Source organism: Xylanibacter ruminicola (genome assembly GCF_900142525.1).
Classification (GTDB): Bacteria; Bacteroidota; Bacteroidia; order Bacteroidales; family Bacteroidaceae; genus Prevotella; species Prevotella ruminicola_A.
On record NZ_FRBD01000010.1, the window covers coordinates 1 to 57,671 of the forward strand.

Below are 57,671 nucleotides of genomic sequence, written 5' to 3' on the forward strand. Positions count from 1 at the left end.
TGTCTGAGGATCAAAACTGCCATCACGGTCACGAGGTGTCTCTACAGTTACCTCACCATACTGCGTCTGAACAGTTTTAGGCATTTTGCCATTACGACGATTCCCTGACTCACGGGACCCTTCACTCAAGTGAGCATCCATCTCACCCTCAAGAGCTGCATTCAAAATACGCTCCAACATTGGTGCCAATGCACCATCTTTTCCAAACAACGGCTTGCCTGTACGCAACTGCTCGGCTGCCAGCTTGTAATCAATTTCTTCGTTTGCCATCATAAAATAAACGTGTTAAACTACATTTTGTTGTAGCCTGACACAGTTTACTTTACATTCTCTAAAGTCGGAGAATTAACTAATCTCCGACTTCATTATTCTGACTATATTAATTACTTAACTAATTCTACAGATCTATTCCATTCTTGTTCATTGGCCCCTTCTGGTAACTTTGGCTTTTCATTGGGTTTAGATGGTTCCAGAAGGACGAGGTAATGAACCATTTTAAATCCCTGGTCTTCGCAAACCACACTACATGGGAAAACACGCTTTCCCTGATTAGGATAATTTGTGTTTGGTATGGTCTTCTTGTTCATGCTAGAAGCGACGACTTTACCCCATTCAGGGAAGTTGTCCTGAACAAGTTTTGTAAGATACGCATCATTACCTTTTGGTACGGCAGCACCGAATGCATATCGTTTATTTTCTGCCATTCCCTTGTATATATTCAGCAATGCCACCTTCTTCATCTTGAGTATCTCCTCTTGTTTCTTGGCTTTCTGCTCATCGGTGTCGCCCATCGGATTCCAAGTTTTCTCTTCGCCAGTTAGCAGTTTATTTGCAATCTGAATAGCTTCTATCTTAGCTTCAATTAGCCTGTAGGCTTCAGAGTCGTATGTTTTGTCATAACTATGATATTTCTTATCGGCAAACTCGAAATCAGGTACACCATATGACAAACGCTCAAGAGCCTCTTTGTCTACCATATCAGGAACACCCCACTCGATGGATGTTCTCAGTCGATGAATCCAGTATTTCATGTCAGAGTCAATCGCCTTAAAACTTGATGAATAATCCCAGTCTGTCTTTACTCCTTCATTGAAAGAAACAAAGAAATTGGTTAGCTCAATTTTCTTTTTGGGGGTTACTGTACTTACGTTTTTTGGGGTGTTTGAACTTGTTTGTGTACTGCTAGTTGTGTTATCGGTTTTCTTCTCAACCTTGTCTTTAGCAGCTTTCTTCGCCTTATTTAGCAGTCCACCCAACTGGGCGTTTGCCGTAGTCTGCACACCGAATGCTATGACAAAAGCCATCAACAATCGCATCATAATGTTTTTCTTCATAGTCTATAAGTTTTTAGTTCTCTCCAGCTACCACAAGAGCTGTTTATATTAGAAGCGTGGAGCTGATATAACGCTTCGTTGTTTCACTACATCTAAGAAAAGAGACTAGCTCTATTCGTTCGCAAATATAGGTAATAATTATGAAACTTACAAGGTTTTATGGAAAAATGTTGTATCTTTGCGCCAAAAGTATGCAAATAGAATAATGAGAGATTTTGCGGCGATAGACTTTGAGACGGCTAATAACGAGCGGACAAGTGTTTGCTCTGTGGGTGTGGTGATTGTGCGCGATGGGGAGATAGTGGATAGTTTCTATTCGCTGATTCAACCAGAGCCAAATTACTATACTTATTGGAATACTAAGGTGCATGGATTAACTAGGCAGGATACTGAGGAGGCTCCTGTGTTTCCTGAGGTTTGGAAACAGATAGAGCCAATGATTGAAGGGTTGCCGCTTGTGGCGCATAACAAATCGTTTGATGAGAGTTGTCTCAAAGCTGTGTTCCGTTGCTACCAGATGGATTATCCGGATTATAAGTTCTATTGTACCTGTGTGGCATCGCGAAGGGCTTTTCCTCAATTGCCAAACCATCAGTTGCATACTGTATCAGAATACTGCGGTTATCACTTAGAAAACCACCATCATGCCTTATCTGATGCAGAAGCTTGCGCGGTAATAGCAATGGAAATATTATAAAATAAGCCGCAACCCTCGTAAGGATTGCGGCTCTTTTATTGAGATGATTTTTCGACTTATGCGAATGGATTCTCTGTTGGGTAGTAATCACCCTTAGGGAAGTTGTAGTCAATCTCCTCAACGGGGATACCCATGTACTTGAGAACCTCCCAGAGATACTTACCCTGATGGCCGAACATAACGGCGCAGTGGTGTGGGTAGTGCTTCTCGATGAGGACGTGACGATAGAAGCGGCTCATGTTCTTGATACCGAAGATACCGATAGAACCGAATGAACGTGTAGCTACAGGAATAACCTCGCCCTGAGCGATGTAAGCGCGGAGCTTGGTGTCGGCAGTAGACTGCAGACGATAAACTGTAGCCAGACCTGGCTGGATGTCACCCTCGAGGGTACCGTTGGTAACCTCAACAGGCAGAGCGCGAGCCATGATACGCTGGAAGCACATCTGGCAGTTGCAAACCTTGCTTGAAGCGGTGTTACCACAGTGGAAGCCCATGAAGATTTCCTTGTCTGTGTAGGTATCGCAGGCAAACTTCTTGCCCTTGATGCTCTCCTCGTACATATCGTTAGGAACGGTGTTGTTGATGTCGAGCAGTGTAACAGCATCCTCAGAGATACATGTTCCGATGTACTCAGAAAGTGCACCATAGATATCAACCTCGCAAGCTACGGGGATACCACGGCTGGTGAGACGGCTGTTAACGTAGCAAGGTACGAAACCAAACATGGTCTGGAATGCAGGCCAGCACTTGTTAGCCATAGCAACGAACTGACGTGAGCCCTTGTGAGCCTCGATCCAGTCTGTCAGAGTGAGCTCATACTGAGCCAGCTTAGGCAGAACGTGAGGAATCTTGTTACCAGTACCAAGCTCAGCAGCCATATCCTTAACTACATCGTCGATACGTGGGTCGCCCTGGTGCTTCTGGAAAGCCTCGAGCAGATCGAGCTCTGAGTTCTCCTCGATCTCAACGTCGAGATCATAGAGAGCACGGATAGGAGCGTTACATGCGAGGAAGTTATTTGGACGAGGACCGAAGCTGATGATCTTCAGGTTCTGCAGACCTACGATAGCACGTGCGATAGGCAGGAACTCGTGAATCATCTCAGCGCACTGAGCTGCATCACCTACTGGCTCCTCAGGAATATATGCACGAGTCTTGCGCAGAGACAGAGCCTGGCTAGCATTCAGCATTCCGCAGTAAGCATCACCACGACCATCAATCAGGTCGTTCTGTGTCTCCTCAGCTGCAGCGCAGAACATGGTTGGGCCCTGGAACCAATCAGCAATCATGGTCTCAGAGATCTCAGGACCGAAGTTACCCAGATATACGCACAGTGCGTTACATCCAGCCTTCTGTACATCAGCAAGAGCCTGCTGAGCGTGAATCTCACTCTCAACGATACAGATAGGACACTCGTAGATACCGTCCTTACCGAACTTCTTCTCATACGCGGCGATAACGGCCTTACGACGGTTTACTGCCAATGACTCAGGAAAACAGTCGCGAGATACAGCGACGATTCCAATCTTAATTTTAGGTACGTTGTTCATATTTAAAAAGAGTTTATAAAGTAATGAATTTCGTTTCAAGCCACAAAGATATAAATTTATCTGCAATAAACCTAAATTATTTAGGAAAAATAACACACCTTGTTACATTTCTCGTATATTTTTGTTACCTTTGCAGACGTTATGGAGCAATTAAAAGAGAAATACGAGCAATTTAAGGCGTGGCAGATAAAGCCTCATGAGGTTGGCCAGCTAACGGCTGATAAGCACGAATGTGCCACTTGTCACACAGAATATCATGGAAACTATTGCCCCCGATGCGGACAGAAGTCAACAGTAGGCCGCTACTCGTTCAAGACGGCATTCCTTACGTTCCTGGATGTATGGGGACTAGGTAATCGAGGTATGTTCCGTACTATTCGCGACTTGCTGTTCCGTCCTGGATATATGATCCGCGATTATCTGAGTGGCATGCAGATGGCGTATTTCCCTCCTTTCAAGATGTTCTTCCTGGTAATTACATTATATGTTTTAGTAAATTCTGGTTTCAACATCAGATTACAGAATAATATTAACAAGGAAGATGTGGTAAATGGGTTAAACGAGTCGTTTAAAATAGGTAATGATGAAAATACTGATACAAAAGCATTTACTGAATCAACTATCAATGACACAATAAGTTTTAACGGAAAACCCATTGCTATCAGTAAAGATAAAAATAGTAAAAAATTAAATATCAATCATAAAGAATTTGACTTACAAGTATATGAATACACTAAGATTCTTTTAAACTGGGTTAAAGACCATCAAACTGTATCAGAGTTACTATTAATAGCAGTATTATCACTACCAATGTATCGCTTCTTCAGGCATAATAAAATGATACCTGATTTGCGATATTCTGAGTTCTTTGTATCGATGGTTTACGTTACAAATTTGATGACAATTATTCAGATAATTGGAAAATTCTTCCTGCCTGAAAATGGTTCAGTTGATTTTTGGGCATATGTATATAGTATCATAGCATTAAAACAGCTATATGGTTACAGCTTTAAGCGAACACTATTTAAGGTTATCGGAGCATTTTTAGTGGTTAGTTCTGTAGCCATAGCTATTATTGCTATCATTGGTGTTTTGAGCTATTTATACATTGAATATATACTATAGTATATAATTTTTGGGCTTTTCATTTGGTGTTTTCCCTACCTTTTTGTATCTTTGCACCCGCATTTATAATGTACGGAAACAATAAAATAACAAAGATACAATGGATTACAATTTCAGAGACATCGAACAGAAATGGCAAAAGCGATGGGTTGAGAATGGAACCTACCGCGTTGTAGAGGACAAGAACAAGAAGAAATTCTATGTGCTCAACATGTTCCCTTATCCATCAGGAGCAGGTCTGCACGTAGGTCACCCACTTGGCTATATCGCCAGTGATATCTACGCCCGCTTCAAGCGTCAGCAGGGCTACAATGTGCTGAACCCAATGGGATACGATGCTTACGGACTTCCCGCTGAGCAGTATGCTATCCAGACAGGTCAGCACCCAGAAAAGACAACTGTTGAGAACATCAACCGTTATCGCAGTCAGCTGGATAAGATTGGATTCTGCTTCGACTGGGAGCGTGAGGTTCGTACCTGCGATCCTATCTACTACAAGTGGACACAGTGGGCATTCCAGCGTATGTTCAAGAGCTATTTCTCTACTTCATCGCACAAGGCTCAGCCAACTATCAAACTGATTGAGCACTTCGAGCTGATGGGTACTGAAGATTGTCATGCTCTTGGTACTGAGGAGTTGCACTTTACAGCTGCCGACTGGGCCAGCTTCTCTGAGAAGAAGAAGCAGGAGGTACTGATGAACTATCGTATTGCCTACCTGGCTGACACCATGGTTAACTGGTGTCCAAAGCTGGGTACCGTTTTGGCTAACGATGAGGTTGTGGATGGCGTATCAGTTCGTGGTGGCTATCCAGTAGTTCAGAAGAAGATGCGCCAGTGGTGTCTTCGTGTATCAGCCTACGCCCAGCGTCTGCTTGATGGTCTGGAGGATATCGACTGGACTGACTCGCTGAAGGAGACTCAGCGTAACTGGATTGGTCGTTCAGAGGGTACTGAGGTAGAGTTCAACGTAGCTGATTCAGACAAGCACTTCACTATCTTTACCACTCGTGCTGATACCATGTTTGGTGTTACCTTCATGGTGCTAGCTCCTGAGAGCGACCTGGTAGCAGAGCTTACTACACCTGACCAGAAGGAAGAAGTAGAGAAATATCTGGACTACGTAAAGAAGCGTACAGAGCGCGATCGCCAGATGGACCACAAGGTAACAGGTGTATTCTCTGGAAGCTACGCTATCAATCCATTTACTGACGAAAAAATCCCCATCTGGATTGCAGAATATGTATTGGCTGGTTATGGTACTGGTGCCATTATGGCTGTACCAGCTCACGATAGTCGTGACTATGCCTTCGCTAAGCACTTCAACCTGCCTATCATCCCACTGATTGAGGGTGCTGACGTATCAGAGGAGAGCTACGATGCCAAGGAGGGTATTGTTTGCAACTCTTCATCAGCTAAGTTCTCATTGAACGGACTTACCGTTAAGGAGGCTATTGCAGCTACCAAGAAATATGTAACTGAGCAGGGACTCGGACGCGTAAAGGTAAACTACCGTCTGCGCGATGCTATCTTCTCACGTCAGCGTTACTGGGGTGAGCCATTCCCTGTTTACTACAAGGACGACATGCCTTATATGATTCCAAAGGAGTGTCTGCCTCTGGAGCTTCCTGAGATTGACGAGTACAAGCCAACAGAAACAGGTGAACCACCATTGGGCCGTGCTAAGATGTGGGCTTGGGATACCAAGACAGACAAGGTTGTATCGAAGGATGAGATTGACAATAAAACCGTATTCCCACTCGAACTGAATACCATGCCTGGTTTCGCTGGATCTTCAGCATACTATCTGCGCTATATGGATCCAAAGAACGAGAAAGCGCTTGTTAATAAGGATGTTGATGAATACTGGCGTAACGTAGACCTTTATGTAGGAGGTACTGAGCACGCTACTGGTCACCTGATTTACAGCCGCTTCTGGAACAAGTTCCTCTTCGATTCAGGTTACAGCTGCGAGGACGAGCCATTCAAGAAGCTGGTTAACCAGGGTATGATTCAGGGTCGTTCAAACTTTGTATATCGTATCGAGGATGAGGGCGCTGACAAGGGTAAGTTCGTAAGCTTCGGACTGAAGGATCAGTACACAGTTACTCCTATCCACGTAGATGTAAACATCGTATCAGCTGATGTACTCGACATCGAGGCTTTCAAGGCTTGGCGCCCAGACTACCAGAATGCAGAGTTCATTCTGGAGAATGGTCAGTACAAGTGCGGTTGGGCTATCGAGAAGATGTCGAAGTCGATGTTCAACGTGGTTAACCCAGATATGATTGTTGAGAAGTATGGTGCCGACACACTGCGTCTCTACGAGATGTTCCTGGGTCCTGTTGAACAGAGTAAGCCTTGGGATACCAACGGTATCGACGGTTGCCACCGCTTCCTGAAGAAGTTCTGGAACCTCTTCCAGAATGGATTTGATGAGGGCGAGGCTACTGCAGAGAACCTGAAGAGCGTACATAAGCTCATCAAGAAGGTATCTGCTGATATCGAGGCATTCAGCTATAACACCTCTATCTCTGCCTTCATGATCTGCGTGAACGAACTCTCGCAGCAGAAGTGCAAGAACAAGGAGATGCTGAAGACACTCGTCATCCTGATTGCTCCATTTGCTCCACATATCGCTGAGGAACTTTGGGAGATGCTGGGCGAACAGAGTAGTGTATGCGACTCTAAGTGGCCAGCATGGAATGAAGAGTATCTCAAAGAGAGTTCAGTTAAACTGGGTATCGCCTTCAATGGTAAAACCCGCTTTGACATGGAGTTCCCTGCAGACGCTGACAATAAGACCATCGAGGAGGCTGTACTTGCTAACGAGAAGGCACAGAAATATCTCGAAGGTTTCCAGATAGCAAAGGTTATCATCGTCCCTAAGCGTATGGTGAACATTGTTCTGAAGAAGTAATGACTATCGATCACAAATTGATTTTGAATGAGGTCAAGGACTACCTATTTATAACCCTTGGCCTTCTTCTCTATACCATCTCCTTTACAGTATTTCTGATGCCATATCAGATTGTAGCAGGAGGTGTTACTGGTTTATCAGCTATCATCTACTATGCTACAGGTTTCCACATTGAGAATACCTATATCATCATCAATGGCATTCTATTGGTAGTAGCGCTGAAGATATTAGGCTTTAAGTTCCTGATGAAAACAATCTTCGCCATCTTCACGCTATACTTTATGCTGAAGTTTGCCCAAGATATTCTACCCAAACAGGATAATGGACTACCATTTAAACTGATGGGCGAAGGGCAGGACTTTATGTCGATGATTATAGGATGTGTGATAACTGGTATCGCCTTGGCAACAGTGTTTCTGAACAACGGTTCAACAGGAGGTACTGATATCATCGCAGCATCAGTAAACAAGTATCATAACATCTCGTTAGGTTCAGTACTTATTGCTGCTGATTTCTGTATCATTGGCTCGTGTATGTTCTTCCCACAGTTTGGTACTTACATCGAACGAGCACATAAGGTGATGTTTGGATTCTGTGTGATGGCGATGGAGAACTATGTACTGGATTATGTGATGAATGCTCGCAGACAATCGGTACAGTTCTTTATCTTCTCGCGTAAATGGCAAGAGATAGCCAATGCCATTGGAACCCAGATGGGACATGGAGTAACCATACTTGATGGACATGGATGGTATACTGGTAAGGAGATGAAAGTGCTCTGTATCCTAGCCAAGAAGAACGAGAGCGTAAACATGTTCCGACTTATCAAGATGATTGATCCAAACGCCTTTGTATCGCAGTCGAGCGTTATTGGTGTTTATGGCGAAGGTTTTGATGAGATGAAGGTGAAAGTCAAGAAAGTCGAAGAAAAGAAAAAAATGAAAATAGTATTTGCTACCAACAACCTGAATAAGCTTACTGAGGTAAGAAAGATTCTTGGTAACAGATTCCAGGTAATGTCGCTTTCAGAGATAGGTTGCAATGACGATATCCCAGAGAAAGGACAAACACTAAAAGACAATGCGCTGATAAAAGCACAGTGGATATACGATAAGTATCACGTAAACTGCTTTGCTGATGATACAGGTCTTGAGGTGGAAGCCCTTGGTGGTGCACCTGGAGTTTATAGTGCCAGATATGCTGGTGGACAGGGACATGACTCTGAAGCTAATATGAAAAAACTGCTTTCAGAACTTGAAAACAAAGACAATCGCAAAGCTCGATTCCGTACCGTTATCGCACTAATTATCGATGGTAAAGTAACCACCTTTGATGGTATCGTAAATGGTAGCATCATTCATGAGAAGCGAGGTGGTGAAGGATTCGGTTATGATCCTATCTTTATGCCAGATGGATATAATAAGACGTTTGCTGAGCTTGGCGTAGATATCAAGAATCGGATTAGTCATAGAGCTAAAGCAGTTGAAAAACTTGCTGATTATCTATTAAAAAAATAGTATGAAGAAGTTGCTTGCCATCGTATTGTCATTATGTTATTGCTACTTGGCAATGGCACAAGTCGGTACATGGCGCAACTTTCTAGCATATCATTACATACAGAGTATCTGCAAAGCTGGAGATGAATTATTCGTCTTAGCATCTAACGACCTTTATCAGTATAATCTGAATGACCAGAGTATCACTACCTACGATAAAGTAAACGGACTATCAGATACACATATTACATATATAGCTTGGAATCAGAAAGCCAAACGACTGATAGCTATATATCAGAACTCAAACATCGACCTTATTGATACAGATGGTAACATCATCAATATCTCAGCCCTTTATAATAAGGCGATGACGGAAGATAAAACCATCACAAGTATTTCTATTGATGGTGTTTATGCTTATCTTACTACAAGTTTCGCTATTATTAAGGTAAACATGCAGAAAGCTGAGATAGCAGAGACATATACTAATAACAACCCTGAATATCCTAGAAATCTTACACCTTATCAGGATGATTATGATGCATACATCTCAACAGTATCGACACTAAATCCAGGAGGACCTGCTTATAATCGTTTCTACGAGTCGAAATTCATAAATGGTACACTCTATACCACAGGAGGATATTTCTTGCCTGCAATGCCTGATAATGCTACTCCAGGAACCATCCAAGTATATGATGGTAACGATTGGATGATATACCAAGAACAAATAAGCGAGATTACAGGATATAGTTATATAGATATTTGTTGTGTAGATGCTGATCCAAATGACCCAGAACATGTATTTGCAGGAGGCAGATGCGGACTATATGAATTCCAGAATGGTAAACTTGTTACCTATTATAATAAGGATAACAGCATACTGATGGGTGCCAACGACAGAGGTAATCAGTTAGGTAATGATTACGTGCTGGTATTAGGACTAAAGTTCGATGCCAAAGGCAATCTTTGGGTACTGAATAGTCTGGGCGATGGTGTCAGTCTGTTAGAATATACAACTGATAAACAATGGATAAACCATCATAACACTAAACTTACTGATGACACTTCAATTACAGTACCAGGATTATCAAAGATGGTAATAGATAGTCGTGGACTACTATGGTTTGTAAATAACAACTGGCAGAATCCAGCTGTATTCTGTTATGATATGAATCATGACATACTGCTGAAATACGACCAGATAATTAATCAGGATGATGTAAAATACACAAGCTATGCCATCACAAGTATTACTGAAGATAAAGAAGGTAATATGTGGGTAGGAACTGATGTTGGACCATTTATGATTCAGAAGTCAGAAATAGGTCAAAATAAAGTTACATTCTATCAAATTAAAGTTCCACGTAACGATGGTACAAACTATGCTGATTATCTGCTGAATGGAGTAAGCATTAGTAGTATAGCAGTAGATGGTGGAAATCGTAAATGGTTTGGCACAAATGGTGCAGGCGTATTTCTTATTAGTGCAGATAATATAGTAGAAGAGGCAAACTTTACTACCGAAAACTCAAATCTTTTATATAATAACGTATCTTCTATCTCAATAAATAATATGACAGGAGAAGTATTCTTTCTCTCAGATAACGGATTATGTTCGTACCAAAGTAATGCTGTAGATCCTGTCCAGGAAATGACAAAAGATAACATCCATGTTTATCCAAACCCAGTTACCCCTGATTTTACAGGAATGGTAACTATTACAGGATTAAGCTATGATGCTGATGTTAAGATAACCACAGCCAATGGCGCTATAGTAGCCGAAGGACGTAGTAATGGAGGAATGTTTAATTGGGATTGCTGTAATAAGCAAGGTAAACGTGTAGCAAGTGGCGTTTATATGGTTATCACAGCTACATCGAATGGTAAGAAAGGCACAGTAGCAAAAATTGCTGTAATCAAATAAGTTATCTTAATCATACCCCCTCTAACTCCCCCTACTCAGGGGGGAGAACAATATTCCCCTCCTGAGTAGGAGGGGATAGGGGTGGTCTGATCAAGCAATTATTACGATAACTCCAGCATTCTATTAATTGGCTTAACTGCTTCTTTCGCTATCTCAGGATCAATTTCAATCTGAGGACTCATATTCTTCAAACAGTTATAAACCTTCTCGAGTGTATTCAACTTCATATAATTGCACTCGTTACAACTGCATTCAAGTCCACTCTCGCTTATTTCTGGTGGCACAGGGATAAATTCCTTATCAGGACAGGTTCTCTGCATCTCGTGCAGTATTCCAGCCTCTGTAGCCACAATAAACTGCTTCTTATCGCTCTGCTGTGCATAGTTAAGCATCGTAGCAGTACTTCCCTTAACTTCAGCAGCAGCCAATACTGGTGCCTTACACTCTAAGTGAGCCATCACTACAGCATCAGGATACTGAGCCTTAAGCTCCAGAATCTTTGAAACAGAGAAACGCTCATGAACATGACATCCACCATTCCAAAGCAACATCTGTCGGCCTGTTACCTCATTAATATAGTTTCCAAGATTATAGTCAGGACCAAAGATTAGTTTAGCATCCTTTGGTAACTGATCAACAACCTTCTTTGCATTTCCACTTGTAACTACTACATCAGTAAGTGCCTTAACAGCTGCTGTAGTGTTTACGTAACTGATAACCTGATAGCCTGGATGCTCATCCTTAAACTTCTTCAAGTCTTCAGCCTTACAACTATCAGCCAGCGAACATCCGGCTTCAGTATCAGGACAAAGAACAATCTTATCTGGTGATAACAACTTACAGGTCTCAGCCATAAAATGTACACCACACATTACCATAACTTTCGCATCAGTCTCTGCAGCCTTACGTGCTAAAGCTAATGAATCACCCACAAAATCGGCGATATCCTGAATATCACCTATCGTATAATAGTGAGCCAGGATTATTGCACCTTTCTCATCACACATTCTACGAATTTCAGATTTCAGCTCCTCAGTTGTCAACATCATATAATATTTTATTTTTCTTTTTTCTTTTATTTAAAAAATAGAATAAGTAGTATGATATGCCGTGTATATCTTGATAACTTTTTGATGATTTTCTTGCGTATTTACTTATCCAAGTCTAATTATGACTTTTGAACATATACTGCTAATTCTTTCTCATTGATAATGAACCACTAAGCATATTTATCCACAATTTCCAATTTTGGTGCAAAATTAATAAGTTTATATTATTTTTAGGCAAAAAGTTGTGGAAATCTGCATTTTTTTAGTGTAATAACTATGTTGATAACCACATTCATAACTATAGGCGGGATAATTGCAAAGTTATTAATAGCGTTTTCCACACACTTATCAACAGGTTTTTCCACAATTATTTGGTAGTTTGTTTTCTATGTATTAATTTTGCAGGCAGAATGAAGAAGTTACGTACTATTGAAATGGAGCGCCTCTCAGTTGAGGAGTTCAAAGAAGCAAAGAAAACACCACTGGTTGTGGTGATGGATGATGTGAGATCGATGCACAACGTGGGTAGCGTTTTCCGTACTGGCGATGCGTTTCGTATCGAGGCAGTATATCTTTGTGGTATAACCAGCACACCTCCAAGTGCTGAGATTCATAAAACAGCTCTTGGCGCAGAAGATAGTGTTAACTGGAAATATTTCGATACTGCCCTCGAAGCTGTTGAGTCTTTGAGGGCCGATGGCTATGAGGTTTATTCTGTTGAACAAGCTCATGGCTCTACAATGCTTCAGGACTTTACACCTATTCATAATAAGAAGTATGCTTTAGTGATGGGTAATGAAGTAAAAGGTGTTCATCAGGAAGTAATCGATGCTTCTGACGGATGTTTGGAAATTCCACAGTTTGGTACCAAACACTCTATGAACGTATCAGTTACAGCAGGTATCATCATCTGGCATTTTGCTAAAAATTTGATTCTCTGAAAAAAATCTCGCCTTTGATGTCACAAATAAACCTTTTGTGCGTATATAGGGTAAAAGCAATAAGCAAAAGGAATGACAACAGAGGAGTTTCAACAACAAGCAGAAGAGCTTAGAATCAAGTTGGTTAGTGTAGCTCATAAATATTTGGGTAATACTAACGAGGCTGAAGACATCGCACAAGATGCGATGATAAAACTCTGGCTGATGCGCGAACAACTGACATTACCTATTATTGGTATGGCCAGCATTGTGACACGCAACCTCTGTATCGATGCTTTGCGAAAGCATCACAAAACTATCGACATATCACAACTTCCTGACGAAGAAGACTTTAGTGACGATGGTGAGCAGATAGAACAGATGCTGAAAGTTATCGACTCGCTGCCATCCACACAGAGAGCTATTCTCCGTATGCGACATCTGCAAGGAATGGAGATGCGCGAGATAGCCTTAGTGTTAGGGTCAACAGAAGTCGCTGTAAGAAAGACGTTGAGCAGAGCACGAAAGATGGTAAAAAATCGATTGATAGCAATCATGGCAGTAGCTTGCGTTATCATAGGTATTTCGATGACTACAGTACATTTTGTCAAACTCAATACCAACGATGAATGTGTGGCTTATGTATACGGAAAGAAATATACAGACCAACAGACGGTTATGGCCGAGATGAGGCGATCGATGGGAGAGATAGTTGAAGATAATACTCAAGACGAGATAGAACAACAGTTGAACGATTTATTCAGAAATTAAAAGCGATATGAAAAAGATGCTTATAATTATCATTACGTGGCTTTTGACTATTGCCACAACCCAGGCCCAAAGTGGACTGAGCGTGTCGCCACTCTTCGAGGGAAAGATTATTCCTACCCAGAGAATGGTCGAAACGCGAGTAAAGGGTAAGATGCTTACAAAGTATCAGCTTACCTTATTCCGTAGTGTGCGATTCAAGGCTAACAATAAGCAGGAGATAAATCGTGTTCATGATATGATTGAGCAGGATAAGAAGAAAAATCCTGGTATTACATATACTGAAAACTATTCAAGTGAGAAAAGTCGTTCTAAGGAAACGCTGATGCTTCAACTTCCCAAGCAGGGCAATCAGAATCGTTTTCTGTGCTACAAGCGCAACAACGAAGATGTAACGGTAATCTATATGGAAGGTACACTCAATTCACTGGATACATTACGAGAATTAATTAAATAAAAGGTATTACGATATGAAAAAACTATTCTTTATCATGCTCTTGGCTGTATCAGCCACAGCAAATGCAGCGAATAATGCTGACAATGACACCCTTACCATTCTGAAACCCAAAAAGGTGCGTATTATTTCAGGCGACTCCATCCAGAAAATCAAAGTATATGGTCGAGAGGGCGAAGATAATTATACCTACGAGAGTAAGATCCTGTTGGTAGATTCTAACTACGTCAGTCAGGAGAGTATCAATAAGGATACCTGGAATTTCGACTTTGTAAAAAAACGTAGTGCAGGTACAGGTTTCCCTTTGAAGCAAAACTCATCAAGTACTCGCTTGGCAGTAGGTCTTTGTTATGGTGCCAATTCTAAATATAATAGTTCTCAATCAGTAGGTAGTTCATGGGAGATTATGTGGACTATCGTGGAATGGGAGAAATTTAATTATGGGCAGCATAACGGATATTCTATTGGCTTTGGTGTAGATTGGCGTAATTTCCGCATAGACGGTCGTCAGTATTTTTATAAGGCAGATGACGGATTGCTCTCTGAACAGACTTATCCTGCAGGTTATGAGCCAAACTTCTCTCGTATCAAGGTGTTTAGTCTGCAGATACCTATTATGTGGAAATATCGCACCAAACATATTAACTTCGGATTAGGACCTGTCATCAACTTTAATACCTATGCTAGTATCAAGAATAAGTATCGTGATGCTGAAGGTAGGGAGAACAAGGATGTGTATAAGCAGATTCACCAGCGTCCTATAACGGTTGATATTATGGGCGAAATCAGTATCCATAACTGGGTTAGCATCTATGGTAAGTTCTCTCCTATGACCATCCTTAACTCAACGTATGGCGAAAGTATCAACTTCCAGCCGGTTTCATTCGGAGTTTATTTCTAGTAATTATTAGTATTAGTCACCATCGCGTGGCTAATACTAATGCTTTTATGGTACAATAACTAAGGCTAGCAAGTACAGTAGTTAAGGATAATAGGTACAGAAGCGTAGCTTTTCCATCGTTCGCCTATACGCAAACGACGGTTTCCCTATACGCAAACGATTGGTCGCCTATACCCAAATTGAAACGTTTTCCAGTACTTACTTTTTCTCTTAAAATACTATTAAATATTTGGTTTTGAGATTATAAATACCTACCTTTGCAGGCGTTTTGGATTTTATAAACCAATTATAGTATGAATTATTTAAAAGCATTATTGATCGTATTCCTTGCTGTTACGCAGACTGCAACAGCACAAAATGAGAAAGTCATAAAAAACTTTTGGCACGCCAAGGTTTGGATGAAAGACGGGACTACTGACAGTGGATACATTGAGAATGGTCACAAAACCGTATGTGTCTACGATGAAACCGTTGTGTTGAATAATCTGGATAAGTTATTCAGTAAAAACAGAAAACACTACACTAAAGATATTGATAGTATGTATATATGGATTGATACAGAACCTGATGATATACTAGTCAGTCACTCTGTTCCTATAAAATATTATTATGGCAATGAGACTCCTATGGAGTTTGGCTATCCAAGTATGTGCTATGTATTTTATCAAAGTAAGAATGTCACTATCTATCAGGGTTGGGATTTGACGTTAGGTGATTTCTACTTATATAAGACCCCTGATATGGAGTATGCTAAAGCACTTTTCAGGGAGGGGAAAAAACTAACAGACAAACGCAGGGCAACGCTTTGTGATGAGTTCAAGGATTATTCAACCATCAAGAACTATGTTAAATCCATTCATAAGGACAAGTTAAAAGACGATCCTTTCTCATTTTTCTTAGTCATTGACAAAGCTTTGGAATCTAGAAAGAATAATCAAAGATAAATTAGAATTCAATGCTAAAATATTTAAAGGCAATACCAAGAAGAAAAGAAATCTCACAGATATTTTGTATTCTGTGGGATTTTTAGTAATTTTGCACCCAAATAAATAAATACGTATTTAAGACAGATGGAAAACAAGACTTTTAAGCGTACGACTGTGACGTCGGCGCTGCCATACGCTAATGGTGGCGTACATATCGGACACCTGGCTGGTGTATATGTACCTGCTGATATCTATGTGCGTTATCTTCGATTGAAGAAGCGCGAGGTATTGTTTATCGGAGGTAGTGATGAGCATGGTGTGCCCATCACCGTTCGTGCCCGTAAAGAGGGCATCACTCCACAGGATGTAGTAGACCGTTATCACAAGATGATTAAGGACTCTTTCGAGGAGTTTGGCATCTCGTTCGATATCTATAGCCGTACTACCTCAGAAACTCATCATAAGTTTGCCGCTGAGTGGTTTAAGAAGCTCTACGACGAGGGCAAGCTGACTGAGGAGACCACAGAGCAGCTCTACGACGAAGAGGCCAAGCAGTTTTTGGCCGACCGCTATGTAACTGGTGAGTGCCCACACTGCCACAACGAAGGTGCCTATGGCGACCAATGTGAGAAGTGTGGACGCGACCTTTCGCCCACAGAATTGATTAATCCAAAGTCAACTATTTCTGGATCTACTCCTGTACTGAAGAAGACCAAGAACTGGTATCTGCCTCTGAACGAGTATCAGGACTGGTTGAAGCAGTGGATCCTGGAGGAGCACAAAGAGTGGCGTCCAAACGTATATGGACAGTGCAAGAGCTGGTTGGATATGGATCTGCAGCCTCGTGCTATGACCCGCGACTTGGATTGGGGTATCCCCGTACCTGTAAAGGATGCAGAGGGTAAGGTACTCTATGTATGGTTTGATGCGCCTATCGGCTATGTATCAAACACCAAGGAGCTCTGCGAGAAAGAGCCAGAGAAGTGGGGCTCGTGGGAGAAGTGGTGGCAGGATGAGGACACTCGTCTGGTTCACTTCATTGGTAAGGACAACATTGTGTTCCACTGCATCATCTTCCCTGTGATGATGAAGGCTCACGGTAAGTATATCATGCCTGATAACGTGCCTGCTAACGAGTTCCTGAACCTTGAGAATGATAAGATTTCTACCTCTCGCAACTGGGCTGTATGGCTCCATGAGTATCTGGTAGATATGCCTGGTAAGCAGGATGTATTGCGCTATGTGTTGACTGCCAATGCACCTGAGACAAAGGATAATAACTTTACTTGGAAGGACTTCCAGGATCGCAATAACAACGAGCTGGTTGCCGTTTATGGCAACTTCGTGAATCGTGCCCTCCAGCTTACTAAGAAGTACTGGAATGGTGTGGTTCCTGCTTGTGGCGAACTGCAGGATGTAGATAAGGCAGCCCTTGAGGAGTTCAAGGATGTGAAGGGTAAGGTTGAGGCTCTGCTGGAGCAGTTCAAGTTCCGCGATGCACAGTTTGAAGCTATGAACCTGGCTCGTATTGGTAACCGCTACATCACAGAGTGTGAGCCTTGGAAGGTTTGGAAAACTGATCCCAAGCGTTGTGAGACTATCCTGAATATCTGCTTGCAGCTCACAGCTAACCTCGCTATCGCCTTCGAGCCATTCCTGCCATTCAGCAGCAAGAAGCTCCGCGAAATGCTGAAGATTGAGAACTTTGAGTGGGAGCAGCTGGGTAGCACCGACCTCCTAGAAGCTGGTCATCAGTTGGGTGAGCCTGCTTTGCTGTTCGAGAAGATCGAGGATGAGGTCATCCAGAAGCAGCTTGACAAGCTCGAGGCTACCAAGAAGGCCAACGAGGCTGCAGCCTATAAGGCAGCTCCAATCAAGGATACAGTAAGCTTCGAGGAGTTCGAGAAGCTCGACATCCGTGTTGGTCTTGTTAAGGATTGCCAGAAGGTGAAGAAGAGCAAGAAGCTCCTTCAGTTTACCATCGACGATGGTTCTGGCGTTGATCGCACCATCTGCTCTGGTATCGCAGCCTTCTACGAGAATCCTGAGGAACTCATTGGTAAGCGAATCCTCTTTGTTGCTAACTTTGCTCCTCGCAACATGATGGGCATCGAGAGTCAGGGAATGATTCTCAGCGCTGTAGATGCTGATGAGAGCCTGAGCGTAGTAACAACAACAAAGGATGTTAAGCCTGGTAGTCAGGTAGGTTAAACAAAATATCAAGATATGCAAGCAATTATTCTAGCAGCAGGCATGGGTCGCAGACTTGGCGACTATACTAAGGATAATACAAAGTGTATGGTTCCTGTAAATGGTGTGCGACTCATAGACCGGCTGCTGGGACAGCTTGCTAAACAAGACCTGCAACGCGTTATTATCGTTGTTGGGTACAAGGGCGAAGAGTTGCGAAAGTATATTGGTAATCGTTACGATGACCAGATAAAGATAGAATTTGCAGAGAATCCTGTATACGACAAGACAAATAACATCTATTCGCTTGCTATCGTAAAAGATAAGTTGCAGGAAGACGATACGCTGCTCATTGAGAGCGACCTTATTTTCAGCGACAATATGATTCCTATGATTGTTAACCATCCTTGTCCTAATCTGGCTCTTGTGGCTAAGTACGAGACTTGGATGGATGGTACAATGGTTCGCTTGGATGATGAGCAGAATATTGTGAACTTTATATCTAAGGATGCTTTCGACTATAATGATGTCGACTCTTATTACAAGACGGTTAACATCTATAAGTTGAGTAAGCAGTTCTCTCAGCAAAAGTACGTTCCATTCCTCGATGCTTACACTAAGGCTGTAGGTAATAATGAGTATTACGAGAATGTGCTTCGTATTATCTCGCTTCTGAATAACCACGAAATGAAAGCCCTGCCCATTGGACAGGAAAAGTGGTATGAGATAGACGATAAACAAGATCTGGATATAGCCGAAGCTTTGTTTGCTGACGAGAAAGATATTCTGCGTAAGTACTACGGACGCTATGGTGGATTCTGGCGATTCCCTCAGATGCTCGACTATTGCTATCTGGTAAATCCTTACTTCCCAAGCAGAAGAATGAAGGATGAACTACGTGCCAATTTCGATACGCTGTTGACAGAGTATCCTTCAGGCATGAAAGTCAATACCCTGATAGCCAGCAAGTGCTTTGGGGTTAGCGAGCAGTATATTGTTCCTGGTAATGGCGCTGCCGAACTCATTAAGGTATTGATGGAGGAAACCTATGGAAAGACTGGTTTTATCCGTCCCACCTTCGAGGAATATCCTAATCGCTATGATAAAGATAGTCAGGTAACTTTCGTCCCACAAAACGATACCTATCGTTATACTGCTGAAGATCTAATGACTTTCTTTGCTGATAAGGATATTAAGCAGTTGATGGTGATTAACCCTGATAATCCATCAGGAAACTTCATTCCCAAGGCTGACATACTGTGCTTGGCTAAGTGGTGCGAAGAAAAGGGTATTCGCCTGATTGTGGATGAAAGCTTTGTTGATTTCAGTGAGGATTATGCTAACAATTCATTGCTGAGCGATGAGATACTGGAGGCCTATCCTAACATGCTGGTGATGAAGAGTATATCGAAGAGTTATGGTGTTCCAGGACTCAGATTGGGTATCCTCGCATCAGCAGATAAAGAACAGATTGCACGCATCAAGAAAGAGGTTAGCATCTGGAATCTGAACTCGTTTGCTGAGTTCTTTATGCAGATTTACAACAAGCACGAGAAAGATTATCAGCGTGCCTGCGATAAATTTGTAAAGGAGCGAGCCGACTTCGAGTCTAAGTTGCGCACCATACCTTTCTTACGTGTGATGCCATCACAGGCTAACTATTTCTTGTGCGAAGTATTACCTCCATATACTGCCAGCGAGATTGTTATCTATATGTTGAAGCATCATAACATCTTGACTCGCGACTGTAGTCTGAAGCCAGGATTAGATCCGAACAAGCAGTATATGCGTATTGCCGTGAGAAATCACGAGGATAATACTCGTCTTGTTGAAGGTCTTAGAGATATAGCAAAATGAAAATCTGTATTTGCGGAGGTGGTAATCTTGGACATGTAGTAGCAGGCTTTGTTGCTGCACAAGGCAAGCACGATGTACGCATACTGACCCAGCGCCCAGAACGATGGAGTGAGGATCTGGTAATTGAAGCACCTAACCAAACAACCTATTCAGGGCATTTAAGTGGTATATTCAGCGATGCTAAACAGGCTATTTCTGATGCAGAGATTGTATTGTTGTGTCTGCCAGGTTTTGCCATTCGTAACACATTACTACAGATTAAAGACTTCTTGAAGCCAGATGCTGCAGTAGGTACTGTAGTTAGTAGCACAGGTTTCTTTTTCCAAGCTATTGAGTTATTACCCAAGGAACAGACATTATTTGGTTTTCAGCGTGTACCTTTTATCTCTCGCGTTATAGAGTATGGCCATCGTGCCAGTTTGTTGGGATTTAAAGATAGTCTTAACTTGGCTATAGAGCATTCTGATAATCCAGAGCAGTTGCGCGATGTACTGGCTGATATGCTGCAAACACCCATACAACTCTTAGCCAACCATTACGAAGCAAGTCTGTCAAACAGTAATCCGCTGCTGCATCCTTCGCGTCTTTATTCCCTTTGGAAAGATTGGGAAGAAGGAATTGTTTACTCACGCATTCCTTTGTTCTATGAAGAGTGGACAGATGAGGCTGCACAGTTATATATCGATATGGATCAGGAGCTGCAGACGTTACTGGAACATCTTCCTGTGCGTAAAGGCAGTATTCCTACTGTTTTAGATTATTATGAGAGTACTGATGCTACATCATTATCCAATAAGCTTCGTAGCATCGAGGCTTTCAAGGGTATCAAGTCGCCAATGCAGGAGGTTGAAGGTGGATATATTCCAGATTTCAAGAGCCGCTATTTCACAGAGGATTTCCCCTACGGATTAGCTGTTGTGCATAAGCTGGCACAAGAAAAGAACATTGATACCCCAACAATAGAAAAAGTATTGAATTGGGGAATGAAAATGCTTAAGTAACCCTATCTTATTCTGATGTTAAATCGTATGCTTCGAACTTGTGAGTAACTCGTAGCTCTACAGGGGGAAGCGTCATGTAGTTGCCATAAGTGCGCTCCAGATAGTCGCGATAGCCTACCATCGTCTTATACATTTTTCCTTCGAACTCGATGTCTACTGCTGAGGCTATGTCTTCAGCAGGGAAACAGCCTTTCAGCGATGGGCCAGCTTCAGTCATATTACAAACAGTTGACGTAGGATGATTCAATACGATAAGTTGTCTTATTCTGCTTTCAATCTGCTTTACTGATAGCGGCCAATGCTTATACACCAGATAAGCTAATCTGGATTGCAATGGATTGCTATTAGAAATCTTGCAGCGACGAATCTTATAAAGCAGCTTTTTCTTCTTAAATATCTGCTCACGTTCCTTCAGATCGTCAGTTACATAATCAACGGGGAAGATATCCATATATACACCAATCTCGTAACCCTCAGTCTCTTTTTCAACCATGCGGGTATGCTGGTCAACAACTTTGGCAAACGTATAATAATAATGTGGTTCTGTTTGAGGGTTGATGGCGCGATAGCGACCTGTTTCATCGCTATAAATCTTCAGGAATTCCTCGTAATCCTTTCTTGGCATATAGATGTCGATATCATCGTCCCAGGGTATATAGCCTTTATGGCGCACAGCACCAATCAGCGTTCCACTCGAAAGAAAATATGCTAACCCATGTGCTTCGCAGAAACGATGCACATGATCCAGAATACTCATCTGGATCTGGCGAAGTTCGTTGATATCAGTAATCTGTCTCATTCTGCGTGCAAAATTACAGAAATTCTTTTGGAACATCAAACAAAAAGTAGTATTTTTGCACGCAGAAATGGAGAATTTAAAAGAAAAGACAGCCAAAGGATTGATGTGGGGTGCTATTAATAATGGTACCATGCAGGTGCTCAATTTGCTCATTGGTATCATTATACTTCGTCATCTTACTCCTGAGGATACTGGTCTGGTAGGTTTGCTGGCCATCTTTTCTGCTATTGCTGGCAACCTGCAGTCTAGTGGTTTCTCTACAGCACTTATCAACGAAAAGCAGCCAACAGCCCAGCAATACAACAGCGTATTCTGGTTTAATATCCTGATGGGAGGTTTGTTGTATCTTATTCTTTTCTGTTCAGCTCCACTTATATCATGGTTTTTCCATCAGCCAAGGCTTACTGACTTGTCGCGATTCCTGTTTCTCTCGTTCTTTATATCATCATTTGGTATTTCTACCAATGCCTATATGGTTAAGAACATGATGAATCGCGAGATAACCATCATCAACCTGACTGCATTGGTGATATCAGGTTCTACAGCTATTGTGATGGCACTTAACGATATGGCCTACTGGAGCTTGGCTTGGCAGCAGGTAGTTAATTCTACGATATTGATTTTGGGACGTTTCTACTATGTAAAGTGGAAGCCTTCATTACGCTTTACATTCGATTATATCCGCCAGACTTTCTCGTTCTCGATGAAGATTCTGGTTACGATGATAGTGAATACTGTGAACCAGAACCTGTTGACAGTCATCTTTGGACGTTTGTTCAGAGATGCACGTATTGTGGGTAACTTCTTCCAAGCTTACAAATGGGACTCTATGGCGTTCCAGACTGTAGGCGGAATGGTAGGACAGGTAGTACAGCCGGTATTGGTAAGCGTACGCGAAGAAAGGGATCGTGAGCAACAGGTATTCCGAAAAATGCTTCGATTCACGGCATTCCTCTCTTTCCCTGCTTTGTTTGGTTTGGCTCTGGTGGCTCGTGAGTTTATCCTCTGCACCATTGGATACGAGTGGATTAATTGTGTACCGTTGTTACAGATTCTCTGTATCAGTGGCGCTTTTATGCCCATCTATACCCTTTATCAGAACTTGGTCATCAGTCATGGACGTAGCGATATCAATATGTGGTTGAATATTGGTCAGATAGTATTGCAGTTTTGTATTATCCTGTTGTTCTATCGCCAAGGCATTACTATTATGGTTATTGCTTATACCATATTCAATATCCTGTGGCTTGGGGCTTGGATGCCTTCAGCAAAGCGTATCATGGGGCTTGGACTACTAAATGTGGTGAAGGACATTGCTCCATTCATGTTGTGTGGCGCTTTGGTCATGGTGGCCACCTATTTTGCTACTATGGCTATCACTAATCTCTATCTGCTGCTGTTGGTTAGAATCCTGATGGCTACAGCGCTCTATTATGGCGTTATGCGCATGCTGAATGTGGTTATTCTGCGCGAGTGTATGCAGTTTATTCTGAAGAAGAAATAAGAGAGGCTTATGAAAGTATCTATCGTTATTCCTGTATACAACAAGGCTGAGTTTATCAGTAATTGTCTGGATAATCTTCTTCAGCAAGACTTTGATGACTTTGAGGTTATTACTGTTGACGATGGAAGTACTGACGATTCTGGCAGAATATGCGATGATAAGGCAGCACAATATGCTCGAATCAAGGTAATACATACTGAAAACGGTGGTGTAACAGCTGCTCGCAGAAAAGGCGTAGAGCAAGCTACAGGCGATTACATCATGTTTGTTGATGCTGACGATGGATTGCTTCCTGGAGCCATAAAGACCCTTTACGATGCCATAACAGAGAGTGATGCTGACGAGGTGATAGCAACCTTCACCACTCATTTGGGCGTACTTTCGCCTGTGGTTTATGAGGGCTTTGTTAATCCTGATGAGCTGATTCGCTATATCATCACCAATAAGAATCGTTTCCCTGTACTCTGGAGCATTCTGTTCCGTCGCGAATTGTTAAGCGATGTGCTTGATACACCTCGCGAAATAGTAGAGGGAGAAGACAAGCTGATGCAGGTAAAAATACTATTGAAACAGCCAAAGGTATTCTTTATTTCAAAGCCGGCTTATATCTACACCTTGGGATTGCCAAATTCCAGAAGCCACACCTTAGAGCGAGAGGTGCTTTACGACAAGCTGTTAGAGACGGCTATGGGCCCTCGTATCCAGGAGTTTAACGATACGCTTACACTTCATAAGATAAAGGAATACGAGAGATTTATCTATGATGGAAATGATAGCGTACGGAAGTCTTATTATCTGTCGGCAGTTGGAAAGCCATCGTCTGCTGTTCCTCTTTATGATCGTCTGGTATTTTTGCTGCCTCCAGTACTGGCTCGTCCCATTATCAAACTTTATCGAAAACTCATCACAATTAAACAAAAAGGTTTATGACAAGATATCCTTTCAAAACAGATGTAGCAGTCTTGCTGCTGTTTTTTACTCGAAGCGACTCGTTTCAGAAAGTATTTGATGAGGTGCGTAAAGCGCGTCCATCAAAACTGTTTCTGTTTCAGGATGGCCCTCGAAACGAGAAAGATGTTGCAGGAATCGAAGCTTGTCGCAGAGTAGTAGCTGATGAGAATATCGATTGGGAGTGCGAGGTTCATCGCAATTATCAGGAGCAGAACCTTGGTTGCATGACTGCTGGATATACATCACACAGATGGGCTTTTACTATGGCTGATAAGTGTATTGTTCTCGAGGATGATGTGGTGCCCTCACAGTCGTTTATTCCTTTCTGTAAGGAGATGTTGGATCGTTATGAGAATGATGAACGCGTGACGATGATATCGGGCTTTAATATGGACGAACAAACCAAGGATTGTCCATACGACTACTTCTTCACTTCGGCCTTTAGCATCTGGGGATGGGCTTCTTGGCGTAGAGTTGTAGAGAAATGGGATGGTAGTCTTTCTATTCTTGATGATAAATACAATTTGGGTCAGCTGCAGAACCTGATAAAAGCACGTGGCTATAAGGGTGATTTCATCAAGACCTGTAGATTACATCGCGAGTCAGGATATCCTCAGTTCGAGTCTGTTTTCTGGTCGTTTATGATGTTGAATAACGGATTGGCTGTCATGCCTTCTCAGAATCTGATAAACAATATTGGAGCAACTGAGGATTCTGCCCATTATTCTGCGCTGAAGACGCTGCCTAAGGCCATTCGTAGGGTATTCCTGATGCAGCGTTACGAATTGAATTTCCCTTTGCGCCATCCAAAATATGTGGTTGATAACGTAGCATACCAGCAGCGTATGAACCTGTATAACGGATGGAATCACCCATGGGTTAAGGTGGGGCGCTCTTTCGAGGAACTATTCCTTAATCTACGTTATGGCAACTTTAGCCATATTGCTGAATCGTTTGTTGAACGAATTCGCAAGTGGCTTGGAATCAGCAAGAAGGTTTAACCCTACAGTTTAAATCACAGTCTTGATAGGCGATAGCAGGAAGTCTGTCAACAGATAGCCGTTATATATAAATAGGTATAGCGCCAATAGCGTTATGACTACTCGTAGCGACTGATGACGGATGCTCTTCAGCAGGTAGGCTGTGGCTATTGGGAGCACAAACAGCCAATGTGGAGCCATGATAAACACCTCGTTGATGCCAAAGCCTAATATCAGATGGATAAACATATCGAAGGCGGCACATGATAGGCATAGCCACAGGAAACGACTCTTGCGTCCAAACCATATACCTGCCACAAACAGCAATACCGTTAATGTCTCAATGCAATAGCTAAGCGTCCAGCGATAAGGCACGAATACAGGGCGATGAACCAATGTGTCTTCGAGGAAATAATCCTGATGGAACTGTATCGACTCGCCAAACAGATTCTCGTAAGTTGACTGCCAGCGCGATGTGCTAATATCAGTCCACTTCAGGAATCCGTAATTCTCCATAGGCGTACCAGTTTTTGCTGCTTGCCTTTTCAGTACAACATCTCGTTTAGCTTTCTTTTCTTCGTATTTGGTTCGTTCTTCAGGCGTCATTGCTGCTACCTTCTGTTCCAATGCAGCCTGTTTCTTAGCCTTTTGTTCGGCTCTGGCCTTCTCTTTTGGCAGCACGTAGGTGCGATATTCCCAGATAGCTGTTCCCCAAAGCAATGCTGCTGGCAGTATTACGGCTAAAAGCAGATATTTAGGACGGAAGAATTTGCCCAGATTAACGAAGAATCCTGATAGGAAAACTTTGATGCCATTGCTCAACGTTACGCCTGCTGTAATGTAGAACAGGATAGCCGATTGCCACCAAAGGAACTTTCTACCTTTCTTGATGCATACACCTGAGATATACAAGGTGATAAGCAGCAGGAACATAGATATAGTAAAGTGGTCAGGCACAATAACTGACATCAGGATATATGCAAACGAGAAGCAATAGGCCGTCATCAACGTAGCATCTTTCTGACTTAGCTCTATCACCTCGCGATGAATGCGATAAAGGAAGATATACGAGTAATATGAGCAGAATATGAGCAATGCTGCTACCAGATACTGCACGCAGTTAACGCCAAACACCCAGGTGAGTCCTTCGTTTATCGCCCATAATGGCCATATCATAAACGATAGTAATGGGTGGCGATATACCTGATATACCACATCCCAATTTGATACGCCCAGATAGGTAAGCGGATCGTAGCCTGAGAGATGCAGCTCGTGTTCGAATGCTTTCCAATAAGGTCCGAATCCTGGTTGCATAAACAGGTCGTGCATGCGATAGATAAACAACGCATTCAGGGCAATAATCACCATCAATGCTATGATTGATTGATAGCGCTCTTCAGGTTTTACCCTGAAGATATTCAGGCGTTTAAAACTCATCTTTATATTACTCATACCAGAAACTTGTTGAAACTACGGGTTGATTCATCCAGTCGATGATCAGCCACAGATTGTGAATAAACAAATAGACTGTTAGTGCTGCTACGATAGTTCTGAGCCCAAAGAGCCAGTTGCCCTTAGTCTTGGCAAAGAGAAGGGCGATGGCTACGGGGATAACGTATATCCAATGGGCCGACATGATGTATATCTCGTTGATGGCGAACCCAAGTCCCAAATGCATGGCAGCATCAGGTAGTATACCAAGTAGGCACATCCACAACAATTTACTATTAAATCCAGCAATTATTCCTATTAATAGTAGCAAAATAATCAATCCCTCTGTGGCATAGTTGTACCAATGATGATAATTCAGCAATACTGGGCGATAGCTGGTCAGGATATCATCGAGCACCCAATCGCTATGCAGTTGTATCGACTCGCCAAATACGTTCTCCTGCAGGGTTTTAGGTCTGGAAGTGGTAGAATCAGTCCATTGCAGCAGACTGCCTTGTCCGAATGGCTTGCCTTTGTGTATCACCCAAGGGGCATTCTTGTAACGCTGATGGTTCTTTCTGGCCTTGGCCATCATCTCTGACTTGTGCTCCTCGAAATACTGTTTCTCAGCCTGCTGCTGGGGATAGACGTAGATACGCTCTTCCAACAGGCCTGCACCCACCATCAGCAATGATGGCAGCACAACTGCCAGCAACAGGAACCGCCAATGAAAGAAATGCTTGCCTCTGGCTATCAGCTCTGCTGCATAAACCTTAGCGCCGTTAGTGAGTGTTACGCCTGATGTAGCTACAAACAGCAAGATTGTCTGCCAAAGCTTCAGCATCCTACCTTCTTTCTGGGCTTTGCCAATAAGGTATAGCGATAAAAGTATCAGACAGAGCGATATGCCAAAATGATCAGGCACAAAGAAGGTTGCCAGAACATAGCCAAAACTGAAGAAGAATAGCGTAAGCAAGCAGGCATCGATGCTCTTCAACTCAACCAGTTGGCGAAGAATGCGGAACAGGAATACCGCAGAAAAGAAGCTACTCGTAGTCATGATGATTGCCACAATATACATAGCCCCTTGACAACCAAATAGCTGATTGAGCAAGTAGAACGGATACATATAATAAGGTAGCAACGGATGGCGAACCACATCGTAGGCCATCTGCCAGTGGGTTAGCACCTTATAGGTAATGGGGTCGAAACCTGATACGTGAAACAGGTATGAGAGTTGTTTGGCATAATCCTCGCTCAGAGGGTCAAGCAGAGAGTTATATTTCAGAATCATCATACCATTCAGCACCAGGAGTACTGAAGCAATGACTAATCCTATCGACCATTCTTCACGATTCAGTTTCATACCTCTCTAAATGGTTTGAAATGTGATTCATCTGCCCAAGCCAACAGTTCCTTGTCACCTCTGCTGTCGCCAAAGGCTGTTAAGTGATAATCCTGACGATGGGGGTAGAGGGCAAGGATGCGATTCACCTTTTCCTGTCCATAGCAGTTCTTGGTTAGGAATCGGCCTGTCAACTTGCCATCTACAACTTCTATCTGGGTGCCTAATACCTTTACATCAGCAAAGAATGGCTGTACCCAGTTATCGATAGATGCACTTACTATCAGCACTTCTGAGCCTTCGCTTTTTGCCTTGTTGATAGCTTCGATACCTTTAGGTCTGAGCAAATGCTTGGATGAGGCTGCAAACTCCTGACAGATGGTGTTGAAATCATCCAACGTCGTATCTTTAAAGAAGTGTGCAAACACTTTCTGCTTGGCTTTCCAGTTGGGATAGAGTCCAAGCTTCATCATCACCAGCAGATGGGCATATCGCATAAATCCCAATCCAAAAGATAGCGAACCTTTGGCAAAACGGATAAACTCTAGCAAAGTATCTTTTGTGGTAAGTGTTCCGTCGAAATCGAATGCGTATATCTTCTTCATATCCTAACCACCAGTTTTAGTATCTTCTGCAATAGCCAAGCCAGCGGAATGGTTATCACAATAGTAAGCAATGCAGTAGGCCAATAGCCCAGATGATAAGGCGTTATATAGGTCATTACAAAGTGGTCGTGTATAAGGTAAGCCTCCAGGCTCAATGCACCAAAGAATGCACAGAAGCGGTTGAACCACTTTGGGGTTCTGCGGAATATACGATTGAGCATTAAAATAAGCGTGATGGTAAAGGGGATATATATCATTCGCTCTACAAACAGGGGGAATCGTCCATGAGTCATTTGCTCCAGATAGAAACAAGAGCTGAAGGTGGCAATAAACAGAATCAGCACCATCCAGATGCCAGCGCCATCTATCTTGGTCTCTCGTCTCACCAGCTCGCCGCAGTTAATGCCAATAAAGAAGATAGGTACGCGACTCCAAAAAATCTCGATATGGCCCACAGCCTGATGCAGCGGACCAATCCATTGTACCCAGATGCACCAAAGAATCATCAGTACAGGCAGCCAGCGGTAGATAGGATGCTTCTGTATCAGCTTCATATAAGGAGGCGCCCAGAGATAGAGCATCATGATGGCAGGGATGTACCAGAAGGTAAGCTCATCGTGAAGCCAGAAGTCCCAGTTGATGGTGATATCGCCTATCAAGTCGATATAGTTGCCATTAGTCCAATCGAATCGCTGCATGTAGAAAAGCGAAGCCATTACGAGCCAAGCCGGATAGATGCGAAGAAGACGACGCTTGTAGAACTTCCAGACATCAGGATTCTTAACCCACGAGAACCAAAGGCCGATACCGCTTAGGAAGAGGAACATATCAACCCCCACGTTTCCGCATCGCCTCAAGCCAAAGAACTCGTTGCTACGAGCCAAGGGCACGTGAAACAGGATGATGAAAAGCATAGCTGCTCCCATCAACTCACCACGATAGCGACTAACGTTGGCCAGTTCTATATCCTTAATCTTCATAGTTTGGGTTTGGGAATACGGTCTAATAGCTGCTTAACAGTCCACGATAGGGCGATCACAGCAATGACGTAAAGCATCAGTCCGTCGTAGATATCCTGTTTCCAGGCTACGATGATAAAGAGTTTGCGAGCTATAGGATGGGCCACAAACATAGCTGCAGAAATCGATCCAACCCATGTGATGATGCTGAGCATCCACTTTGGCATTACTTTTACTAATGCGATGGTTCCGATGATGATAAACACAGGAACAAAGAACCAACTTTGATACCAGAAGCTCATGGCTACTATCAAAGCTGTAGAGAGTAGTAAGGCTACGAAAAATATTTTCTTAGTTAGGAAAAAATATTTCCCAGGTGTGGGAATTCTTGCAAACAAGATACCCAGTCCGAATGGCAGCATGCCTCCTATGAAATTATAGCGTAGGCGATTAAGTGTTTCACCCTCAGGATCGCAGAATGCTTGCAGCAGCCAGCAGATGGCAATCAGCGCTATCACCCAGATATTCTTCTGGCGATAGAGTAATACGCGATACACGATGTAGAGCTGAATCATCAGTCCGAAGAACCAATAGATGCCAGGCCAAATGATTCTATCAGGCTCTGGGAGCACGTTAATGTACATCAGTAGCTGGGCCACCACGTTATACCAATGGAACTGGAATCGGCCTGGAGTCAGAATGTCTACAATGATAAACAGCGAGAATCCCACAATCAGCATTCTCAGCAACTTCAGGTAGTTGTAGCGAACAAATGGCAAAGTGCTCACCCTATTGTCGCCTTTCTCGTATTTCATCACCAAGCCCAGTCCGCTCAAGAACAGGAAAACAGGCACGCCATAATGGCCAAAGTACGACAGCAGATGTACGGGCAGCAACTCATCAGGATTGGTTATTGCATTCCAAAGTCGGTCGTTGTTCGAGGCAAAGAACTGATACTCGTTCTCCTTCACAATCTTGCCAATAAAGTGGCAGTAGTTGTGAAGCACGATGGCCAGAATGGCTATTCCTCGCATCGCTGTACACTCAGCTCTCGACAACAGGTCCTGTTTCATTTCTTCAGTTTGTTATAATCAGTCTCGCCCTTCAGTATTCTGGGGCGCTTCTGGTTGTATTTTGGATTTATAATGTCGTATTCAGGGCGATAGAGTGGAGTAGAAATGCCTCCAAAGTATAGCAGCAAGTGTGGCAGCACATCTGTCATCATAGGCTTATCCTTAGCAGCCTGAATGGCCTGCCAGCCGTATGGGTGCAGCTCACGATACTTGGGCGAACCCCAGATCCAGAACGGAATCTCCATCTCGTTGCGAGCCAGTCGATAGTCGATAGTGGCAGAGTGCATTCGTCCGTAGGCGTAAGGCTTGCCGTCGAATATCTCTTCAGCGTGATCAGGCATATAGATAACCACAGCATCCTCGTCGATGAACCGCTGGGTGATGGCATAGACTATCGAGTCGTTATACCGCAGGGAATTGTCGTATTCAGTCAGCAATCGCAGTTTCTTTTCTGGCAGTTCTGGGCGATTATACATCTCCTTGGTAAAGAATGTACGAGTTTTCTGCGGATAGCGGGCACGATAGTCAACGTGCGATCCCATGAGATGTAGAATCGTCAGGTTATGCTCAGTATTTTCTTTCTTCAGATTGTCGTACTCCTGCAGCACGCCTTCATCGAATCTGTGCAGACGGGTGTTGCGAGTGTCAAACAGATATTTGCTCAGCTCTGGGTTGTTCATGAAGAAACCTCCGCTAAAGTCGTAAACAGCCTCTTTGGCTCTCGACTCGAACTGGTTTGTGATAAACGTTACGTGATAGCCAGCCTTGCGGAACACCTCTGGGAACAATGGATAATCGCACCACTCGCCGCTATCGCCAACAGCATACATAGACATCACCTGCTTAAACACAAAACTGGTCAGGTTCCAAGGAGCCACCACGTCGCTGAATGGTACCAGACTACCCTCATTGGCCAACTGTACTTGTCGTGGAGTAGTTGGCTTGTTGTAGCCATAAAGCTGAGAATGATGCTTGTTGTAGCTCTCGCCAATAATCAGCACGATATTTGGCACACGATACGAGCAGCTATCCACCACAACTTTGTTGCGAGCCGCCATCAGTTGGTCTATCTGGTGCGAGGCCAGGTGGTTGGCATAGATGCCAAATGCCAATCGGTAAATGGGCAGATAGAGCTTGGTGCAATCCTTACGAGTCAGCTCGTGCTCCACTTGTCCTATCGTATTGTAGGTAAACAGTCTGTGAGCAGCCACCTTATTGTCCCAGCATTGGCTGCATGAGTCTATCAGCAACCAAGCTGCCACTACACCTAATACTGCTTTGCATACTACAAGAACCGACTGGTTTACTTTTGGCAGAATCATGCTGTTGCATATCTTTGCCAGTAATCTGTGCAGGATAGTCCACAGGATATGAACCAGAATAAGCAGCAGAATCCATCCTACATTCGATGTGATGACGTCCCATCCCAGATACGATGCCAAGAACTCTTCCGATTCTCTTTGGGTCGTCTCGCCAAACAGCATCAGCATGGTTGGTGTGAGTGTCGACTCAAACTTAACGTAGCAGAACATATCTACCAGCGCCACGCTGTAAAGCACCACATAGAGTAGGGCTCTTACCCAATAGCGCACTTTGCTTGGTATCAATGTAAGTACTACGCATACGGCATAAATATCGAGAAATAGTTCTGGTGCAGAAAGTTCGTAGGGCTTAGCGCCTTTCACGTGTAGTGTTATCTCCAGTTGAGTGCAAATCCACCCCAGCGCAAACATAAACACAAAGAATGCGCCATTCTTCTGGATGGGGGCAAACAGATACCCAAGCCATTCAAGTGGATTTATCTTTAGTCGCTTAAGCATACAGCTTATGTTTTGTTATGTATTCAGCCACAGCCTTTGGCACCAATTGACTGATGCTCTTGCCTGCTTCTATTCGCTCGCGGATTTCTGTGCTCGAAATGTCGATAAGGTCAAGACCTTCGATGCCGCCTTCGAATCCACGACGAGGATAGACAATTATCTGATAGTTCTGGCGAATATCATCAGCATGATACCACTTGTCGAACAACTGCCAGTTGTCGCCACCTATCATCAGCACGAACTCTCTGTCAGGATAATCCTTGCTGAGGGCCTGAAGCGTGTTCCAGGTGTATGATGGTTTGGGCAGATGCATCTCGTAGTCGCTGGCTATGATACCTTCTTCGCCCTCGACAGCCATTCGGGCCATCTTCATTCTAATCTCGTCGTCGAGCAGATCGGTTGAGGCTTTCAGGGGATTCTGTGGCGAAACCATCAGCCACACTTCGTCGAGCCCAGCTTTCTCTCGAAGCTGACGGGCCAACGAAATGTGACCGTTATGAATGGGATTGAACGATCCGCCAAATATCCCCGTTTTTATCATTCTGTTTCTAAAAACGCTTTGATGATCTCTAATGCATCAGCCTCGGCATATTCCAGCTTGTCATTAATCACAATCTTGTCGAACTTCTCTGCAAACGAGAGTTCGAACTCAGCGCGGGCTATGCGCTGATCGATGACTTCTGGTGCATCAGTAGCGCGACCTTCCAGTCGCTTGCGCAGTTCGTTGATTGATGGAGGCTGGATAAATAGGCTCAGCGCCTTGTCGCCATAGAACTTCTTAATGTTCACGCCGCCCTTCACGTCGACATCGAACACAACGTTCTGCCCAGCTTCCAATTGGTTCTCAACCTGCGATTTGAGTGTGCCGTAGAAACGGTCGGTATATACTTCTTCGTACTCCAAGAACTCGTCGTTGTCTATACGCTGACGGAACTCCTCAGGTGTCAGGAAAAAGTAGTCAACTCCATGTTTCTCTGTGCCGCGAGGGGCTCGCGATGTGCACGAGATGGAGTAGGCCAGGTTCAGTTCCTGATGCTCTCTCATCAACCACGAGATAATCGTAGACTTACCAGTTCCACTTGGAGCCGATATAATGATTAACTTTCCTCTACTCATCTTCTTCTCTCCTAATTTCTTCTCTCCTCAATTCCTTAAAGAGCATTCAGAACCTGTTCCTTAATCTGTTCCAACTCGTCCTTCATCTTCACCACGATGTTCTGCATCTCGGCCTGATTACTCTTCGAACCAGTTGTATTGATCTCGCGTCCCATCTCCTGAGCGATGAAGCCAAGCTTCTTACCCTGGCCAGCAGGCTCGTTCATGGTGTCGCGGAAGTACTTCAGGTGGTTGGCCAGGCGCTGCTTCTCTTCGCTGATGTCCAGCTTCTCGATATAGTAAATCAGCTCCTGCTCCAGGCGGTTCTTATCATATTCGGCTGATGGAATCTGCTGCAGGCCATCGATGATACGAGCCTTGATCTTTTCAACACGACTCTTCTCGTATGGCTCAATCTCGGCCATCAGCTTACCAATATTGTCTATCTTCTCAGCAAACTTCTTCTGCAGAGCGGCACCCTCTTGAGTGCGGAAGTCAACCAGATTCTTCAGGGCCTCGGCTACGCCGCCTTTCACTGCAGCCCACTCTTCGTCGTCAAGCTCTTCTACGTCAGTCTTTGTCAGCACATCAGGCATGCGGAGCAAGGTATAGAACCAGTCCTCAGGTGTGGGGATGCCTGTCTTTTCTGCTATTGTCTTTATCTGCTGATAGTAGTTCTCTACCAGCTGTGCATTGATTGGTGTGGGGTCTACTGCCATATCCTTCTCTACCCATACGCTCATATCAACTTTTCCGCGAATCAGCGCCTCTGCTACCATCTGGCGCATCTCCATCTCCTTCTCGCGATAGAGTGGTGCAATACGGGTGTTCAAGTCGAGCTGCTTTGAGTTGAGCGACTTGATTTCTACATGAATCTTTTTTTCCTTAAATGCTACTACAGCCTTGCCGTAGCCTGTCATCGATTGTATCATACGTACCTATTTAATAATATTCGGCTGCAAAGGTACGAATAAGTGAGCGAAAAAACAAATTTATTTGGGTTTTTCCGAATGTAAATACCTTCGAGCATTGCTCATAGGTGCGAATCATGAAGTAAAGGAAATCTATTTTAGATTATGCGTGTTCGTACACAATGTAAATATATAACCACCTAAATGTTTCAGATTGTAAGCAAAATATGATTGTTTGCTTACAGATTGTTACTTTTAAAGAAAAAGTAGATGAAAATGTCAGCAATCTCGCGCGTATGATGACAAAATGATATATCTTTGCACCAAAAATCTGACAAATAGTAAGATTAATGAAGGATAATATGACAAAAAGAAAGCAAACTCAAACCCAAAAAGGACTCTATCAGAGCGACTATGAGCATGATGCTTGCGGCGTGGGAATGGTAGTGAACATTCACGGCGGAAAGAGTCACGATCTGGTAGACAATGCACTGAAAGTGCTGGAAAACATGGAACATCGCGGAGCTGAGACTCGCGACAAGACTGGCGATGGAGCCGGTATCATGGTACAGATTCCGCACGAGTTTATCCTGTTGCAGGGTATTCCTGTGCCTGAGAAGGGTAAGTACGGAACGGGACTGGTATTCCTGCCAAAAGACGAGAAAGCGCAGCAGGACATCCTCTCAGTAATGATTGAGGAGATTGAGCGCGAGGGTCTGACCCTGATGCACCTGCGCGCTGTGCCAACTAACCCTGAGGTGCTGGGTGCCGCAGCTCGCGAAGTTGAGCCCGACATCAAGCAGATTTTTGTTACTGGCATCGCCGACGAGCAGGTGCCCGTATTCGAGCGTATATTATATAAGGTACGCAAGCGTATAGAAAACCGTATCGACAACGAGGATTTTTATATCTGCTCGCTGTCGAACAAGAATATCATCTACAAGGGAATGCTGACCAGCGGACAGCTGCGTCGCTATTTCCCTGACCTGAGCAACGATTACTTTACAAGTGGATTGGCGCTGGTACACTCGCGATTCTCGACCAACACCTTCCCAAAGTGGAAGTTGGCACAGCCTTTCCGCCTGTTGGCCCACAACGGAGAAATAAATACCATTCGTGGTAACCGCGGTTGGATGAAGGCTCGCGAGAGCGTGCTCTCAAGTGAAGCCTTAGGCGATATCAAGGACCTGCGCCCCATCGTACAAGAGGGTATGAGCGACTCTGCCAGCCTGGATAACGTGTTTGAGTTCCTGATGCTGAGCGGACTGAGTCTGCCACAGGCGATGGCTATTCTGGTGCCAGAAAGCTTCAACGACAAGAACCCCATCAGCGAGGACCTGAAGGCCTTCTACGAGTATCACTCTATCCTGATGGAGCCATGGGACGGTCCTGCAGCGCTGCTGTTCTCGGATGGTCGATATGCCGGCGGAATGCTGGACAGAAACGGACTGCGCCCCAGCCGCTATACCATCACCAAGGGTGGTATGATGGTAGTAGCCAGTGAGGTTGGCGTGATGGACTTTGAGCCAGGCGACGTGGTATCGAAAGGTCGTCTGCAGCCAGGAAAAATTCTGCTGATTGACACCCAGGAGGGTAAGATATACTACGATGGCGAGATTAAGGAGCAGCTGGCTAAGGCCCATCCTTATCGCGAGTGGCTGAACGAGAACCGCGTGCAGCTGGAGAAGTTGAAGAGCGGTCGTAAGGTAGACAATGGTGTGGAAAATCTGAACGCTAAGCTGGTGCAGTTCGGCTTCGGTCAGGAGGATATCGATAAGACCATCATCCCTATGGCCACAGCAGGTCAGGAACCTGTGGCTGCTATGGGTAACGACACGCCGTTGGCTGTCATCTCAGATCGTCCACAGGTGCTGTTCAACTATTTCCGTCAGCAGTTCGCACAGGTCACCAACCCTGCCATCGACCCTATCCGTGAGGAGCTGGTAATGAGCTTGACGGAGTACATCGGTGCCGTAGGAACCAACATCCTGACGCCTGATGCCAGCAACTGTAAGATGGTTCGCCTGCCACAGCCTGTGCTCACCAACACCCAGCTCGACATACTTTGTAACATCCGCTATAAGGGCTTCAAGACAATAAAGCTGCCAATGCTGTTCGAGATAGACCCCACCCCTAACCCCTCCCCTGAAAGGGGCGGGGAGAACCTGAGGGTGGCTATTGATCATTTGTGTCTGGACGCTGAGAAAGCCGTTGACGAGGGTGTGAACTACATCATCCTCTCTGACCGCGACATCGACGACAAGCATGCCGCCATCCCATCATTGTTGGCTGTAAGTGCCGTTCATCACTATCTGATTAGCGTGGGTAAGCGCGTTCAGACAGCCCTGATAGTTGAGAGCGGTGAGATTCGCGAAACCATGCATGCAGCCCTGTTGTTGGGCTATGGTGCCAGCGCACTCTGTCCATACATGACATTCGCCATCCTCGACGACCTGGTGAAGCATCACAAGATTCAGGAGGAGTACGCTACTGCCGAGAAAAACTACATCAAGGCTGTGGATAAGGGCCTGAAGAAGATTATGAGTAAGATGGGTATTAGTACCATCCGTTCATATCGTGGCGCTAAGATTTTCGAGAGCATCGGACTGAGCGAGGACCTGCTGAGAAGATACTTCGGTACTGAGGTGAGCACCATCGGTGGTGTAGGCCTGAAGGAGATTGCTCGCGATGCTATCCGTCTGCATGAGGAGGCCAAGCAGCAGACCATGCTGCAAAACCAGGGTCTCTTTGCTTGGCGCAAGGATGGTATCAAGCATGCTTGGAACCCTGAGACTATTGCACAGCTGCAGCTGGCTACCCGCCAGGGCAACTACGAGAAGTTCAAGCAGTGGTCGGCCATCGTCGACGAGAAGGAGAGCCCAATCTTCATCCGCGACTTCTTCAAGTTCAAGAAGGCTGCCAAGCCAACACCTATCGACGAGGTAGAGCCCGTTGAGAGCATCGTGAAGCACTTCGTAACAGGTGCCATGAGCTTCGGCGCTCTGAGCATCGAGGCCCACGAGGCCCTGGCACTCGCCATGAACAAACTGGGTGCACGCAGTAATACTGGTGAGGGTGGTGAAGACAACGCCCGCTATCACTCAGAGGTGGATGGCGTGAGCCTTTCAAGTAAGACCAAGCAGATTGCCAGTGGACGTTTCGGCGTGACAGCCGAGTACCTGGTGAATGCCGAGGAGATACAGATTAAGGTGGCGCAGGGTGCTAAGCCTGGTGAGGGCGGACAGCTGCCTGGCTTCAAGGTCAACGAGATTATCGCCAAGACGCGTAACGCTATTCCTGGCATCTCGCTGATTTCACCTCCACCTCATCACGACATCTACAGTATCGAGGACCTGGCACAGCTCATCTTCGACCTGAAGAATATCAACCCTACAGCTGCCGTCAGCGTGAAGCTGGTAGCCGAGAGTGGCGTGGGAACCATCGCCGCTGGTGTGGCTAAGGCTAAGGCCGACCTCATCGTCATCTCTGGTGCCGAGGGTGGTACAGGTGCATCGCCTGCAAGCTCTATGCGCTTCGCAGGTATAAGTCCTGAGATTGGTCTCGCTGAGACTCAGCAGACGCTGGTGATCAACGGCCTGCGTAATCAGGTTCGCCTGCAGACCGACGGTCAGCTGAAGACTGCCAAGGACGTCATCATCATGGCCATGCTGGGAGCCGACGAGTTCTCGTTTGGTACGCTGCCCCTGATTGTGCTGGGTTGCGTGATGATGCGTAAGTGTAACACCAATACCTGCCCCATGGGTGTGGCCACCCAGAACCCCGAGCTGCGCAAGCACTTCCAGGGTCGTTCGGAGTACGTGGTGAACTTCTTTACCTTCCTGGCCGAGCAGGTGCGCGAGTACTTGAGTGAAATCGGCGTGAAGAGCCTGAAGGAGATTATCGGTCACACAGAACTCATCGAGGTTGATACTACCAACGCTACCGATAAGCAGAAGACCATCGACTTCGGTCGTCTGCTGCACAAGCCTGAGACAGAAAAGGCCCTCTATTGGGATCGTGGCGCATTCACCAAGGTTACTGGCGTGAAGGACGAGGAGATTATCAAGGCTGCCGAGAAGGCTATCGAGAGTGGCGAGGAGATTACCCTCGACTACGCCATCAAGAATACAGACCGTGCCGTTACCACCATGCTCTCTGGTGTCATCGCCAAGAAATATGGCGAGGCTGGTCTGCCTGATAATACGATTAACATCAAGTTCAAAGGCTCAGCCGGTCAGAGCTTTGGTGCCTTCGCCGTGAAGGGCGTCAACCTGAAGCTCGAGGGCGAGTGTAACGACTACTTCGGAAAGGGCCTCTCAGGCGGTCGCATCTCTATCCTGCCTCCAGCCCGAAGTGGTGAGGATTTCCATGCCGAGGACAACATCATCGCTGGTAACACCGGCCTCTATGGTGCCACCTCTGGCGAACTCTATATCAATGGTAAGGTGGGCGAGCGCTTCGGCGTGCGCAACTCGGGTGCCATCGCTGTCATCGAAGGTGCTGGCGACCACTGCTGCGAGTATATGACTGGCGGACGCGTGGTTGTGCTGGGCAAGACAGGGCGTAACTTCGCCGCTGGTATGAGTGGTGGTGTGGCCTACGTCTACGACCCTGACCATACCTTCGACTACTTCTGCAACATGGATATGGTGGAGCTCTCGCTGGTCGAGGACAGCGTATCACGCAAGGAGTTGCTCGAACTCATCCGTCAGCACTACCTGCACACAGGCTCTGCCCTGGCAGGCCGCATGCTCGACGATTGGCAGCGCTACGTTCAGGACTTCATCCAGGTAGTCCCCATCGAGTACAAGCGCGTGCTGCAAGAGGAGCAGAATAAAAAGCTCCAGGAGAAGATCGCCAATATCCAGCGCGACTATTAATGTTCAATGATCAATGTTCAATAGATAATCATGGGAAATCCAAAAGCATTTTTAGAGATACACCGCCAGGAGGCGGGATACCGTCCGATTCACGATAGAATCCACGACTTTGGCGAGGTAGAGCAGACGCTCAGCACTCGCGAACGTAAACTGCAGGCATCGCGCTGTATGGACTGCGGCGTGCCCTTCTGCCATTGGGCATGTCCGTTGGGCAACAAAGCCCCTGAGTGGAACGATGCACTGTACAAAGGCGACTGGGAGTTGGCTTATCGCTTGCTCAACAGCACTAACCCCTTCCCAGAGTTCACTGGCCGCATCTGTCCCGCCTTGTGCGAGAAGGCCTGTGTGCTGAACCGTTTTAACCACGAGCCAACTACCAACCGTGAGGACGAGTGCGCCATCACAGAGATGGCCTTCCAGGAGGGATTTATCACGCCCAAGACCGACATCCAGCGTAATGGCAAGAAGGTGGCAGTAATTGGTGCTGGTCCTGCTGGACTGGCTGCTGCCAACGACCTGAACCTGATGGGCTACAAGGTAACAGTATTCGAGAAGAACGAGGCTGCCGGCGGCTTGCTCCGCTATGGTATCCCCAACTTCAAGCTGAACAAGGCTATCATCGACCGCCGTATCAGCCTGCTTGAGGCCGAAGGCATAGAGTTCTGCTATGGCAATGCCATAGCCCTAGATGATCTAGCCGGGCTAGAAAAACTAGCCAGCGATTACGATAGCGTCGTAATCGCCACTGGAACGCCAACGGCTAGAGACCTCAAGGCCCCCGGCCGAGAGCTGAAAGGTGTTCACTTCGCCCTCGAGATGCTGTCTCAGCAGAATCGTGTGCTGGCTGGTATGGAGTTCAGCAAAGACGAGCGCGTAACAGCCAAGGGCAAGGATGTGCTTGTGATTGGTGGTGGTGATACTGGTAGTGACTGTATCGGTACTGCCCATCGTCAGGGTTGCAAGAGCGTCACTCAGATTGAGATTATGCCTAAGCCTGTAGAAGGTCCTGAGGACCCCCAGAACCCTTGGCCCAACTGGCCTCGCACCCTCAAGACCACCTCTTCGCATGAGGAGGGTTGCACCCGCCGTTGGAACATCAACACCTTGGAGTTCCTGGGTAAGGATGGCAAGCTGATAGGTGTAAAAGTTCAGGAGATTGACTGGAAGCCAAACCCAGAGGGTGGACGCCCCATCATGGTAGAGAAGGGTAAGCCCGAAATCATCAAGGCCGAGCTGGTTCTGTTGGCTATGGGTTTCCTCAAGCCTGAGCATCCTGAGTACCCCAAGAACGTCTTCGTCTGTGGCGACTCTGCCAATGGCGCCAGCCTCGTAGTTCGTGCCATGGCCTCAGGCAAGCAGACTGCTCAGAAAGTGAATAGCTATCTTGCTAATAAATAGTCAAATAGTAAATAGTCAAATTGTCAAATGACAAAGATAAGGTTCACCAAGATGCACGGAGCTGGCAATGACTACATCTACGTCAATGCCATGCAATACCCCATCGACGACCCTGCTAAAGCATCTATCCTTTGGAGCGATCGCCATAAAGGCATCGGCTCCGATGGATTGGTGTTGATTGATAAATCGCCTGTTCCTGAGGCCGACTTCTCTATGCGCATCTTTAATGCCGATGGCAGCGAGGCCATGATGTGTGGCAATGCATCGCGATGCATAGGTAAATACCTCTACGAGCGCGGACTGACAGATAAGACAGAAATCCGCCTGCTCACACTCTCAGGTGTTAAAATCCTGAACCTGCATGTGAGTGAGGGGTGTGTAGACTCCGTGACCGTTGATATGCTCGAACCAAAGCTAGAAGACGAAACCCAGTTTCTGGTTCATCATGGCATGGATAAAGGCACCTTTGTATCGATGGGCAATCCGCACTATGTGATATTTACAGATAATGTAGATCAGGTAGGCGAGACAGGGCGTATATTGGAACATCACCCAGCTTTCCCTCAGCGTTGCAACATTGAGTTTGCAACCCCCCTATCGTCCCCCGAGGGGGATACAAAAGCCTCCCCTCGGGGAGGTATGGAAGGGGTTTCTATCCGCACTCGCGTATGGGAGCGTGGTAGTGGTATCACCCAGGCTTGTGGCACTGGAGCGTGCGCTACTGCTGTGGCAGCTGCACTGACAGGTAAGGCTGGTCGCACATCGCAAATTGTGATGGATGGTGGCACGCTTACCATCGAATGGCGCGAAAGTGATAACCACGTCTATATGACTGGTCCAGCGGAATTTGTGTTCGATGGAGAGATATTTTATTAATAGATTCTCAATTTTAGTTTCAGATTGTAAGCAAACAACCTAACTTAACTTACAAATTGTAACTTGTGAATAAAAAGTAGATAAATATTGCAGCTTAAAGTTGCGTTTTGCTTTCAAATTGTCGTATCTTTGCAGCGAAATCGTAACAAAGTGTAAGCAAATCGTATAACAAACATAAAAAAGATTGATTATGGAAGCATTAAGATTTCAGGTTGTCGGCGAGGCTTTTAAGAAAAAGCCCCTCGATGTAAAAGCCCCAAGTGAGAGACCTTACGAGTATTTTGGTAAGAAGGTCTTCAATCGTGAGAAAATGTACAAGTACCTGCCAAAGGACGTTTACGAGAAGATGGTCGATGTTATCGACAATGGATCACGTCTTGACAGAGCTGTAGCCGATGCAGTAGCCGCTGGCATGAAGCAGTGGGCTGTAGAGAATGGCGTTACTCACTATACTCACTGGTTCCAGCCTCTGACAGAGGGAACAGCCGAGAAGCACGACTCATTTATTGAGCACGACGGCAAGGGTGGTATGGTAGAAGAGTTTACTGGCAAGCTGCTTGTTCAGCAGGAGCCTGATGCTTCTTCATTCCCTTCAGGTGGTATCCGTTCTACCTTCGAGGCTCGTGGTTACTCAGCCTGGGATCCAACATCTCCAGTTTTCATTATCGACGATACCCTTTGTATCCCCACTGTATTCATTAGTTATAGTGGTGAGGCACTCGACTATAAAGCTCCTTTGAAGCGCGCTCTGCATGCCGTAAACGTTGCTGCTACCGATGTTTGCCATTACTTTGATCCAGCAGTTAAGAAGGTACAGAGCAACCTTGGATGGGAGCAGGAGTACTTCCTGGTTGACGAGGGTCTGTATGCTGCACGTCCTGACCTGCTGCTCACTGGTCGTACCCTGATGGGCCACGATTCTGCAAAGAACCAGCAGATGGACGACCACTACTTTGGAGCTATCCCTGAGCGTGTGGCTGCTTTTATGCGCGACCTTGAGATTCAGGCCCTGGAGCTGGGTGTTCCTTGTAAGACTCGCCACAATGAGGTGGCTCCTAACCAGTTTGAGCTGGCTCCTATCTTTGAGGAGACTAACCTGGCTGTCGACCACAACATGATGCTGATGAGTCTGATGAAGAAGGTGGCTCGTAAGCACGGATTCCGCGTGCTGCTGCATGAGAAGCCATTCGCTGGCATCAACGGTTCTGGTAAGCACAACAACTGGTCACTCTCAACTGACAACGGCATCCTGCTGCACGCTCCTGGCAAGACTCCAGAGGCCAACCTGCGCTTCGCTACCTTCATCGTTGAGACACTGATGGGTGTTTACAAGCACAATGGATTGCTCAAGGCCTCTATCATGAGTGCTACCAACGCTCACCGTCTGGGCGCTAACGAGGCTCCCCCTGCCATCGTATCTTCATTCCTTGGCAAGCAGGTTAGCGAGTTGCTCGACCACATCGAGACTGCCGATAAGGACTTCCTGGCTATGGCTGGCAAGCAGGGTCTGAAGATGGATATTCCTGAAATTCCTGAGCTCCTGATCGATAATACCGATCGTAACCGTACCTCTCCATTCGCCTTCACAGGTAACCGTTTCGAGTTCCGTGCTGTAGGTTCTGAGGCTAACTGCGCCAGCGCTATGATTGCCCTGAACAGCGCCGTTGCTGAGGCTTTGGTTGACTTCAAGAAGCGTGTTGACGCTCGCATCCCTGAGTTTGAGAAGAAGCTGGCCGGCACTGAGCACAGCGCAAAGTTCCACGCTATCATCGACGTGCTGCGCGAGGACATCAAGACCTGTAAGCCCATCCGCTTCGATGGCAATGGCTACAGCGACGAGTGGGTTATCGAGGCCGAGAAGCGTGGTCTCGACGTAGAGAAGAGCTGTCCGAAGATCTTCGAGCGTTACCTCGACGATGCCAGCATCGCAATGTTCGAGAGCCTGGGCGTGATGACCCAGAAGGAGCTCGAGGCTCGTAACGAGGTGAAGTGGGAGACCTACACCAAGAAGATTCAGATTGAGGCTCGCGTACTGGGCGACCTCTCAATGAACCATATCATTCCAGTGGCTACCAGCTATCAGAGTCAGCTGCTGAAGAACGTTGAGAATATGGCTGCCGTATTCCCAGTCGACAAGGCCGAGAAGCTGAACGCTCGTAACATCAAGATTATCGAGGAGATTGCTGAGCGCACCTCTGCCATCGAGAAGGGTGTTGAGGAGCTGGTAAATGCTCGCAAGCTGGCTAACAAGATTGGCGGCGAGCACGACAAGGCCATCGCCTACCACGATACCGTAGAGCCAAAGCTCGACGAGATCCGTTATCAGATCGACAAGCTCGAACTGATTGTTGACGATGCGCTGTGGCCACTGCCTAAGTACAGAGAGTTACTGTTCATCCGATAACAGAGACATCAAACAATTCTTTTTTTGGTTGTTTGAAGTTTGCGTGGGGACTTGACGCTGAGATAGCACCAAGTCCCTCTTTTTTATCTCTTTCTGGCAATTACGTAGATGATGACGGGGGCGCCGATGAGGGGGGTGACAGCATTCAGGGGTATGACGCCGCTCTCGCCTGGCAGGTAGCAGATAAGGTTACACACCAGGGCTACTACAGATCCGCAAAGCAAAGTGGCGGGCAGCAGTTGGCGATGGTTATCAGTTGTAAGTAAAAGTCGCGCAATATGAGGAACAGCCAAGCCGATAAAGGCCACAGGACCGCAGAAGGCGGTGGTGATGGCTGTGAGCAGACCAGTTACTATCAACAGCCAGTTGCGAACTCGCATGATGTTCACACCTAAGTTCTCAGCATATCTGTCGCCCAGCATCAGGGCGTTAAGGGGTTTTATCAGTAGCAAAGCACCAAACAGTCCTGCTAAGGTGACGATGGCAAACACAGGCATATTGGCCATAGATACACCACCAAACGAGCCCATGCCCCATACCATATACGACTTAACGCCCTCGTCGGTAGCAAAGAAGTTGAGCAGCGATATGGCTGAATTAGAGATGTAGCCAATCATGATACCAATGATGAGTAGCATAACGCTGTTGCGCACCAAGGTAGAGAAAAAGAAGATAATGGCCATTACCGCCATGGCTCCCACAAAGGCGGCCAACAGGATGGCGGCAAAACCTGTAATGCTGACGGAGCCAACAGATAGTCCGCCACCAAGGAATAGCATCACCAGCGCCACACCAAGACCTGCACCACTATTCACACCAAACACACTTGGACCTGCCAGAGGGTTGCGGAAGGCCGTCTGCAACATCAGTCCGCTAACGGCCAAGGCAGCACCACACAGGGTGGCTGTGATGGCTTGAGGCAATCGCGACTCAAGAACAATGAACTGCCACGATGCCTTGCTGGCCTCATTGCCCATAAGGATACTGACAACATCAGCGGCTGGAATCCTGACCGATCCCAACAGTAGATTGAGGGCGAAGAGAATGATGACCACTAATCCCAATCCCAGGCAATAAGCTGTACCTTTGTTCATACAGTGGGCAAAAATAAGAAAAAAAATCCGTTTATCACACCATTCGTCACAAAAGATAGCAGAATATCCCAAAAATTGGGGCATTTTGCAACTAAATGTAATTTTGCGGCGTCCAATACGACAAATGATGACAGAAAATGTCACATGATGTAAAAATCAAAAATTGATTAGAAATATGAAAAAGCTAAATTTAAGAATGACAGCTCTGATAGCTGCAATGATGATGACCGTTATGAGTTTCGCCAACCGATGGAGCAGCGAGAACAGAGCGATGCTTGCATCGGCTATGTCGAGTCGCGACAGAGGTCGAGCTGTGCTCAAGACACAGGACTGGGGCGGACGCGTAATAGATGAGAACGGTGAGCCTATGCCATTCGTTAACGTAGTACTGCTGTCGCTGCCCGACTCTGCATTCGTGCAGGGAGGCATGACCGACGAACAGGGCATGTTTAAGATTGTAACAGATGTAAACGAAGGATTGTTTAAGGTAACCAGCGTGGGATATCAGACCTTATATATAAAGGCAGGTCAGGACTTGACCATCCAGATGAAGGAAGACACCCAGTTGCTGAAGGAGGTGGTAGTAAAAGGTCAGCTGCCTAAGACTCATGTGAAGGGCGACGCCATGCGTACCACCGTTGCTGGAACCATCCTGGAGAAGGCAGGAACCATCAGCGATGCACTGACTAAGATTCCATCGCTGGCTGAGAGTGATGGCGGCATCAAGGTGTTGGGCCGTGGCGAGGCTGAGATTTACATCAATGGTCGCAGACTGCAGGATGTAAGCGAGCTGGGTCGTATCAACTCCGATCAGATACTGCATGTAGATGTAGTTCAGAACCCTGGTGCACGCTATAAGGCTTCGACTAAGGCCGTGATTCGCATCACACTGAAGAAGGCTCAGGGCGAGGGTATCAGCTTCCAGGAGAAAGCTCAGGGTATGTATCAGTATGGTGCTTCTGCTAACAATCTGTTCGATATCAACTATCGTACGGGTGGACTCGACCTCAAAGGCTCATTCTGGGCTGGTAGCTATGCCCACGCCAAGAGCCTGCAGGAGGACGATATGTACTACCTGGTGGGTAAGGACGAGGTTATCGGCTACTCAAAGCAGGAGACCCGCCATAAGTGGAAGGGCCTGTCGCCCCAGTTGCAGTTCAACTACATGATCGACGAGAACCACAGTCTGGGTGCATTCTATAAGTACGACTATCACCCCAGCGGTACGCTGACCAGTCAGTTTAATACCGACGAATATCAGAACGGCCAGTTCATGGAGCGTTCAGAGAGCGAGGTATACCAGGACGAGAAGTTCAAGAAGCACATCTTCAACGCCTATTATAATGGTAAGGTGGGCAATCTGGGCATCGACCTGAATATCGACGGACTCTTTGACGATACAGAGGCTCCTGGATACACCCGTGAACTGGCTTGGGCCGATGGTGTGAAGACCGGTACTCCTGATGTTCGTAACATCGAGAGCAACACCAAGAGTGCTAACAACTTCTGGGCCTCGAAGCTCATCTTCAGCTATCCGCTCTTTAAGGGTAACCTCTCAATAGGAGGCGAGTACTCGTACAACCATCGTACTGATGCCTACTCATTCGTGGCTTCTGAGGCTGTGCCTGTAACCACTACCGATACTGAGGTCAATGAGAAGTCGGCAGCTGCATTCGTGGAGTATGGACACCAGTTTGGAAAGGTATTTGTTCAGGCCGGTTTGCGCTACGAGCACCTGAAGAACGACTATTACAACTTTGGAAAGCGCGACGACGAGGTGTGCCGTAACTATGGCGACTGGTTCCCATCGCTGGTCATCTCTGCTCCAATAGGTAAGGTTCAGACGTCGCTCTCGTATCGTTGCGACATCGATCGCCCTGCATACGGAAATCTTACCAGTTCTACGATTTACCTGAACCGTTATGCTTATCAGAGTGGTAATCCATATCTGAAGCCTATGTACACCAACAGCGTTGTACTGAACGTGGGCTACAAGTGGATGGGAGTGAACGTTGATTACAGTAGGATTAAGGATGCCACAACCATGTGGTCAGAGCCATTCCCAGGTGCCGACGATCCGCTGGTCTGCCTGCTACATCCTATCAACACAAAAGACGATTATAATCAGCTGAGTTTCAACACGTACGCCAGTCCTACAGTTCAATGGTCAATGTTCAATGGTCAATGGACTTGGCATCCCACATGGTATGTTTATCTGCAATTCCAGAACTACAAGTCGCAGTGTGCCGATGGCTCTGTTATCACGCTCGATCATCCTCTGATGCAGGTGGGTTGGAACAACACCATCTCGCTGCCCAAGAACTGGCGCATCAATGCAGATGCCAGCCTCCTTCCAAAAGGCGATTCAGGCAACTGCCGTCTTATGACGGCTCAGGGAAGTGTAAATCTGGGTGTTCAGCGCGACATCAATCTGCGCAGTCTGGGTTCGCTCACTCTCGACCTGCGTTGCAACGACATCTTCTCCACTAATAAGGCTAACGGCACCATGTATGGTCCACGCGAGTTGACTTTCCGTAATCCTACCCGTCGCACCTTCGTTATGAACCTGACATGGAAGTTCAACGAGGCTCGCTCTAAGTATCGTGGTAGCGGTGCTGGTGAGAAGCAGAAGGCACGTATGTAGTTTAATGCATAAAAAGCCGCCGACAAGTTCCTTTTCGTGGAGCCTGTCGGCGGACATTTCATTTTAGAAATACAGTGGGCCATGCCCCATGCAGCTAGTGGTTCCCAGCGCAGTCAGTGCAGCTGTGAGTGCGGCTACTACCATCTTCACCGCAATCTCAATCAGGCGTGTCTTCTTCATAGTCGATTTTTCTCATTTTAATCTCCCGGATTTGGAGTCAGACCTCCTGTTGGTCCGTCATACTCACCATTATTCTCAGGGTCTTCCACCTCACCAGAGGTAGAGGTTACACGCTTCACCTCCTTGCCATTGCGGTCGATGCAGGTAATCTGAACGGTGGTGCTTGCCAGCTCGTCCTTCAGGTCGATCGATGGAGTGAAGATGATTCTGCGGCTGGTAATCAGACCTGCCTTCACGTCCTCTACCTTCTCCACAGCCTTGCTTCGCAGTCCGAATCGCATCGAACCCAGTCCGGGCAGAGCCACGCTGTGGCCTTCAGTAGCCCAAGCCTTAATTACCTCTCCAGCAGCATCCCAGCAGGCCTTCATCACGCCCTGGCTCACGCCGCTGCGCATAGCAGCCTCCTTAATTACCTTTGTCTGAGTTAGACTGGTGTACAGATCAGCCTTCATCACATAGCGATAAACGCCAGGATCATTCTCATTCTTCGAAAACTTCAGCAGTCTCTCTACTGCCTTTACCTTAAGTGCCATAAATTAATTAAAATTTTAAGGGTGTAAAAACTTTTCCTTCTCCTTAAAACCTCTTCCTTATTCCTCCGTTTTTGCGCTTTGCCTATGAAAATCTTGCTCCATGGTTAACAAAAATTTTCCCGTTGGCTATGCCGCAAATTTTAGACGCTTTTGTCCGTTTTGCATCTATGATGCAAAGGTACAAAATTTTCCTGAATTATGCAAGAAAAAGAACAATTATTTTTCAAAAAACTTGCAACCTGATAACTGAATTGAAACTATCAAGTTACCCACTTACCCAGTTACCCACCTATGACAGGAGTATTTCCTGAAAAAGTTCTTGGACGAGCCAAGCGAGCAAGCTCGAGCGGACCATAAAGCCTTATTATTAATATATATTATAATATATATAATAATAAAACTATCCTCTATTTAACTTGTACCTTTAGAGTCCCCTGATAGGGGACGGCTATAATGCAGGGGTACAAACCCATTTCAAAAATATGAACTACATAACCTCTACGACCTTCTTGTCATAAGTGGGTAAGTGGGTAACTGGGTAAGTTCGCATTATTGTTTTTTCTTATTGTTGAATGGGCCTAGACTGGTTATCCCGTCAACATGTTCAAATAGTTGTGGCTCAACATTTGCCTGCATCGGATCGAGTATGAAGTCAATCCCCTCTCGACGAGCCAATTTTGCTGCAGGTACAAAATCGGAGTCACCAGAAAACAAAACTATGGTATCCACAAACCGCTTCAATGCCAAGGTCGCAATATCCACTCCAATTTTCATGTCGATGCCCTTTTGCTGCACATCAAGGAATATCTCTGAATCCTTCAGCTCTTCCAGTTTCTTTTTCCCGGATAGCAACTCCTTCACCCTCCCTGGGTAAATCTGCCAATTATGGTTGTCTTTCAACGTTCCAATTCTCAGGGCTACCTTACGTTTGCGCTTAAGCGTTTCCAGAAGTTCCATACGAAACTTGTACTCATCAGTATTGCTGAAATCTACCAGTTTCTTACTGATGGGGTTATGTACTTTCTTATCTAATGGTAAACAATCATAATAGAAAATACGATAAAGGGTGTTGTTATTGCCAACGTGCTTCATTGCCATTGTATAAAGGTGATCAGCAACCTGTGCACCAGTCATCTTGCGGTCTTTGTTATAAAGGCTGTTGAATCGTTTTACAAAGAAGCCGCCATCTATCAACACGGCAATCTTTACGGGAGGTAAGTTGTTTTTCTGCTTCATAATAGCTTATAAAAAAATGCTCAAGGGTTGGCACATCCATTATCAAGAACAAGCGGCATATTAGAGCAGCTTTCGAATGTGCTTCGCCATGAGCCTAATCATGGTGCAAAGATAGTGGTTATATTTTAATAAAGCAAAAAATTTGCCAAAAATCGTCCGATATTTAACATTTATATAGCCAGGATCGGCAAAATATGGCCGAAATATCAAGAACTGCGACCTTGTGATGCAGTTTTATTTTTTTAGAGATTTTGGGAAAGGTAATGAGGAAGACGGTATTGTGGGTGGTCTTTTAATAATCCGTAAAAGTCGCGGCACAAGGTGTAACATTTGCGTGTAATTGTGTACTTTTGTTGATGAAGGGATCGACAAAAGTACTTTTTTATGCCCTTTTTTGAAAAAAGTTTGGTCTAGAGGTTATCTTTTACGCCCCCTTTCCTGTCTATAAGAATAGAATGAAGAAAGAAAAGATAGAAATATTGTTCCGACAGCACTACGGCCCAATGATACGGTTGGCAAAGCGGATGCTCTACGACGACGAGGAATCGCGCGACGTGGTGAGTGAGGTGTTTGCCACGCTGATAAAGACTGACATCCTACCAAAGAACATGGAGGGTTATTTGATGGCAAGTGTCAGGAACCGATGCCTGAATCTGCTGGAACACAAGGATGTGAGGGCCAAGTTCGAGCAAGCCTATACACTGGAGATGAAGCAGAACATGGTGACAGACGATGACACGATCTCCTATACGTCTGTTGAACAATGGTATCAGCAGATGATGGCCTACGCCAAGAAGCATCTGACAGGACAGACCTTATTGGTGTTCCGCATGAGGCATATAGACGGCATGAAGTATCAGGAAATAGCTGACCAGTTGGGCATCAGCCGCGTGATGGTCTATAAACATCTGGCAAAGGCCATGAATACAATCAAGGAGTATAACAATCAAAAGAAATAAGACTATGGAGAGAGACGAGAAAATCCAGTTGCTATTGGACATGCAGGAGCATCCTGAACAGTTCTCAGAACAGGCATTGCAGACAATGCTTGACGATCCCGAAGTACGCAAGCTGATGGAAGCCACGACACAGTTGAAACAGGCTATGTTGTCTGATGAAAACGATGTGAACAATGTAGATGCCGAATGGCAGCGTTTCGCACAGACTCATCTGACAGAGCAGAAGCCAGAGCGCAGTTGGTTGAAGATAGCTGCCACTTTTATTGGCATATTAATGATGTCGGGTATTGCCTTTGCTGCTATCCATATCATACGCAATTTCTCTAATGCAGGTATAGAGCCGCAAAAAACAATCCAAGAAACAACAATTGCTAATCCACACCAACTGCCAGCAGACACTATAAAAACAGACACCATACCTTCTAAGGTGGTACGCTACGACGAGGCCACACTCGAACAAATACTTACCGACATGGCCGACTATTACGGACTGTCGCTGATCTGGAAGAGCGAGGATGCCAAGACGCTTCGTTTGTTCTACATCTGGAACAAGCAGCAGTCGGCAGTAGAAGCTATAAGAAGTATGAATTCCTTTGAGCGCATCCGTTTGGAACTGAGCGATAGCATCCTGACAGCAGATTTACAAACCAGTAGTCCCAAACAATGACCATGAGAAGATTAACTATCATTTGTGCGCTCTGTTTTGTGGCTACATTGGCTTTGGCTCAGCGCATTACCCGACACTATGATAACGTGTCGATGTCGAAGGCCTTGATGGAACTCAACGACCTGCAACATGAGTATACCGTCAACTTCATCTATGACGAACTGGAGGATTTTAAGGTCACGACAGACATCAAGCATGAGAAACTGACTGATGCCATTTTGCAGATTGTTGGTTTCTATCCTATCCGAGTTGTCAAAAGCGGAGAGCATGAAATTTTTGTAGAGTGTACGCATAAGACAGACCGCCACCTGACGGGTACTATCATTGATGAACAGGGCGAACCTGTGGCATACGCTAACGTAGCAATCCTCAATCCTTCTGACTCCACTCTTCTCAGTGGCGGAGTCAGCAACGAAAGCGGCTACTTCGCTATTCCATACGAACAGCCCACGGTTCTCGCACGTATCTCATACGTCGGTTACAAGACCGTCTATCGGCACTGCAATCAGCCTAATGTGGGTACAATACGAATGCAGCCTGATAACTATACACTGAATGGTGTAGTCGTACAGGGTGAGCGTCCAAAGGTAGTGCTGCAAGGCAATTCACTGATGATGAATGTGGAAGGAACAGTGATGGAACGTTTAGGTACGGCAGAGGATGTACTCACACGTGTTCCGATGATTGCCAAACGGGGCGAGGGATTCGAAATCTTAGGCAAAGGGGCACCACTTATCTATTTGAACAACCGTAAGTTGACTGACCTGAACGAGTTGAGAAACGTCCAGTCGGACTTTATCCGCAGTGTGGAGGTTATCCAAAATCCAGGTGCTCGCTTTGATGCTTCAGTTAATGCAGTTATCATTATCCGCACCAAGCGGGCTGCTGGAGAAGGTCTGGGTGTGGAATTGTCATCGTGGTCTCGCTGTGGGCGTGGTTATGCCAATAATGAGAGAATCAATCTTACCTACCGCACTGGCGGTCTGGAACTATTCGCCAACCTCTTTGGGGCCTATAACAGAAGGAAAAGCAGTGGCGAGTTCGAACAGACGGTATTTGCCGATACACTTTGGGTGATTAACAATAAGCAGAAGGATAATGTTCGCAATCCCTTCCTTGAAGGACGATTCGGTTTCAACTACCAAATCAACGACAACCACTCTTTCGGCGGATTCTACCAGAATACCTATGACAATGTGAAGACTCGTAGTGAGTATGATGATGACTTACAAGCCGACGGAGTGCCATACGACCACTTGCAGAACAGCAGCGTCCGGCGTGACAAGAACGCGCCCACACATCAGGTCAATCTTTACTACACAGGAAAAGTGGGCCAGCTCAGCATTGACTTCAACGCTGACTATACCTCCCGTAAGCAGCAGAGTCGCAATCAGCAGCAGGAACTCAGTACCGAGTACGAAGACCGCGATGTAAATACCGAGAGCCAGACACGCAGTAAGATGTTTGCCGAGAAACTCTTTGTTACACATCCGCTATGGAAAGGTCTGATAGAAGTCGGCGAGGAATATACCAATACGTGCTGGCGCAGCAGATTCGACAACCCCGAGGGATACATTACCAACAGCAACAATGAGCAGCACGAAAGCAACATTGCGCCCTTCATGGAACTGCGCCAGCGTTTGGGACGCTTCCAATTGTCCGCTGGTCTGCGCTACGAGCATGTGGAATCTGAATATTATGTCAATGGTATTCGTCGTGACGATCAATGCCGTACCTACGATGACTTTTTTCCGTCCTTTTCAGTTTCTACGTCAGCCAAGAATCTGCAACTATCTTTCAGTTACGCCAAGCGGACAACACGTCCTTCATATTGGCAGTTGAGTAGCGATGTCACCTATGAGAATCGCTTGAACCGGCAGACGGGCAATCCCTATCTGAAACCCGTCAAGTACCACAACCTGAACGCAATGGTGATGTGGAAGTGGCTCTATCTGATGACCAACTTCTCCCATTGTGTTGATCCTATTCTTTATACGGCGGGCAGTCTGGAAGAGGATTCAAAGGTGAATTTTGTGACCTACCTGAACTATGATCATGCCGACTGGCTCACTGTTACTTTGGGCGCACAAAAGAACGTCAAACTGTGTGACAGGATAACATGGACTCCACAATACAACATGTCGCTGATGAAACCTTGGTTCAAGTCACTGTTTAATGGTCAAGAGAAGAGTTTTAGCCATCCGATGCTGACCCTGCAATTAGGCAATATCGTGTTACTGCCTCACGACTGGCTGCTACAGGCCGACTTCAATATGCACACTCACGGCAATACAGGCTCAAACATTTGGGTTGACTGCACTAATCCAATGCTCTCGCTCAGCGTCAGCAAAGACTTCTTCCAGCGCCGTCTCAACGTCAAATTGACAGGCAACGACCTCTTCAATGGAGGCATCAACCATGTCATGCTTTACAGCAATAGGATGATGTACCGTAAGATGGAGGACAACGATTCCCGTTGCATCCAACTCTCCTTGCAATACCGCTTCAATGTCACTCCGTCTAAGTATAAGGGTACTGGTGCCGGTAATTCTGAGAAGAACAGACTTTGAATCTGACGAGGTGTTCCTGTGGCAATAAAACTTTACCTGCTTCATCATTATAAGGAAAGGAAATAACCATGGGGCACCTCCACATTAATACATAATATGGAAATGAAACGACAAAGAATATATAAAGGTTTAAGCCCATAATATGATTGGATGCGCAAAAGATACCACTTATCTTGGACGTAGACCATAGATAAGACTGCATTTTTGCGGAAAAAACAGAAAATGTTTTGTGTTTTGCCCAAATTGCAGTATCTTTGCACCTTAGAATATAGTAGATAGAGCGACAGCTTTCTGTACTACTCACAAAATTACCACAAGAGATGAAGCACGGGAAGACTGCTGTTAGCTCACATCGCATAGCAATATGGGTGTGGGCTTTAGCGGTATCCATCTGTGCTAAGGTGTGTGGTAATACCTGTGAGTAGATGTTCTTGCCGCTATCGCCCCGCATCCTTTTTTTTAGGACATTGATATCTATTATATTTTAATCAATTACAGAATATGAAGTACAACGAAGACGATCCAGACAATCTGGACGGACTCGGCGGCATGCTGCCCGCTGAAGTCCTGAAAATGTTGAATGAACTGCTGGAGCAAATGCACAGGACAGGTCATATCAATCAAGGCAGCAAAATAGAAGTAGTGTATGTCGCCTCTGGCGGACAGCATGTAGAGACCATTCAGAAACAAATTATCGCTTCACATCCCAACCCCAGCCTCACCCCTCGCTCGGCCGAAGGACGCTTGCAAGGCAAGAACCCCTCTCCAAAGGGCGAGGGGAACTTTAAAGAGCGAGGTGTAGATACCGTCAAGGATGAAAGGAACTTGCCTGAAGTTCTTGCCACCAATGAAGCGATGATGCTATGGAAGAAAGTGCGAGATGCAGGCTATGTGGATGACCACTACCAGCCGCTAATCTCCCGTACGCAAGCAGCATTGTTGGCCGATGCTATGGCGGAGCGGTTAGGCATCAAAGAGAAGTGGAAAGTGTTTGAGACGTTGTGGAACAGGAATTATATGCGGAGTGATTATAACTTGGCACTCACCCAACAACAATCACTGGATTTCCAAGATGAGTTGAAAAGTATGTTTAAGTAAATCCTAATTTTAAGTCCTAATGCAAATGCATTGGGACTTTTTTTATGTTCTTGTTTAAACCGTAGTACCCTCGCGTAGTACCCCAGTGGGTAGTAGGAATGAGAAGCTCTTTGTACATTTGCAACCGAAAATTCATAAGGAGTTTGATTAAAGGAAAACGAAGCAAGGATATGATTGTAAATTCAAAAAAACTGTTTAAAAGAATGGAAGCAACAGTAAGAATTTTGAATCAGTCGGGGCTGATTACTCGTCAGTACACCGACAAGAAAACGGGCGAGCAGAAGGTGATTAACTCTGTGATGCTCAAGTTGACGGACGGAACGGATTCTTTCCTCGGTGAGATTACCGGCGAGAGGGCTGTGAATTGTCCGAAGTTCGACCCTCAGCACCAGTACAAGGTGCAGTGCTCTATGGTGGTTCGTGAGTGGAACTCGCAGCAGACCGGCGAGGCTATGCAGGCTACTACGATTTACGTTGATAAAATAGGTATGGTATGACTTTAGAGTATCTTGAACTTATGGAAGACGTAAAGAAGACTCAGGAGAATGAGGTGCAAGGCACCTCTTCTCCACGTAGGAAGCTGGTGGAGAGCTATAAGTCGAATACGCGTCGCTATGATGACGGGTCGATAGAGATAGCTCCGCAAGAGAAAGGTGAACCGAGTCAGAAGGATGTGAAGAAGGTGGGGCGCTCTAAGCGATATGCCACTACCGGCAAGAATCCGCTGACTTGCATTGAGTTGAAGTGTCCTGAGAACGTGCCTGACAAGGCTGCCTTCTTCCACAAGGAGTTGGCTAAGTTGACTAAGGACATGGAGATTGAAGAGCCGCAGATGCCTGAGGGTGAGTTCCTGTTGAATGAGGACAACGTGAAGGTACGCTTTGCGGCAAAGGAGCACAAGGTGGTGGCCTGGCTCACATTTGAGGCTAAAGGATTGATAGACGTAAGGAGAGAGCTGTACAATCTAACAAGCAAGATTGACAAATGTTTTGTTATCAACGAAGCTTCGGTTTGCCAACAGAAGTAGTAACTTTGGAACAGTTTCGGGCGCTTATCACGGCGCCTGAAACTATCAGAAAAGTCAGAGAGGCCCGTGAGGCTCTGGCTCGTGGCGACAAGAACGCCTACGACAGGAAGAAGAGGGGGCTGCCTCTGGCTATCTTTATCGGTACCTTTGAGGAGTCGGTAAAGGTAATGAAGGACAAGAACTCTGGCGAGGAAAAGGCTGTTAGCGGCTGCTGGCGACTGCAGAAGCATTGCAGGTTGAACGGGTTGTGCGTCATTGACTTTGACCACGTTGACGAGGTTAACGAAAACGATAACCAAAACGATAACCCGAAGCGTTCGCTGAAGGAGATTTGGGATGAAGCCTACGCACGATTGAGTGATGAGGACAAGGCGAGGATTCTCTTTGTGTTCGTTACGCCAAGTGGGCATGGACTGAAGGTGGTTTTCATAGCCGATGCTGCGGTAGGCAACCTGATTGACAACCAGATTGTCTTTTCAAGGAAGCTGGGGCTGAACCCTGATGAGGCCTGCAAGGATGCCAGCCGAGGGGCGTTCCTGACTACGAGTGAAGATATTATTTATATTGACGAAGAAAGACTGATTACGTATCAGGACGATACCTTCGGCGAGAAATACAACGAAGCGTATCATCAAGGTCACAGCCAGGCGACGATATCGAACACGGATAACACGGATGGAACGGATAAGGCTGTTAAGACGAACACAAATCTCACAAATCTCACGAATCCGTCAGATCCGAACAATCCGTGTTCAGAAAAAGAATATCTCGGTGTCCCCTTCAAGACGATTATCGAGGCTTGGAGCAAGCAGCGGTTCAGCGGCAGCAACGTGTCGAGGCATGAGGCCAGCGTGGTGTTGGCTCGTGACTTGTACATCATGACTGACCGCGACAAGCAGGCTACTCTGGCTTTGCTGATGGCTCAGAAGTGGGTACAGGAAATCGTTCAGGAGCGATGCGAGGATGTGGAGCGTACCGTGAATAATGCGACTGACTATGTGGCGGCGCAGGAAAACGAGAATGCCAAGAAGGGAAAGGTGTGGTTGCCGAAGATTTCGAAGGAGATGAAGGCAGCGTTGGAGGCAGTTGGGGCGGTTGAGAGTGCGGAGCAAAACCTCCAATCTCAAACCTCCAACCTCAAACCTGATGATGACGTTTATGCCGTGCTGCCCTTGGAAGAATGGGCAAAAGAGCTACAGGAGATGGCGCAATACTATCCCTGCCTAAAGGAACTCTTTCTTAATGTGCATCCGCATAAGTTGCCTGCGGTGCTGTTTAGTAGTGCAGCCCTGTTTGGTACTTTGATGACTCGTGCTTGGTATCACTTCTGGTATGAGCCGGAGATTGTCAGGAGGCTAAATTACAGCATCTTCATCATCGGTGACCCAGGAGCCGGTAAGAACATCGTAGAAAAGTTCTACAAGAAGATTGCCGACCCGATGATTCAGGCAGACCAGTGCTTGATAGATGCCGTGAACCGCTACAAGGAGGGCAGAACAGAGCGCAGTACCTCG

46 protein-coding genes (1 of these 46 running past the window's edge) are annotated in these 57,671 nt (G+C 45.7%); 28 read left to right on the forward strand and 18 right to left on the reverse strand.

Features of this window, described 5'->3' with window-relative positions:
* Both BUB86_RS07410 and BUB86_RS07415 read right to left on the reverse strand, forming a co-directional pair.
* Positions 1-270, reverse strand: a 270-nt coding sequence (locus BUB86_RS07410) for a transposase (RefSeq protein WP_175549443.1), incomplete at its 3' end; no start/stop codon positions are given.
* Positions 271-383: 113 nt separating this feature from the next.
* Positions 384-1,334: a hypothetical protein gene (locus BUB86_RS07415; protein WP_139261509.1), complete on the reverse strand. Its 951-nt coding sequence runs from the start codon at positions 1,332-1,334 to the stop codon at positions 384-386.
* A 205-nt stretch (positions 1,335-1,539) separates the two neighbouring features.
* Here BUB86_RS07415 and BUB86_RS07420 point away from each other — a divergent pair, with 205 nt between their 5' ends.
* Entirely contained in the window at positions 1,540-2,031 is a 492-nt protein-coding gene (locus tag BUB86_RS07420) for a 3'-5' exonuclease (RefSeq protein ID WP_073207740.1), read from the forward strand.
* Positions 2,032-2,087: 56 nt separating this feature from the next.
* Here BUB86_RS07420 and BUB86_RS07425 read toward each other — a convergent pair whose 3' ends face one another.
* Entirely contained in the window at positions 2,088-3,584 is a 1,497-nt protein-coding gene (locus tag BUB86_RS07425) for an L-fucose/L-arabinose isomerase family protein (RefSeq protein ID WP_073207743.1), read from the reverse strand.
* Positions 3,585-3,725: 141 nt separating this feature from the next.
* On the opposite strand from BUB86_RS07425, the gene BUB86_RS07430 reads away from it, so the two are divergent.
* From BUB86_RS07430 to BUB86_RS07445, 4 genes are all read left to right on the forward strand, one after another.
* Positions 3,726-4,709, forward strand: coding sequence for a DUF3667 domain-containing protein (locus BUB86_RS07430; RefSeq protein ID WP_073207745.1), 984 nt, complete (start codon positions 3,726-3,728; stop codon positions 4,707-4,709).
* A gap of 100 nt (positions 4,710-4,809) precedes the next feature.
* Entirely contained in the window at positions 4,810-7,629 is a 2,820-nt protein-coding gene (leuS, locus tag BUB86_RS07435) for a leucine--tRNA ligase (RefSeq protein WP_073207747.1), read from the forward strand.
* Entirely contained in the window at positions 7,629-9,146 is a 1,518-nt protein-coding gene (locus BUB86_RS18280; protein ID WP_073207750.1) for a non-canonical purine NTP diphosphatase, read from the forward strand. The genes leuS and BUB86_RS18280 overlap by 1 nt, the downstream gene beginning before the upstream one ends.
* Position 9,147: 1 nt before the next feature.
* Positions 9,148-11,052, forward strand: a complete 1,905-nt coding sequence (locus tag BUB86_RS07445; protein WP_073207753.1) for a two-component regulator propeller domain-containing protein — start codon at positions 9,148-9,150, stop codon at positions 11,050-11,052.
* Between the two features lie 101 nt (positions 11,053-11,153).
* Here the strand turns inward: BUB86_RS07445 and nadA are convergent, their stop codons facing one another.
* Positions 11,154-12,101 carry a quinolinate synthase NadA gene (nadA, locus tag BUB86_RS07450; RefSeq protein ID WP_073207755.1) on the reverse strand — a complete coding sequence of 316 codons (948 nt, stop codon included), beginning with the start codon at positions 12,099-12,101 and terminating at the stop codon, positions 11,154-11,156.
* Positions 12,102-12,511: 410 nt separating this feature from the next.
* Here nadA and BUB86_RS07455 point away from each other — a divergent pair, with 410 nt between their 5' ends.
* The 8 genes from BUB86_RS07455 (at position 12,512) to BUB86_RS07490 (ending at position 21,118) form a co-directional block, all read left to right on the forward strand.
* The gene (locus tag BUB86_RS07455) at positions 12,512-13,042 is read left to right on the forward strand and encodes an RNA methyltransferase (protein ID WP_073207758.1); all 531 of its coding nucleotides are present in this window, start codon (positions 12,512-12,514) and stop codon (positions 13,040-13,042) included.
* 72 nt (positions 13,043-13,114) lie between these two features.
* Entirely contained in the window at positions 13,115-13,792 is a 678-nt protein-coding gene (locus BUB86_RS07460) for an RNA polymerase sigma factor (RefSeq protein ID WP_073207761.1), read from the forward strand.
* Between the two features lie 7 nt (positions 13,793-13,799).
* Positions 13,800-14,246, forward strand: a complete 447-nt coding sequence (locus BUB86_RS07465) for a DUF6108 family protein (protein ID WP_073207764.1) — start codon at positions 13,800-13,802, stop codon at positions 14,244-14,246.
* Between the two features lie 13 nt (positions 14,247-14,259).
* Entirely contained in the window at positions 14,260-15,144 is an 885-nt protein-coding gene (locus BUB86_RS07470; protein ID WP_139261510.1) for a hypothetical protein, read from the forward strand.
* A 293-nt stretch (positions 15,145-15,437) separates the two neighbouring features.
* Entirely contained in the window at positions 15,438-16,088 is a 651-nt protein-coding gene (locus BUB86_RS07475; protein WP_073207770.1) for a hypothetical protein, read from the forward strand.
* Between the two features lie 126 nt (positions 16,089-16,214).
* Positions 16,215-18,281, forward strand: a complete 2,067-nt coding sequence (metG, locus tag BUB86_RS07480) for a methionine--tRNA ligase (protein ID WP_073207774.1) — start codon at positions 16,215-16,217, stop codon at positions 18,279-18,281.
* 15 nt (positions 18,282-18,296) lie between these two features.
* Positions 18,297-20,117 carry an aminotransferase class I/II-fold pyridoxal phosphate-dependent enzyme gene (locus BUB86_RS07485; protein ID WP_073207777.1) on the forward strand — a complete coding sequence of 607 codons (1,821 nt, stop codon included), beginning with the start codon at positions 18,297-18,299 and terminating at the stop codon, positions 20,115-20,117.
* Positions 20,114-21,118 (forward strand): NAD/NADP-dependent octopine/nopaline dehydrogenase family protein, encoded by a 1,005-nt coding sequence (locus BUB86_RS07490; RefSeq protein WP_073207780.1) that lies wholly within the window; start codon positions 20,114-20,116, stop codon positions 21,116-21,118. The genes BUB86_RS07485 and BUB86_RS07490 overlap by 4 nt, the downstream gene beginning before the upstream one ends.
* 7 nt (positions 21,119-21,125) lie before the next feature.
* Here the strand turns inward: BUB86_RS07490 and BUB86_RS07495 are convergent, their stop codons facing one another.
* Positions 21,126-21,917, reverse strand: a complete 792-nt coding sequence (locus tag BUB86_RS07495) for a phosphorylcholine transferase LicD (RefSeq protein WP_073207784.1) — start codon at positions 21,915-21,917, stop codon at positions 21,126-21,128.
* Between the two features lie 67 nt (positions 21,918-21,984).
* On the opposite strand from BUB86_RS07495, the gene BUB86_RS07500 reads away from it, so the two are divergent.
* The 3 genes from BUB86_RS07500 to BUB86_RS07510 are packed head-to-tail and all read left to right on the forward strand — an operon-like array spanning position 21,985 to position 25,373.
* Positions 21,985-23,421, forward strand: coding sequence for a lipopolysaccharide biosynthesis protein (locus BUB86_RS07500; RefSeq protein WP_073207787.1), 1,437 nt, complete (start codon positions 21,985-21,987; stop codon positions 23,419-23,421).
* 9 nt (positions 23,422-23,430) lie between these two features.
* Complete coding sequence (locus tag BUB86_RS07505) at positions 23,431-24,351, forward strand: glycosyltransferase family 2 protein (RefSeq protein ID WP_073207790.1); 921 nt, start codon at positions 23,431-23,433, stop codon at positions 24,349-24,351.
* Complete coding sequence (locus BUB86_RS07510) at positions 24,348-25,373, forward strand: hemolysin activation protein (RefSeq protein WP_073207795.1); 1,026 nt, start codon at positions 24,348-24,350, stop codon at positions 25,371-25,373. The genes BUB86_RS07505 and BUB86_RS07510 overlap by 4 nt, the downstream gene beginning before the upstream one ends.
* Positions 25,374-25,382: 9 nt before the next feature.
* Here BUB86_RS07510 and BUB86_RS07515 read toward each other — a convergent pair whose 3' ends face one another.
* The 9 genes from BUB86_RS07515 to BUB86_RS07555 are packed head-to-tail and all read right to left on the reverse strand — an operon-like array spanning position 25,383 to position 34,612.
* Entirely contained in the window at positions 25,383-26,804 is a 1,422-nt protein-coding gene (locus BUB86_RS07515) for a DUF6080 domain-containing protein (RefSeq protein WP_081373148.1), read from the reverse strand.
* Positions 26,797-28,149: a DUF6080 domain-containing protein gene (locus tag BUB86_RS07520; protein WP_073207798.1), complete on the reverse strand. Its 1,353-nt coding sequence runs from the start codon at positions 28,147-28,149 to the stop codon at positions 26,797-26,799. The genes BUB86_RS07515 and BUB86_RS07520 overlap by 8 nt, the downstream gene beginning before the upstream one ends.
* Entirely contained in the window at positions 28,146-28,733 is a 588-nt protein-coding gene (locus BUB86_RS07525; protein WP_073207799.1) for an HAD-IB family hydrolase, read from the reverse strand. The genes BUB86_RS07520 and BUB86_RS07525 overlap by 4 nt, the downstream gene beginning before the upstream one ends.
* Positions 28,730-29,713: an acyltransferase family protein gene (locus BUB86_RS07530; protein ID WP_073207802.1), complete on the reverse strand. Its 984-nt coding sequence runs from the start codon at positions 29,711-29,713 to the stop codon at positions 28,730-28,732. The genes BUB86_RS07525 and BUB86_RS07530 overlap by 4 nt, the downstream gene beginning before the upstream one ends.
* Positions 29,710-30,765 (reverse strand): acyltransferase family protein, encoded by a 1,056-nt coding sequence (locus tag BUB86_RS07535; protein WP_073207807.1) that lies wholly within the window; start codon positions 30,763-30,765, stop codon positions 29,710-29,712. Before BUB86_RS07535 ends, BUB86_RS07530 begins: the two co-directional genes overlap by 4 nt.
* Positions 30,762-32,585, reverse strand: a complete 1,824-nt coding sequence (locus BUB86_RS07540; RefSeq protein ID WP_073207810.1) for a phosphoethanolamine transferase — start codon at positions 32,583-32,585, stop codon at positions 30,762-30,764. The genes BUB86_RS07535 and BUB86_RS07540 overlap by 4 nt, the downstream gene beginning before the upstream one ends.
* On the reverse strand, positions 32,578-33,126 hold the full coding sequence (gene nadD / locus BUB86_RS07545) for a nicotinate (nicotinamide) nucleotide adenylyltransferase (protein ID WP_073207813.1): 549 nt from the start codon (positions 33,124-33,126) through the stop codon (positions 32,578-32,580). Before nadD ends, BUB86_RS07540 begins: the two co-directional genes overlap by 8 nt.
* Positions 33,123-33,701 carry a guanylate kinase gene (gmk, locus tag BUB86_RS07550; RefSeq protein WP_073207816.1) on the reverse strand — a complete coding sequence of 193 codons (579 nt, stop codon included), beginning with the start codon at positions 33,699-33,701 and terminating at the stop codon, positions 33,123-33,125. The genes nadD and gmk overlap by 4 nt, the downstream gene beginning before the upstream one ends.
* Positions 33,702-33,736: 35 nt before the next feature.
* The gene (locus tag BUB86_RS07555) at positions 33,737-34,612 is read right to left on the reverse strand and encodes a YicC/YloC family endoribonuclease (protein WP_073207819.1); all 876 of its coding nucleotides are present in this window, start codon (positions 34,610-34,612) and stop codon (positions 33,737-33,739) included.
* Between the two features lie 341 nt (positions 34,613-34,953).
* Here BUB86_RS07555 and gltB point away from each other — a divergent pair, with 341 nt between their 5' ends.
* The 4 genes from gltB to BUB86_RS07575 all read left to right on the forward strand — a co-directional run bounded on the left by gltB (position 34,954) and on the right by BUB86_RS07575 (position 44,149).
* Entirely contained in the window at positions 34,954-39,471 is a 4,518-nt protein-coding gene (gene gltB, locus BUB86_RS07560; protein ID WP_073208082.1) for a glutamate synthase large subunit, read from the forward strand.
* Positions 39,472-39,501: 30 nt separating this feature from the next.
* Positions 39,502-40,869 (forward strand): glutamate synthase subunit beta, encoded by a 1,368-nt coding sequence (locus BUB86_RS07565; RefSeq protein ID WP_073207822.1) that lies wholly within the window; start codon positions 39,502-39,504, stop codon positions 40,867-40,869.
* A 27-nt stretch (positions 40,870-40,896) separates the two neighbouring features.
* Entirely contained in the window at positions 40,897-41,745 is an 849-nt protein-coding gene (gene dapF, locus BUB86_RS07570) for a diaminopimelate epimerase (protein ID WP_073207826.1), read from the forward strand.
* 190 nt (positions 41,746-41,935) lie between these two features.
* Entirely contained in the window at positions 41,936-44,149 is a 2,214-nt protein-coding gene (locus tag BUB86_RS07575) for a glutamine synthetase III (RefSeq protein WP_073207829.1), read from the forward strand.
* Positions 44,150-44,232: 83 nt separating this feature from the next.
* Here BUB86_RS07575 and BUB86_RS07580 read toward each other — a convergent pair whose 3' ends face one another.
* Positions 44,233-45,243: an iron ABC transporter permease gene (locus BUB86_RS07580; protein WP_073207832.1), complete on the reverse strand. Its 1,011-nt coding sequence runs from the start codon at positions 45,241-45,243 to the stop codon at positions 44,233-44,235.
* Positions 45,244-45,418: 175 nt separating this feature from the next.
* Here BUB86_RS07580 and BUB86_RS07585 point away from each other — a divergent pair, with 175 nt between their 5' ends.
* The gene (locus BUB86_RS07585; protein ID WP_081373149.1) at positions 45,419-47,887 is read left to right on the forward strand and encodes a TonB-dependent receptor domain-containing protein; all 2,469 of its coding nucleotides are present in this window, start codon (positions 45,419-45,421) and stop codon (positions 47,885-47,887) included.
* Between the two features lie 63 nt (positions 47,888-47,950).
* On the opposite strand, the gene BUB86_RS17600 is transcribed toward BUB86_RS07585, so the two are convergent.
* From BUB86_RS17600 to BUB86_RS07595, 3 genes are all read right to left on the reverse strand, one after another.
* Complete coding sequence (locus BUB86_RS17600) at positions 47,951-48,067, reverse strand: smalltalk protein (RefSeq protein WP_175549438.1); 117 nt, start codon at positions 48,065-48,067, stop codon at positions 47,951-47,953.
* Positions 48,068-48,084: 17 nt separating this feature from the next.
* Positions 48,085-48,600: a DNA-binding protein gene (locus BUB86_RS07590; RefSeq protein ID WP_073207839.1), complete on the reverse strand. Its 516-nt coding sequence runs from the start codon at positions 48,598-48,600 to the stop codon at positions 48,085-48,087.
* A gap of 549 nt (positions 48,601-49,149) precedes the next feature.
* The gene (locus tag BUB86_RS07595) at positions 49,150-49,836 is read right to left on the reverse strand and encodes an NYN domain-containing protein (RefSeq protein WP_073207842.1); all 687 of its coding nucleotides are present in this window, start codon (positions 49,834-49,836) and stop codon (positions 49,150-49,152) included.
* Positions 49,837-50,291: 455 nt separating this feature from the next.
* Here BUB86_RS07595 and BUB86_RS07600 point away from each other — a divergent pair, with 455 nt between their 5' ends.
* The 7 genes from BUB86_RS07600 to BUB86_RS07630 all read left to right on the forward strand — a co-directional run.
* Positions 50,292-50,795 (forward strand): RNA polymerase sigma factor, encoded by a 504-nt coding sequence (locus BUB86_RS07600; RefSeq protein WP_073207844.1) that lies wholly within the window; start codon positions 50,292-50,294, stop codon positions 50,793-50,795.
* 4 nt (positions 50,796-50,799) lie between these two features.
* Complete coding sequence (locus BUB86_RS07605) at positions 50,800-51,462, forward strand: hypothetical protein (RefSeq protein WP_073207848.1); 663 nt, start codon at positions 50,800-50,802, stop codon at positions 51,460-51,462.
* A gap of 2 nt (positions 51,463-51,464) precedes the next feature.
* A complete protein-coding gene (locus tag BUB86_RS07610; RefSeq protein ID WP_073208084.1) occupies positions 51,465-54,032 on the forward strand; it encodes a TonB-dependent receptor domain-containing protein in 2,568 nt (855 codons plus the stop codon).
* Between the two features lie 501 nt (positions 54,033-54,533).
* A complete protein-coding gene (locus BUB86_RS07615) occupies positions 54,534-55,130 on the forward strand; it encodes a hypothetical protein (RefSeq protein ID WP_073207851.1) in 597 nt (198 codons plus the stop codon).
* A gap of 203 nt (positions 55,131-55,333) precedes the next feature.
* Positions 55,334-55,627, forward strand: a complete 294-nt coding sequence (locus BUB86_RS07620) for a hypothetical protein (RefSeq protein WP_139261512.1) — start codon at positions 55,334-55,336, stop codon at positions 55,625-55,627.
* 20 nt (positions 55,628-55,647) lie between these two features.
* The gene (locus BUB86_RS07625) at positions 55,648-56,157 is read left to right on the forward strand and encodes a hypothetical protein (protein WP_175549439.1); all 510 of its coding nucleotides are present in this window, start codon (positions 55,648-55,650) and stop codon (positions 56,155-56,157) included.
* Between the two features lie 5 nt (positions 56,158-56,162).
* Positions 56,163-57,671 carry the 5' portion of a hypothetical protein gene (locus BUB86_RS07630; protein WP_254795124.1) on the forward strand. The gene runs 1,005 nt beyond the window's last position, so only the first 1,509 of its 2,514 coding nucleotides appear in the window; it begins with the start codon at positions 56,163-56,165; the stop codon falls past the right edge of the window.

Coding starts and splice junctions, on each gene's coding strand:
- BUB86_RS07500 (WP_073207787.1), top strand. CDS start 21,985: ATGGAGAATTTAAAAGAAAAGACAGCCAAAGGATTGATGTGGGGTGCT.
- BUB86_RS07595 (WP_073207842.1), bottom strand. CDS start 49,836: ATGAAGCAGAAAAACAACTTACCTCCCGTAAAGATTGCCGTGTTGATA.
- nadA (WP_073207755.1), bottom strand. CDS start 12,101: ATGATGTTGACAACTGAGGAGCTGAAATCTGAAATTCGTAGAATGTGT.
- BUB86_RS07430 (WP_073207745.1), top strand. CDS start 3,726: ATGGAGCAATTAAAAGAGAAATACGAGCAATTTAAGGCGTGGCAGATA.
- BUB86_RS07620 (WP_139261512.1), top strand. CDS start 55,334: ATGGAAGCAACAGTAAGAATTTTGAATCAGTCGGGGCTGATTACTCGT.
- BUB86_RS07530 (WP_073207802.1), bottom strand. CDS start 29,713: ATGAAGATTAAGGATATAGAACTGGCCAACGTTAGTCGCTATCGTGGT.
- nadD (WP_073207813.1), bottom strand. CDS start 33,126: ATGATAAAAACGGGGATATTTGGCGGATCGTTCAATCCCATTCATAAC.
- BUB86_RS07580 (WP_073207832.1), bottom strand. CDS start 45,243: ATGAACAAAGGTACAGCTTATTGCCTGGGATTGGGATTAGTGGTCATC.
- BUB86_RS07625 (WP_175549439.1), top strand. CDS start 55,648: ATGGAAGACGTAAAGAAGACTCAGGAGAATGAGGTGCAAGGCACCTCT.
- BUB86_RS07565 (WP_073207822.1), top strand. CDS start 39,502: ATGGGAAATCCAAAAGCATTTTTAGAGATACACCGCCAGGAGGCGGGA.
- BUB86_RS07540 (WP_073207810.1), bottom strand. CDS start 32,585: ATGCTTAAGCGACTAAAGATAAATCCACTTGAATGGCTTGGGTATCTG.
- BUB86_RS07590 (WP_073207839.1), bottom strand. CDS start 48,600: ATGGCACTTAAGGTAAAGGCAGTAGAGAGACTGCTGAAGTTTTCGAAG.
- gmk (WP_073207816.1), bottom strand. CDS start 33,701: ATGAGTAGAGGAAAGTTAATCATTATATCGGCTCCAAGTGGAACTGGT.
- BUB86_RS07525 (WP_073207799.1), bottom strand. CDS start 28,733: ATGAAGAAGATATACGCATTCGATTTCGACGGAACACTTACCACAAAA.
- BUB86_RS07495 (WP_073207784.1), bottom strand. CDS start 21,917: ATGAGACAGATTACTGATATCAACGAACTTCGCCAGATCCAGATGAGT.
- BUB86_RS07475 (WP_073207770.1), top strand. CDS start 15,438: ATGAATTATTTAAAAGCATTATTGATCGTATTCCTTGCTGTTACGCAG.
- BUB86_RS07420 (WP_073207740.1), top strand. CDS start 1,540: ATGAGAGATTTTGCGGCGATAGACTTTGAGACGGCTAATAACGAGCGG.
- BUB86_RS07455 (WP_073207758.1), top strand. CDS start 12,512: ATGAAGAAGTTACGTACTATTGAAATGGAGCGCCTCTCAGTTGAGGAG.
- BUB86_RS07585 (WP_081373149.1), top strand. CDS start 45,419: ATGAAAAAGCTAAATTTAAGAATGACAGCTCTGATAGCTGCAATGATG.
- BUB86_RS07515 (WP_081373148.1), bottom strand. CDS start 26,804: ATGAGTAATATAAAGATGAGTTTTAAACGCCTGAATATCTTCAGGGTA.
- BUB86_RS07415 (WP_139261509.1), bottom strand. CDS start 1,334: ATGAAGAAAAACATTATGATGCGATTGTTGATGGCTTTTGTCATAGCA.
- BUB86_RS07485 (WP_073207777.1), top strand. CDS start 18,297: ATGCAAGCAATTATTCTAGCAGCAGGCATGGGTCGCAGACTTGGCGAC.
- BUB86_RS07600 (WP_073207844.1), top strand. CDS start 50,292: ATGAAGAAAGAAAAGATAGAAATATTGTTCCGACAGCACTACGGCCCA.
- dapF (WP_073207826.1), top strand. CDS start 40,897: ATGACAAAGATAAGGTTCACCAAGATGCACGGAGCTGGCAATGACTAC.
- BUB86_RS07510 (WP_073207795.1), top strand. CDS start 24,348: ATGACAAGATATCCTTTCAAAACAGATGTAGCAGTCTTGCTGCTGTTT.
- metG (WP_073207774.1), top strand. CDS start 16,215: ATGGAAAACAAGACTTTTAAGCGTACGACTGTGACGTCGGCGCTGCCA.
- BUB86_RS07535 (WP_073207807.1), bottom strand. CDS start 30,765: ATGAAACAGGACCTGTTGTCGAGAGCTGAGTGTACAGCGATGCGAGGA.
- BUB86_RS07460 (WP_073207761.1), top strand. CDS start 13,115: ATGACAACAGAGGAGTTTCAACAACAAGCAGAAGAGCTTAGAATCAAG.
- BUB86_RS07575 (WP_073207829.1), top strand. CDS start 41,936: ATGGAAGCATTAAGATTTCAGGTTGTCGGCGAGGCTTTTAAGAAAAAG.
- BUB86_RS07605 (WP_073207848.1), top strand. CDS start 50,800: ATGGAGAGAGACGAGAAAATCCAGTTGCTATTGGACATGCAGGAGCAT.
- BUB86_RS07520 (WP_073207798.1), bottom strand. CDS start 28,149: ATGAAACTGAATCGTGAAGAATGGTCGATAGGATTAGTCATTGCTTCA.
- BUB86_RS07465 (WP_073207764.1), top strand. CDS start 13,800: ATGAAAAAGATGCTTATAATTATCATTACGTGGCTTTTGACTATTGCC.
- BUB86_RS07505 (WP_073207790.1), top strand. CDS start 23,431: ATGAAAGTATCTATCGTTATTCCTGTATACAACAAGGCTGAGTTTATC.
- BUB86_RS07555 (WP_073207819.1), bottom strand. CDS start 34,612: ATGATACAATCGATGACAGGCTACGGCAAGGCTGTAGTAGCATTTAAG.
- BUB86_RS17600 (WP_175549438.1), bottom strand. CDS start 48,067: ATGAAGAAGACACGCCTGATTGAGATTGCGGTGAAGATGGTAGTAGCC.
- BUB86_RS07610 (WP_073208084.1), top strand. CDS start 51,465: ATGAGAAGATTAACTATCATTTGTGCGCTCTGTTTTGTGGCTACATTG.
- BUB86_RS18280 (WP_073207750.1), top strand. CDS start 7,629: ATGACTATCGATCACAAATTGATTTTGAATGAGGTCAAGGACTACCTA.
- gltB (WP_073208082.1), top strand. CDS start 34,954: ATGACAAAAAGAAAGCAAACTCAAACCCAAAAAGGACTCTATCAGAGC.
- BUB86_RS07425 (WP_073207743.1), bottom strand. CDS start 3,584: ATGAACAACGTACCTAAAATTAAGATTGGAATCGTCGCTGTATCTCGC.
- BUB86_RS07490 (WP_073207780.1), top strand. CDS start 20,114: ATGAAAATCTGTATTTGCGGAGGTGGTAATCTTGGACATGTAGTAGCA.
- BUB86_RS07470 (WP_139261510.1), top strand. CDS start 14,260: ATGAAAAAACTATTCTTTATCATGCTCTTGGCTGTATCAGCCACAGCA.
- BUB86_RS07445 (WP_073207753.1), top strand. CDS start 9,148: ATGAAGAAGTTGCTTGCCATCGTATTGTCATTATGTTATTGCTACTTG.
- leuS (WP_073207747.1), top strand. CDS start 4,810: ATGGATTACAATTTCAGAGACATCGAACAGAAATGGCAAAAGCGATGG.
- BUB86_RS07615 (WP_073207851.1), top strand. CDS start 54,534: ATGAAGTACAACGAAGACGATCCAGACAATCTGGACGGACTCGGCGGC.